Annotated in this window: 40 protein-coding genes (1 of these 40 running past the window's edge); 22 read left to right on the top strand and 18 right to left on the bottom strand. The window is 74.0% G+C overall.

Annotated elements, in window-relative coordinates; all coding sequences use genetic code 11:
- A protein-coding gene (locus GA0070215_RS21590; RefSeq protein ID WP_091049107.1) for an LLM class flavin-dependent oxidoreductase crosses the window boundary here: on the top strand, positions 1-86 show its final stretch. It extends 952 nt beyond the left edge of the window; the window shows 86 of its 1,038 coding nt (coding positions 953-1,038); its start codon lies off the left edge, out of view; the stop codon is at positions 84-86.
- A gap of 87 nt (positions 87-173) precedes the next feature.
- Here the strand turns inward: GA0070215_RS21590 and GA0070215_RS21585 are convergent, their stop codons facing one another.
- Positions 174-707 carry a flavin reductase family protein gene (locus GA0070215_RS21585; protein ID WP_091049104.1) on the bottom strand — a complete coding sequence of 178 codons (534 nt, stop codon included), beginning with the start codon at positions 705-707 and terminating at the stop codon, positions 174-176.
- Positions 708-889: 182 nt separating this feature from the next.
- On the opposite strand from GA0070215_RS21585, the gene accA reads away from it, so the two are divergent.
- Both accA and GA0070215_RS21575 read left to right on the top strand, forming a co-directional pair.
- Positions 890-2,641: an acetyl-CoA carboxylase carboxyl transferase subunit alpha gene (gene accA / locus GA0070215_RS21580; protein ID WP_167361543.1), complete on the top strand. Its 1,752-nt coding sequence runs from the start codon at positions 890-892 to the stop codon at positions 2,639-2,641.
- A gap of 36 nt (positions 2,642-2,677) precedes the next feature.
- Complete coding sequence (locus tag GA0070215_RS21575) at positions 2,678-4,045, top strand: acetyl-CoA carboxylase biotin carboxylase subunit (RefSeq protein WP_091049098.1); 1,368 nt, start codon at positions 2,678-2,680, stop codon at positions 4,043-4,045.
- A 97-nt stretch (positions 4,046-4,142) separates the two neighbouring features.
- Here GA0070215_RS21575 and GA0070215_RS21570 read toward each other — a convergent pair whose 3' ends face one another.
- Positions 4,143-4,571: a nuclear transport factor 2 family protein gene (locus tag GA0070215_RS21570; protein ID WP_018788112.1), complete on the bottom strand. Its 429-nt coding sequence runs from the start codon at positions 4,569-4,571 to the stop codon at positions 4,143-4,145.
- Between the two features lie 243 nt (positions 4,572-4,814).
- Between GA0070215_RS21570 and GA0070215_RS21565 the strand changes: the two genes are divergently transcribed.
- Both GA0070215_RS21565 and GA0070215_RS21560 read left to right on the top strand, forming a co-directional pair.
- Positions 4,815-5,597 (top strand): 3-oxoacyl-ACP reductase, encoded by a 783-nt coding sequence (locus GA0070215_RS21565; RefSeq protein WP_018788113.1) that lies wholly within the window; start codon positions 4,815-4,817, stop codon positions 5,595-5,597.
- A 43-nt stretch (positions 5,598-5,640) separates the two neighbouring features.
- Positions 5,641-6,153, top strand: coding sequence for an acetyl-CoA carboxylase biotin carboxyl carrier protein (locus GA0070215_RS21560; RefSeq protein WP_091049095.1), 513 nt, complete (start codon positions 5,641-5,643; stop codon positions 6,151-6,153).
- 59 nt (positions 6,154-6,212) lie between these two features.
- Here the strand turns inward: GA0070215_RS21560 and GA0070215_RS21555 are convergent, their stop codons facing one another.
- From GA0070215_RS21555 to GA0070215_RS21545, 3 genes are all read right to left on the bottom strand, one after another.
- Entirely contained in the window at positions 6,213-6,845 is a 633-nt protein-coding gene (locus GA0070215_RS21555; RefSeq protein WP_091049092.1) for a DsbA family oxidoreductase, read from the bottom strand.
- 34 nt (positions 6,846-6,879) lie between these two features.
- Positions 6,880-7,305, bottom strand: coding sequence for a DUF6069 family protein (locus tag GA0070215_RS21550; RefSeq protein WP_018788116.1), 426 nt, complete (start codon positions 7,303-7,305; stop codon positions 6,880-6,882).
- 68 nt (positions 7,306-7,373) lie between these two features.
- Entirely contained in the window at positions 7,374-7,889 is a 516-nt protein-coding gene (locus GA0070215_RS21545; protein WP_091049089.1) for a MarR family winged helix-turn-helix transcriptional regulator, read from the bottom strand.
- 120 nt (positions 7,890-8,009) lie between these two features.
- Here GA0070215_RS21545 and GA0070215_RS21540 point away from each other — a divergent pair, with 120 nt between their 5' ends.
- Both GA0070215_RS21540 and GA0070215_RS21535 read left to right on the top strand, forming a co-directional pair.
- Positions 8,010-9,764 (top strand): MFS transporter, encoded by a 1,755-nt coding sequence (locus GA0070215_RS21540; protein ID WP_091049085.1) that lies wholly within the window; start codon positions 8,010-8,012, stop codon positions 9,762-9,764.
- A gap of 74 nt (positions 9,765-9,838) precedes the next feature.
- Complete coding sequence (locus tag GA0070215_RS21535) at positions 9,839-10,753, top strand: NADP-dependent oxidoreductase (protein ID WP_091049082.1); 915 nt, start codon at positions 9,839-9,841, stop codon at positions 10,751-10,753.
- Between the two features lie 61 nt (positions 10,754-10,814).
- Here GA0070215_RS21535 and GA0070215_RS21530 read toward each other — a convergent pair whose 3' ends face one another.
- The 3 genes from GA0070215_RS21530 to GA0070215_RS21520 all read right to left on the bottom strand — a co-directional run bounded on the left by GA0070215_RS21530 (position 10,815) and on the right by GA0070215_RS21520 (position 14,964).
- On the bottom strand, positions 10,815-13,406 hold the full coding sequence (locus tag GA0070215_RS21530) for a bifunctional FO biosynthesis protein CofGH (protein WP_091049079.1): 2,592 nt from the start codon (positions 13,404-13,406) through the stop codon (positions 10,815-10,817).
- A 2-nt stretch (positions 13,407-13,408) separates the two neighbouring features.
- Entirely contained in the window at positions 13,409-14,458 is a 1,050-nt protein-coding gene (locus tag GA0070215_RS21525; RefSeq protein WP_167361542.1) for a transaldolase family protein, read from the bottom strand.
- Positions 14,459-14,538: 80 nt separating this feature from the next.
- Entirely contained in the window at positions 14,539-14,964 is a 426-nt protein-coding gene (locus GA0070215_RS21520) for a PPOX class F420-dependent oxidoreductase (RefSeq protein WP_018788122.1), read from the bottom strand.
- A 254-nt stretch (positions 14,965-15,218) separates the two neighbouring features.
- Between GA0070215_RS21520 and GA0070215_RS21515 the strand changes: the two genes are divergently transcribed.
- Together GA0070215_RS21515 and GA0070215_RS21510 are read left to right on the top strand one after the other, a co-directional pair.
- Positions 15,219-16,130: an NmrA/HSCARG family protein gene (locus tag GA0070215_RS21515; protein ID WP_167361541.1), complete on the top strand. Its 912-nt coding sequence runs from the start codon at positions 15,219-15,221 to the stop codon at positions 16,128-16,130.
- A 27-nt stretch (positions 16,131-16,157) separates the two neighbouring features.
- Positions 16,158-17,000 (top strand): DUF6081 family protein, encoded by an 843-nt coding sequence (locus GA0070215_RS21510; RefSeq protein WP_018788124.1) that lies wholly within the window; start codon positions 16,158-16,160, stop codon positions 16,998-17,000.
- Positions 17,001-17,092: 92 nt separating this feature from the next.
- On the opposite strand, the gene cofC is transcribed toward GA0070215_RS21510, so the two are convergent.
- Positions 17,093-17,725 carry a 2-phospho-L-lactate guanylyltransferase gene (gene cofC, locus GA0070215_RS21505; RefSeq protein ID WP_091049072.1) on the bottom strand — a complete coding sequence of 211 codons (633 nt, stop codon included), beginning with the start codon at positions 17,723-17,725 and terminating at the stop codon, positions 17,093-17,095.
- The gene (gene fgd, locus GA0070215_RS21500) at positions 17,722-18,726 is read right to left on the bottom strand and encodes a glucose-6-phosphate dehydrogenase (coenzyme-F420) (RefSeq protein WP_091049069.1); all 1,005 of its coding nucleotides are present in this window, start codon (positions 18,724-18,726) and stop codon (positions 17,722-17,724) included. The genes cofC and fgd overlap by 4 nt, the downstream gene beginning before the upstream one ends.
- A 97-nt stretch (positions 18,727-18,823) precedes the next feature.
- Between fgd and GA0070215_RS21495 the strand changes: the two genes are divergently transcribed.
- The 5 genes from GA0070215_RS21495 to GA0070215_RS21475 all read left to right on the top strand — a co-directional run bounded on the left by GA0070215_RS21495 (position 18,824) and on the right by GA0070215_RS21475 (position 24,218).
- On the top strand, positions 18,824-19,813 hold the full coding sequence (locus GA0070215_RS21495) for an aminotransferase class III-fold pyridoxal phosphate-dependent enzyme (protein WP_091049066.1): 990 nt from the start codon (positions 18,824-18,826) through the stop codon (positions 19,811-19,813).
- Between the two features lie 314 nt (positions 19,814-20,127).
- Positions 20,128-20,697: a hypothetical protein gene (locus GA0070215_RS21490; protein WP_091049062.1), complete on the top strand. Its 570-nt coding sequence runs from the start codon at positions 20,128-20,130 to the stop codon at positions 20,695-20,697.
- A 400-nt stretch (positions 20,698-21,097) separates the two neighbouring features.
- Complete coding sequence (locus GA0070215_RS28690; protein ID WP_208600396.1) at positions 21,098-21,238, top strand: hypothetical protein; 141 nt, start codon at positions 21,098-21,100, stop codon at positions 21,236-21,238.
- Between the two features lie 253 nt (positions 21,239-21,491).
- A complete protein-coding gene (locus GA0070215_RS21480; RefSeq protein WP_091049055.1) occupies positions 21,492-22,904 on the top strand; it encodes a glycosyltransferase family 2 protein in 1,413 nt (470 codons plus the stop codon).
- A gap of 90 nt (positions 22,905-22,994) precedes the next feature.
- Positions 22,995-24,218 carry a glycosyltransferase gene (locus GA0070215_RS21475; protein ID WP_091049052.1) on the top strand — a complete coding sequence of 408 codons (1,224 nt, stop codon included), beginning with the start codon at positions 22,995-22,997 and terminating at the stop codon, positions 24,216-24,218.
- 269 nt (positions 24,219-24,487) lie between these two features.
- Here the strand turns inward: GA0070215_RS21475 and GA0070215_RS21470 are convergent, their stop codons facing one another.
- The 4 genes from GA0070215_RS21470 to GA0070215_RS21455 form a co-directional block, all read right to left on the bottom strand.
- Positions 24,488-25,048 (bottom strand): NADPH-dependent FMN reductase, encoded by a 561-nt coding sequence (locus GA0070215_RS21470; protein ID WP_091049050.1) that lies wholly within the window; start codon positions 25,046-25,048, stop codon positions 24,488-24,490.
- An 11-nt stretch (positions 25,049-25,059) separates the two neighbouring features.
- A complete protein-coding gene (locus tag GA0070215_RS21465; protein ID WP_091049047.1) occupies positions 25,060-25,998 on the bottom strand; it encodes an ROK family protein in 939 nt (312 codons plus the stop codon).
- A gap of 8 nt (positions 25,999-26,006) precedes the next feature.
- Positions 26,007-26,360, bottom strand: a complete 354-nt coding sequence (locus GA0070215_RS21460; RefSeq protein WP_091049043.1) for a DoxX family protein — start codon at positions 26,358-26,360, stop codon at positions 26,007-26,009.
- A 91-nt stretch (positions 26,361-26,451) separates the two neighbouring features.
- Positions 26,452-26,883 (bottom strand): type II 3-dehydroquinate dehydratase, encoded by a 432-nt coding sequence (locus GA0070215_RS21455; protein ID WP_091049040.1) that lies wholly within the window; start codon positions 26,881-26,883, stop codon positions 26,452-26,454.
- Between the two features lie 332 nt (positions 26,884-27,215).
- Between GA0070215_RS21455 and GA0070215_RS21450 the strand changes: the two genes are divergently transcribed.
- From GA0070215_RS21450 to GA0070215_RS21440, 3 genes are read left to right on the top strand one after another with little or no spacing between them, the layout of a single operon-like run.
- On the top strand, positions 27,216-28,379 hold the full coding sequence (locus GA0070215_RS21450; protein ID WP_091049036.1) for a DegT/DnrJ/EryC1/StrS family aminotransferase: 1,164 nt from the start codon (positions 27,216-27,218) through the stop codon (positions 28,377-28,379).
- Positions 28,376-29,506, top strand: coding sequence for a Gfo/Idh/MocA family protein (locus tag GA0070215_RS21445; protein ID WP_091049032.1), 1,131 nt, complete (start codon positions 28,376-28,378; stop codon positions 29,504-29,506). Before GA0070215_RS21450 ends, GA0070215_RS21445 begins: the two co-directional genes overlap by 4 nt.
- Positions 29,507-29,543: 37 nt before the next feature.
- Positions 29,544-30,242 carry an HAD-IA family hydrolase gene (locus GA0070215_RS21440; protein WP_091049029.1) on the top strand — a complete coding sequence of 233 codons (699 nt, stop codon included), beginning with the start codon at positions 29,544-29,546 and terminating at the stop codon, positions 30,240-30,242.
- On the opposite strand, the gene GA0070215_RS21435 is transcribed toward GA0070215_RS21440, so the two are convergent.
- Positions 30,226-33,909, bottom strand: coding sequence for a non-ribosomal peptide synthetase (locus GA0070215_RS21435; RefSeq protein WP_091049026.1), 3,684 nt, complete (start codon positions 33,907-33,909; stop codon positions 30,226-30,228). The genes GA0070215_RS21440 and GA0070215_RS21435 overlap by 17 nt on opposite strands.
- An 820-nt stretch (positions 33,910-34,729) precedes the next feature.
- Here GA0070215_RS21435 and GA0070215_RS21430 point away from each other — a divergent pair.
- Positions 34,730-35,920 carry an ATP-grasp domain-containing protein gene (locus GA0070215_RS21430; RefSeq protein ID WP_091049022.1) on the top strand — a complete coding sequence of 397 codons (1,191 nt, stop codon included), beginning with the start codon at positions 34,730-34,732 and terminating at the stop codon, positions 35,918-35,920.
- Between the two features lie 103 nt (positions 35,921-36,023).
- Here GA0070215_RS21430 and GA0070215_RS21425 read toward each other — a convergent pair whose 3' ends face one another.
- Together GA0070215_RS21425 and GA0070215_RS21420 are read right to left on the bottom strand one after the other, a co-directional pair.
- Complete coding sequence (locus GA0070215_RS21425; protein WP_091049017.1) at positions 36,024-37,061, bottom strand: 3-dehydroquinate synthase family protein; 1,038 nt, start codon at positions 37,059-37,061, stop codon at positions 36,024-36,026.
- Entirely contained in the window at positions 37,042-37,875 is an 834-nt protein-coding gene (locus GA0070215_RS21420) for a hypothetical protein (protein ID WP_244167086.1), read from the bottom strand. Before GA0070215_RS21420 ends, GA0070215_RS21425 begins: the two co-directional genes overlap by 20 nt.
- 225 nt (positions 37,876-38,100) lie before the next feature.
- Between GA0070215_RS21420 and GA0070215_RS21415 the strand changes: the two genes are divergently transcribed.
- The 3 genes from GA0070215_RS21415 (at position 38,101) to GA0070215_RS21405 (ending at position 55,548) form a co-directional block, all read left to right on the top strand.
- Positions 38,101-52,998, top strand: coding sequence for a type I polyketide synthase (locus GA0070215_RS21415; RefSeq protein WP_091049013.1), 14,898 nt, complete (start codon positions 38,101-38,103; stop codon positions 52,996-52,998).
- Between the two features lie 70 nt (positions 52,999-53,068).
- On the top strand, positions 53,069-54,631 hold the full coding sequence (gene mhpA / locus GA0070215_RS21410; RefSeq protein ID WP_091049010.1) for a bifunctional 3-(3-hydroxy-phenyl)propionate/3-hydroxycinnamic acid hydroxylase MhpA: 1,563 nt from the start codon (positions 53,069-53,071) through the stop codon (positions 54,629-54,631).
- Between the two features lie 29 nt (positions 54,632-54,660).
- Positions 54,661-55,548, top strand: coding sequence for a class I SAM-dependent methyltransferase (locus GA0070215_RS21405; protein ID WP_091049007.1), 888 nt, complete (start codon positions 54,661-54,663; stop codon positions 55,546-55,548).
- 69 nt (positions 55,549-55,617) lie between these two features.
- Here the strand turns inward: GA0070215_RS21405 and GA0070215_RS21400 are convergent, their stop codons facing one another.
- The gene (locus tag GA0070215_RS21400) at positions 55,618-56,379 is read right to left on the bottom strand and encodes a thioesterase II family protein (RefSeq protein WP_026268551.1); all 762 of its coding nucleotides are present in this window, start codon (positions 56,377-56,379) and stop codon (positions 55,618-55,620) included.
- Positions 56,380-56,697: 318 nt separating this feature from the next.
- Here GA0070215_RS21400 and GA0070215_RS21395 point away from each other — a divergent pair.
- On the top strand, positions 56,698-57,671 hold a 974-nt coding region (locus GA0070215_RS21395; RefSeq protein WP_425254579.1), incomplete at its 3' end, for a beta-ketoacyl synthase N-terminal-like domain-containing protein.

The following is a 57,671-nucleotide window of genomic DNA, read 5'->3' as shown; positions in this document are numbered from 1 at the left end:
CCGCGGCGACCGGCACCGACGGCCGGCTGGAGCTGCTCCGGCTCGCCGCCCGGGCGCTGCGGCTCTCCGGTGTGGGCGAGCACTGACGGTAGACGACGAAGGGCCGGGCCCGCGGGCCCGGCCCCCTTCGGTGGCAGGTGTTCCGACCAACCGCTGCCGGCCGGTGCCGACCATCAGCCGGCCGGCATCGGACCGACGGCGCCGAAGGCGCGGTCGACGTAGAGCGCCGGGCTCCGGGTCGCCGCCATCCGCACCGAGTGCACCAGGCCGACCAGGATGACGTGGTCGCCGGCCTCGTGCTGCTGGTGCAGGTCGCACTCGATCACCGCCACCGCTCCGTCGACCACGGTCAACCCGTTGGCGGTCCGGACGAACCGACCCTGGGCGAACTTGTCCCCGCGCTTGCTGGCGAACCGGCGGGCCAGCTCGGTGTGGTGCGCCTGCAGGATGCTGACCGCGAACTGCTCACAGCCCTGGAAGACCGGGAACGAGCGGGCCGTGCGGGACAGGCAGACGAGGATCATGGGCGGTTCCAGGGAGACCGAACAGAACGAGTTCGCAGTGAAGCCGTACGGGGTGTCCTCGGGGCCCTGGGTCGTCACGATGGTGACACCGGTGGGGAAGGACGCCATGGCGGCTCGGAAGCCGTCGAGGTCCAGCGGCTCTCGACGGGTGTCATCCAGCTCGGACGGATCCGCTGAGATCATCTCGTTCCTCTGCTTCCGGTCGGTGGCGTCGAACGTCCCGACATCACGCTGGCCGCCGATGCTCGAGACCGGGTCGAGTCGGGCTGGGGTACGCCGGCACCAGCGATCCTCTGTCGCCGCTCGAGCGGTCCGGGGCAGATTGCTCCTCGCCAGCAGGAAGCCGGCCGAGGGGGAGTGGACGGATGAGGCAGACCGTGGACCGGATCGTGGACGAACCGCGGTGGGTGCTCTGCCCCGGTTGCACCACCCCCGTGTACGGCAAGCGGTGGCTGCGCAACCTGAGCGTCTGCCCCGAGTGCGGCCGGTACACCGCGCTGTCCGCGGTCGAACGGTTGACGCAGCTCGTCGACGACGGCCGCTACGAGCGGCTCGACCTGGAAGCGCGCAGCGAGGACCCGTTGCAGTTCGTCGACACCGTCCCGTACCCGGCGCGGCTCGTCCAGGCCCGGGCCCGGACCGGCCTGGACGAGGCGGTGCTGTGCGCGCGGGCGACCGTCGAAGGTGTCCCGGTGGTCCTGGCGGTGATGGACTTCCGCTTCCTGGGTGGCAGCCTGGGCAGCGCGGTGGGCGAGCTGATCACCCTGGCCGCGGAGGTCGCACTGGCCGGTCGTACGCCGCTGGTCATCGTCTCCGCCTCCGGCGGCGCCCGGATGCAGGAGGGCGTGCTCTCCCTCATGCAGATGGCCAAGACAGCCGCCGCGCTGGCGCAGCTCGACGAGGCGGGAGTGCTGACGGTCTCCCTGGTCACCGATCCCACCTTCGGCGGCGTCGCGGCGTCCTTCGCCACACTCTGCGACGTCATCCTGGCCGAGCCCGGCGCCCGGCTCGGCTTCGCCGGTCGACGGGTCATCGAGCAGACCATCCGGCAGCAGTTGCCGGCCGAGTTCCAGACCGCGGAGTTCCTGCTCGAGCGCGGCGTCGTCGACCGGATCGTGCCCCGGCCCCGGCTCCGTACCGAGCTCGGCCGGTTGCTACGCGCCGCCACCGACGCCGACCGGCCCGTCGGCGACGCCCGGCCCGTCGGCGCCGGCCGGTCCTCCCGCAGCGGCCGGCCCGAGCCGGGCGAGGGGCTGGTGCGGGACCCGGGTCGGCTGCCCGAGGCCGACGCGTGGGAGCAGGTCCGTCGGGCACGCGACCTGACCCGTCCGACCACGCTCGACTACCTCGCGACGGCCTTCGTCGACTTCCAGGAACTGCACGGGGACCGGATCTCCGGCGACTGTCCCTCCGTGGTCGGCGGGACGGCCTGGCTCGACGGGCGTCCGGTCATGGTGATCGGGCAGCAGAAGGGGCACACCGCGGCGGAGCTGTCGCAGCGCAACTTCGGCATGCCGATGCCCTCCGGCTACCGCAAGGCAGCCCGGCTGATGCGCCTGGCCGAGAAGCTCCGGCTGCCGGTGGTGACGCTTGTCGACACGCCCGGCGCCTATCCGGGCGCGGACGCCGAGGAGCAGGGCCAGGCCGTGGCCATCGCCGAGAACCTGCGGCTGATGGCCTTGCTGACCGTCCCGGTGGTCACCGTGATCATCGGGGAGGGGGGAAGCGGGGGCGCGCTGGCGCTGGCGGTCGCCAACCGGGTGCTGGCCTTCAGCTCCGCCGTCTACTCGGTGATCTCGCCGGAGGGCTGTGCGGCGATCCTCTGGAAGGACCCGGCGGCGGCGCCCCGCGCGGCCGCCGCGCTGCGGGTCGGCTCCCGGGACCTGCTGCGGCTGGGCGTCGTCGACGCGGTGGTGGTCGAACCGGACGGCGGCACCGGGGCCGACCCGCTGGCCGCTGCCGACGCCCTGCGTCGCGCACTGGCCGACAGTCTGGGCGAGCTGCGGGAACTGACCGGCCCGCAGTTGCGGGCCGACCGCCGGGCCCGGTTCCGGCAGTACGGATCGGCGCTGACCGTCGAGTCCGAGCTGCGCACCATGAGCGAACCGCGCCGGTAGGCGCCTCCGCCCGCACCCCGCCCTCGAAGGAGAGCCGTGTTCCGTACGATCCTGATCGCCAACCGGGGCGAGATCGCGCTCCGGGTGGCCCGCGCCTGCCGGGAGATGGGCATCCGCACGGTCGTCGTGCACTCGACACAGGACCGTGACTCGGCGGCCGTGCGGTACGCGGACGAGGCGGTGCAGATCGGTCCGCCGCCGCCCCGGCAGAGCTACCTCTGTGCCGCCGCGATCCTGGAGGCGGCCCGGCGCACCGGCGCGGATGCCATTCACCCCGGGTACGGCTTCCTCTCCGAGGATCCCGACTTCGCGGACGCGTGTGCCATGGAGGGGATCGTCCTGATCGGTCCGCCCGCGCCGGTGATGGCGAAACTGGGGGACAAGGGCTCGGCCCGGAAGATCATGTCCGACGCCGGCCTGCCGCTGCTGCCGGGAAGCCTCGATCCGCTCGGGCCCGAGGCCGCCCACCGGCTCGCCGACGAGATCGGCTACCCGGTGATCATCAAGGCGGTCGCCGGGGGCGGCGGTCGAGGAATGCAGGTGGTGACCCGGTCCGACGACTTCCCCGACGCCCACCGCCGGACCCGGGCCACCGCCCAGATGCTCTTCAACGACGGCCGGGTGTACGTGGAGAAGTACCTGCGCAGCGCCCGGCACGTCGAGATCCAGGTGCTCTGCGACGCGTACGGCAACGCGATCCACCTCGGTGAGCGCGACTGCAGCGTGCAGCGCCGGCACCAGAAGCTCATCGAGGAGACCCCGTCGCCGCGGTTGCCGGACGGTCTCGCCGAGCGGATGGGCGCCGCGGCCGTCGCCGGCGCGTCGGCGGTCGGCTACGTCGGGGCGGGCACCTTCGAGTTCCTGGTGGACCCGGACGGCCGGTACTACTTCATGGAGGTCAACTGCCGGATCCAGGTGGAGCATCCGGTCACCGAGGCGGTCACCGGCGTGGACCTGGTGCAGGAACAGCTCCGGGTGGCGGCCGGCGAGCGGCTGACCATGACCCAACGCGACGTCCAGCCGCGCGGGGTGGCCATCGAGTGCCGGCTCAACGCGGAGAACCCGGACGCCGATTTCGCACCGACCCCCGGTTTGCTCGAGGAGTTCGTCGTGCCCGCCGGGCCGTTCGTCCGGGTGGACACCCACGCGTACCCCGGCTACGTCGTGCCGCCGAACTACGACTCCCTGCTGGCCAAGCTGATCGTCTGGGCGCCGGACCGGGACCGGGCCATCGCCCGGATGCTGCGCGCACTCGACGAGTGCCGGGTGTCGGGCCCCCGGATCAGCACCACCCGCGACTTTCTGCGGAAGGTCGTCGACCATCCGACCTTCCGGGCGGCGGAGCACAACACCGCCCTCGTCGACGAACTCTTCGCCACCGTCGGCGTGCCGGCCGTCCGGTAGCCCGTCAGGCATCCCGCGCGGCGGATCCAACAAGCCCGTAACGGGACGCGGCGCGGCAGGGTGGACCCTGCCGCGCCGGAGGACCCGGTGCGACGGCTCACGGCACCTGGTCGTGGTCCACCTTCCGGGACCGGGTAAGCAGCGCGCCGTTCTCGCGGACCAGGACGTCGTGGACCACGCAGCTCGGCGCGATGGTCACGTTGCGACCGGGTCGGGTGGTGACCACCAGGGCGTAGTAGGTCGCCGCGATGTCCCCGCCCTCCAGCGGGTCCAGTTTCAGCATGTTGAACCAGTGCCGACGGACCACCGGGTCGTCGGCGAAGCGCTGGTGGAACCGGTTCAGCTCGGCGACGATGCCCGCCCGGGTGCGGGCCGGTGGCTGCTGCGGGGTGTGGGTGAACTCGCCGTCCTCCGTGAACGTCGCCGCGTACTCCTCGAACGCGCCCCCGTCGAGCAGATGCATCTGTCGCGCGTAGAAGTGTTGGACCTCGACGTACAGGTCGGTGAGGGACTCGGTGCCGATCATCGCGCTCCTCGGGAGAGAGACTGGGCGGCCGGTCCGGGTCGCCCTCGGGGGCCACCGCGTGCGTACGCCGCCGTGGCCCTGCCGACCACTGCGCCCACCGTGCCCCGAAGGCCTCGAACCGGCCTCGAGAACGCGGCGAGCGCCGGTGGTCGGGCCGGTGTTCCAGACCGGTTCGACGCGGCCTCGAGCCCGCTGCGCCACCGTCACAGCGTCCTGTCCTACGAAGTGGTCAGTGGAGGAAGCGTGAAGGGAAACCAGCCGGTCGCGATCGTGACCGGGGCGACCAGCGGCATCGGTCTGTCGATCACCAGGCGGTTGGCCGCGGGCGGCCACCGGGTCTTCATCTGCTCCCGCCACGACGAGGAGCTGTCGGCGACGATCAAGGCGCTCCGCGACGAGGGCTTCGAGGTGGACGGCCAGACCTGCGACGTCTCCGTGCCGGACGACATCCGCCGGTTCGTCTCCGCCGCCGTGGCCCGTTACGGGCCGGTCGACGTGCTCGTCAACAACGCCGGCCGCAGCGGCGGCGGCGCCACCGCCGAGATCGCCGACGAACTCTGGTTCGACGTGATCAACACCAACCTGAACAGCGTCTTCCTGATGACCAAGGAGGTGCTCAAGGTCGGCGGCATGCTCGAGAGGGGGCACGGCCGGATCATCAACATCGCATCCACAGGCGGCAAGCAGGGCGTGGTGCACGCGGCGCCGTACTCGGCCTCGAAGCACGGCGTGGTCGGTCTCACCAAGGCGCTCGGCCTGGAGCTGGCGCGCGCCGGCGTCACGGTGAACGCGGTCTGCCCGGGCTTCGTGGAGACGCCGATGGCCGAGCGGGTCCGGGCGCACTACGCGGACATCTGGGGGGTCTCCGAGGAGGAGACCCGGGACCGGATCACCGCCCGGGTTCCGCTCGGCCGCTACGTCCAGCCCGACGAGGTCGCCGCGATGGTCGACTACCTGGTCGGCGACCACGCGGCGGCGGTCACCGCCCAGGCGCTCAACGTCTGCGGCGGCCTGGGCAACTACTGACCGCGATGGTTCCCCGATTTTCCGCCGAGCAGGAAGGCTGGCAATGAGCCCAGACACCGCCGTCGCAGGCGACGGAAGCGACCGGACGTCGCCCGATCTCCCGGCCGCCCTGGACGCCGTACGGCGCAGCGCCCTGCAACTCCTCGCCGACCTGCCCCGGCAGCCCTCAGCGCTGCGGATCCGGGCCGGCGAGCTGACGCTGGAGGCGGAGTGGTCGACGGCCGGACCGGCCGTCGCCGCGGCGGAGCCGCCGGCTCCGCTCGGGTCGGCCGCCACCCCGGCGGTCGAAGCCGTCGCGGACTCCGGGCAGCACTTCGTCCGCGCCCCCACGGTCGGCGTCTTCTACCGGGCCCCCGAGCCCGGCGCGAAGCCGTTCGTCACCGAGGGCGACATCGTCTCGCCGGGCCAGCAGGTGGGCATCGTCGAGGCGATGAAGTTGATGATCCCGGTCAACGCCGACGTGCACGGCACGGTGGTGGCGGTGCTGCGCGACGACGGCGCCGACGTCGAGTACGACGAACGCCTGCTCGCCCTGGCGCCGTTCGGCGCCGAATGAGAGGTGGCACCGGCGGCGGGGCCGGCCGGACATCCGTCGTCCGGCCGGCCCCGCCGCCGTCAGGACGGGGCCGCGGCGGCCTGCGCCCGGTGCAGCAGGGCGAGGTACTCCGTCACCTCGGCCGCTCCGGCGACGTGCTGCCGGCGGTCGACCAGCACCGTCGGCACGGCGGTCACCCCCTCCGCACGGGCCTCCGCGTGCACCTCGGCGGCGTACCGGTCACTGTCGAGGACCTGCCGGGCCGTCGCGGCGTCGAGTCCGACCTCGTCGGCGAGATCGAGCAGCACCTCGTGGTCGGCGACGTTGACGTTCTCGGTCAGGTGGGCGCGGAAGAGACGTTCGGTCATCTCGTCGCGAAGCCCGTACGCACCGGCCAGGTGGGTCAGCCGGTGCGCGTCGAACGAGCTGACCGGGCGGACGGTGTCGAGGTTGAGCGCCAGCCCCTCCTGTGCGCCCAGGCTGCGGATCCAGCCGAAGAGCTTGGTCACCTCGGCTTCGGTCCGGCCCCGCCAGCGCACCATTCCTTCGCCGAGCGTGATGTCCGGGGTACGGGTGTGGCCGGGCCGCAGTTCGTAGCTGCGCCAGGTGATGCCGATGCGGGGGTCGCCCAGCCGGGCCAGCGCCTTCTCCAACCGCCGCTTGCCGATGTAGCACCAGGGACACATGATGTCGGACCAGACCTCGACGAGCATCCTCGTCCTCCTCTGCGTGGGTGTCGTCGGCCCGTCACGCCGGACGGGTCGAGGTCCGGCGCAGGCCCAGGATGAGCACGGCGGCCAGTGCGGTGTGCATGAGCACGATGATCAGCCGGTCCATCACCCGGAAGCCGGGCAGGTAGGGCAGGGTCCCCAGGTAGAGCACGACGGCGACCACCGTCCAGATGGTCAGGGCCTTGGGGGTGAAGCGCTCCAGTACCGTCAGGAAGGCCAGGCCGGCGAAGCAGGCGATGGTCGCCGCCCCGACCATCTCGCCGAACTGCATGGGGCGCGAGACGCTCGAACCGGGGGTCTCCGGAACCCGCAGCTCGTAACCGCCGACGCGGACGAAGAGCAGGTAGACGAGGGCGGCGGCGAGGATCGCCGAGACGGTGACGAGGGTCCGGACGCCGAGGCGTCCGAGGGCGGGGCGGACGTGTTCCGTGGTCGTGGCCATGTTCTGCTCCCTAGGCTGTCGATGACGTCGACGGCGCCGGCGGTACGCCCGCGTGGGGACGTGGTGGATCAGCCCCCGCCGGGGCCGTCGGTGGCCGGTGCGTCCGGGACGTCCCAGGACAGCTCCAGCTCGTTGATGTACCTGACGTGTTCGGCCTGGAACTCCCGGCCGGAGTTGATGAAGCCTTCGATGAGTTCGAGTTCGTCGGTGGAGTACTTCTCGAAGTTGTGGAGCGACCACTGCACCACCGGCCCGTACAGCTGGGTGCTGATGTGGTCGGCCAGCGCGGTGAGGCGGACCACCACCCGCCGGCGGTCGGTCGGGTCCTTGACCCGCTCGACCAGCCCGCGCTCGGCGAGCCGATCGACCACGGTGGTCAGTGCGTTGGGACTGATCCCGCACGCCTGGGCCAGCGTGGTCGCCGTCATCGGTCCTTCGCTGAGCGCGTCCAGGCAGCGTCCGTCGGTGCGGTTGATGCCGATCTTGTGGAAGGCGGTGTCGTCGAGCAGATCGGTCTGCAGGCGGGCGGCTCGCCACGCGCGCATCAGGCCGAAGACCACCTCGTTCCGCGTTCGTCTTGACATGATTACTCCGACTCCAGAATACTTCGCTTTTGGAAGGTATCGAACTTCGAACGTTTTGGCTACCGAATCCCGGCCGGCGCAGGACCGCAGGCCCGGATCCACCCTGACGGACGGGACGACATGACCGACAACGTGGCCCTCGCGCCGCAGCCGACGACGGCCGGCGGAGCCTACCGGTGGCGGTGGCCGGCGTTCGTCGTGGTCCTGCTGGCCTCGATCATGAATCTGCTCGACACCCTGGTCACCAACATCGCCGCCCCGTCGATCCGGGCGGAACTGGGCGGGGGCCCGGCCCTGATCCAGTGGCTCGGCGCCGGCTACACGCTGGCCCTGGCCGCCGGTCTGATCACCGGCGGCCGCCTCGGCGACCTCTACGGCCGCAGACCGGTGTTCCTGGTCGGCGCGGCCGGCTTCACGCTGACCTCCCTGCTCTGCGCCGTCGCCACCTCGCCGGGCATGCTCATCGGCGCCCGGGTGGCCCAGGGCCTCTTCGGCGCGGTGATGCTCCCGCAGGGGCTCGGCGTGATCCGCTCGGTCTTCCCGCCCCGCGAACTCGGCGCCGCGTTCGGTGTCTTCGGCCCGGCCATGGGTCTCGCCTCGGTCGCCGGCCCCGTGCTGGCCGGCGGGCTGATCAGCGCCGACCTGTGGGGCACCGGCTGGCGGATGATCTTCCTGATCAACCTGCCAATCGGGCTGTTCGCCGTCGTGGCGGGGGCCCGCTTCCTGCCCGCCGGCCGGGAGTCCACGGCCCGCCGCCTCGACCTGCCCGGCGCGGTGCTGGCCGCGGTCGCCGCACTGCTGCTGGTCTATCCCGTCGTGCAGGGGCGCGAACTCGACTGGCCGGCCTGGGTCTTCCTGCTCATCGCGCTCGCGCTGATCCTCTTCGTGGTCTTCGCCCGGTTCGAGGCCGGCGTCCAGCGACGCGGCGGCGACCCGCTCATCGTGCCCACCCTCTTCGGTAACCGGGCCTTCACCGGCGGCCTCGCGACCGGGCTGGCCATCTTCACCTCCATGGTGGGCTTCGCGCTGGTGTTCGCCGTCTTCCTCCAGGCGGGTCTGGGCTTCTCGCCGCTCAAGGCCGGGCTGACCGTCCTACCCCAGGCGCTGGGCAGCCTGGTCGGCTTCGCAGCCACCGCGGTCGGGCTGACCCAACGGCTGGGACGCCGATCGCTGCAACTCGGCACCGCGCTGATGATCTGCGGAGTGCTCGGGGTGTTCCTGGTGCTCCGCGTCGAGGGCGCGGACGTGTCGCCGTGGCACTTCGCACCCGTGCTGCTGATCTACGGCGCCGGTCTGGGCCTGTTCCTCTCCCCGTTCTTCGACATCGTGCTGGCCGGAGTGCGCCCCGCCGAGTACGGCTCGGCATCGGGGACGTTGAACGCGATGCAGCAGCTCGGCGGCGCCGTCGGCGCGGCGGTGCTGGGCACCCTGTTCTTCGGCCTCCTCGGCGGTCAGGTCGCGCAGGCCGCCGACGCCGACGCGTCCGCCCTGCGGTCCCGGCTCGCCGCGATCGGCGTGCCCGCCCCCGAGCAGCAGCGCATCGTCGACGGGCTGCGCGCCTGCGGTCGGGAGAGCGCGGACACGACCGACCCCGACGCCGTCCCAACGGCCTGCCGCCGGCTCGGGGAGGAGGTCAGCGGAGCCTCCGGCGCGACCAGCGACGGCGCCGCGGTGGCCGCGGCCGTCGACGAGGCCGGCCGGGACGCCACCCACGGCGGCTTCGCCGCCGCACTGCGCGGCACGATCTGGGCCGCCGTGGGGCTGCTGGCCACCGCGTTCGCGCTGACCTTCCTGCTGCCGCCGTACGCCCGCCGCCACCGGCCGGGTGGTGCGGGGGACGGCCCGGCCGGGCGGGAGACCGGATCGGCGAGCTGACTGGCGGCAGTGCAGGACGATCGACAAATCTTCACCGTCGACACCGGCGCCCAGCGCCGGCGGAAGGAATCCAGATGGCCAAGATCGTGGTGTTCAACGAGTACGGCGGCCCGGAGGTGCTCCACCTCGTCGAGGTGCCGGACCCGGTGGCCGGGCCCGGGCAGGTGCGCATCCGGGTGAAGGCCGCCGGCGTGCAGCCGTTCGACTGCGCGACCCGGCGCGGCGACTTCGCCGCGTACAACCCGCTGACCTTCCCGGTCCGGCTCGGCAACGAGGTCGCCGGCGTCGTCGACCAGGTCGGTGAGGGTGTCAGCAGCTTCGTCGACGGCGACGAGGTGATCGCCTTCCTCACGATGGAGGGGTACGCCGACGCCGTCGTGGTTCCGATCAACCAGGTGGGCCACAAGCCCGCGAAGATGTCCTGGGCCGAGGCGGGGGTCCTGACCGCCTCGGGCCAGACCGCGTACACGGCCCTGGACGAGCTGCGCGTCGGGTCCGGCGACACGCTGCTGATCCACGCCGCCGCCGGTGGGGTGGGCTCGTTCGCCGTGCAGCTCGCGCAGGCCCGTGGCGCCCGGGTGATCGGCACCGCGAGCGAGCGCAACCACGACTACCTGCGTTCGCTGGGGGCGACGCCGGTCACCTACGGGCCGGGCCTCGCCGACCGGGTCCGGGAGGTGGCGCCGGAGGGGGTGGACGCGGCGCTCGACGCGATCGGCGGCGAGGCGCTCGATGTCTCCCTGGAGCTGCTCGGCAGCACGGAGCGGATCGTCACGATCGCGGACTGGGCGCGCTCGGCCCAGCTGGGCATCCGTCGGGTGGGCACCGAGCGGTCGGTGCAGAAGCTCGACGACCTGACCCGCCTCTACACCGAGGGCAAGCTGGTCGTCGAGGTCGCCAGCACCGTGCCGCTCGGGCAGGCCGCCGAGGCGCACCGCCAGGTCGAGACCGGACACGTGCGGGGCAAGGTGGCCCTGGTCGTCGACTGACCGGCCGCGGTGCGCACGCAGCTCCGGGCGACGACCGCCCGGAGCTGCGTCCTACCCGCGCTCAGTGCTGCCCGAGCACCGGCAGGAGGGCCCGGCTGGGCCTGGCGGATGCCGCCGCCGTCAGCCGCTCGGCCGGCACCTCCCCGTAGAGCGTGGTCCGCTGGCGGACCGGGCGGCCCAGCGGCGCGCAGATCTCCCGCAGCTCGGCGACGCTCTTCGCGGAGCCGTGCGAGCTGCCCGCCATCCGGCTGATCGTCTCCTCCATCAGCGTGCCGCCCACGTCGTTCACGCCCCCGGACAGCACCAGCCGACTGCCGTCCACACCGAGCTTGACCCAACTCGTCTGGATGTTGGGGATCCGACCGTGCAGCAGGATGCGGGCCATCGCGTGCACGGCCCGGTTGTCCCGCTCCGTCGGACCGGGTCGGGCGATGCCGGCCAGGTAGACCGGCGCGTTGGTGTGCACGAACGGCAGCGGGACGAACTCCGTGAAGCCGTTCGTCTCGTCCTGGAGGCGGGCGATGAGCCGCAGGTGTGCGACCCAGTGCGCCGGGGCGTCGACGTGCCCGTACATCATGGTCGCGGTGGTGGGGATGCCGAGCCGGTGCGCGGTGGTGACCACCTCCACCCAGGTGGCCGCGGGCAGCTTGCCCCGGGTCAGGATCCACCGCACGTCGTCGTCGAGGATCTCGGCGGCCGTGCCGGGCAGCGAGTCCACCCCGGCGGAGCGGGCCGCCACGAGCCAGTCCTCGATGGACAGCCCGGTCCGTGCGGTGCCGTTGACCACCTCCATCGGCGAGTACGCGTGCAGGTGCAGCCCGGGTGCCCGCCGCTTCACCTCGGCCGCCAGGTCGAAGTAGGCAGTGCCCGGCAGGTCGGGATGGATGCCGCCCTGCATGCAGATCTCGGTGGCCCCCGCCCGCCAGGCCTCCGCCGCCCGGTCACCGACCTGGGCCACCGACAGCGTGTACGCGTCCGCGTCGCTGCGCCGCTGGGCGAAGGCGCAGAACCGGCAACCGGTGTAGCAGACGTTCGTGAAGTTGATGTTGCGGTTGACCACGTAGGTGACCTCGTCGCCGACCGCCTCCCGGCGCAGCGCGTCGGCGAGCGCGCAGAGCTGCTCCAGACCCGACCCCTCGGCGGTCATCAGCGTCAACGCGTCGCGCTCACCGAGGCCCGACGGGTTCTTCTCGGCCCGCCGCAGCGCCGCCGCCACGTCGCTGTCGAGCCGGCCGCCGACCGGCGCCGACGTCGTCCTCGCCCGCTCCCGCAGCGCGTCCCAGTCGCCGTACACCTCGGAGAAGTCGGAGCGACGCCGGTCGTCGGCGGGTCGGCGGTCGACGTCGAGGTGCAGATCGGTGCGCCCGCTCGCCCGCCAGCCGGCCGCAGGCTCCTGCCAGGGAAGCCCGGTCGGCCGGCGGCCGGGCACCGCCAGCCCGGTCTGCGGGTCGGCGAGCGCCCGGACGTGCGGTAGGACCCGCGGGTCGAGCCAGGAACCGCCGCTGCGAACGTACTCCGGCTGGACCGCCAGCCGTTCGCGCAGCGTGAACCCCGCCCGCTCGGTCCACCGCGCCAGCTCGTCCAGCGCCGGCCAGGAGCGTTCCGGGTTCACATGGTCGGCGGTCACCGGGGAGACGCCACCCCAGTCGTCGACACCGGCCCGCAGCATCAACCCGTGCTGCTCACCGACCAGGTTCGGCGGCGCCTGGATCCGGGCCGACGGCCCGAGCACCAGCCGGGCCACGGCGATCGTCGCGGCCAGGTCCGTCAGCTCCGCGTCCGGCACGTCCCGCATCGCGGTGTCCGGCTTGGCGCGGAAGTTCTGCACGATCGTCTCCTGGATGCCCCGGTAGGCCCGGGCCACCCGACGGATCGCGAAGAGCGACTCGGCCCGCTCGACCCGGCTCTCCCCGATGCCGACCAGCACGCCGGTGGTGAACGGCACCGCCGAGCGCCCGGCGTCCTCCAGCACCCGCAGCCGGACGGCCGGTTCCTTGTCCGGCGAGCCGTGGTGCGGCCCGCCCGGGTCCCTCCACAGCCGGGTCGCTGTGGTTTCGAGCATCATCCCCATCGAGACCGACACCGGCTTGAGCCGTTGCAGGTCCGACCAGGACAGCACGCCCGGGTTGAGGTGCGGAAGCAGGCCGGTCTCCTCCAGCACCCGGACCGCCATCGCCCGCAGGTAGGCCAGCGTGTCCGGGTAACCGTGCGCGTCCAGCCACTCGCGTGCGGCCGGCCAGCGCGACTCGGGCCGGTCGCCGAGGGTGAACAGCGCCTCCTTGCACCCGGCGCGGGCGCCCGCCGCCGCGATGTCGAGCACCTCATCCGGGCTCAGGTACGCGTCCGGCACCCGGTGCGGGACGGTGGCGAACGTGCAGTAGTGGCAGCGGTCCCGGCACAACCGGGTGAGCGGGATGAAGACCTTCGGCGAGTACGTCACCGTGCCGGGCCGTCCCGCCGCGGCGAGGCCCTGGTCGCGTACCCGGCCGGCCACGCCGACGAGTTCGTCCAGGTCCTCGCCGCGGGCGGCCAGCAGTACCGCCGCCTCGCCGACGTCGAGGCTCACCCCGTCGCGGGCCCGGCGCAGCGCGCGGCGCAGCGCCGACCGGCCCGGCGGGTTTTGTTCCGGCGCGACCGTCCGTCGACCGGTCATCCTCAGCCGACCGGCTGACGCTGCGCCGCAGCCGTGTCGCGCAGCCGCAGCCAGGCGGTGGTGGCCCGGGCGAGCGCCTTCTCGCGCAGCACCCGGTGCACGTCGTCGTGGTCGACGCCGATCGCGGTCAGCCGCTCCAACGCGGCGTGGGCGTCCTCGTAGGAGCCGTGCACCCTGTCCCCGCGCACCTCGCTGCCCTTCACCACCGCGGCGAGGGTGGCCGCCGACAGGACGGTCAGCACCCCCGGGACCACCAGCTCGTCGACGTAGCGGGTCTCCAGGTAGTACGGGTCGCGGACCTGCGTCGACGTCCAGGCCAGCCGCGGCCGGGGACCGCCCAGGGCGGTCAGACCCGCCCAGTCACGGCCACGCAGGGCGTTCTCGAACGCCGCGTACGCCATCCGCGCGCCGGCCAGAGCCGCGGTGCCGCGCAGCCGGGCCGAGCTGTCCGTGCCGATCGCCCAGAGACGCTTGTCGACCTCGGTGTCCACATCCGCCACCGGCACCGAGACGATCGCGGGCGGAAATCCCTCCGCGGCCGTCAGCCCCTCGCGGACCGCGTCGAGCACGGTCCGCAGCTGCGCCGGGGCGTACACCAGGGTCACGTTCACCCCGATGCCCTCGGCCAGCAGGGCGGTCACCGCCGCCGGCGCGGCGGCCGTGGCCGGGATGGCGAGCAGCAGGTTCGGCCGGTCCACCAGCTCGACCAGTCGTCGCGCCTCGGCCACGGTGCCGTCGGGATCGTCGGCCAGCCGGGGATCGATCTCCAGGCTCACCAGACCGTCGCGGCCGCCCGAGGCGTCGTACCCCGGTCGCAGTGCGTCGGCGGCGCGCCGGGCCACGTCCGCGCCGGCCCGGCGCACGGCGTCGTCGAGGTCGTCGCCCGCCGCGGCGGGCGTGGCGCCGCCGTCCGGAGCGGTGAGCCCGACCCGCAGCGCGGCGACGCCGACGGCCAGGCCGGACACCGGTGGCTGGCCGGGGCCGACGGCCGCCGGGTCGTCGCGCCAGATGGTCACGCCCGCTTCCGCGAGCCGACGGAGGTTCTCGGTCACAGCTGTCGTCTCCTCGTACGTCCGCACGCCCGGTCCACCGGGCGTGACGTGGGTGGCCGGGTGGGGTGTCGTCGGCGCGGTCAGTGCGTCGCGGCGGCGGGGGTGACGTTGCGCCGCACCATGGCGAGGTGTTCCGGGTCCAGACCCCACGTGAAGAGGCGCTGCGGGTGGATGCGGATCAGCTCGGGGGAGAGGAACTCCAGCTCCGGCGGGACGGGCTGGTCGACCAGCGCCTCCGCGTGGCCGCGAATCTCGATGCCCCGCACCCGCCACGGCCGCCGGGACACCACGTCGTCGATGACGAAGGACGCCTTGCCGTTCGCGGCCACGTTCTTGAACTTCTGGGTGGTGGCCATCGCGCGTCCGCCGATGTCGATGCAGTCCGCCTCGGCGTTGTACCAGTAGACGACCGGGTTGTTCTGGATGCTGCCGTTCGGCTGGATCGTGGCCAGCCGGCCGAGCCGCTGCGACTTCAGGTATTCGAGCTCGTCCGCGGTGAAGATCACGTCATCCTGCCCCTCGTCGGCATCCGCCCCGCGCCGTCACGCCGGGGCCCCGACGTGCGGTCACGCCGGGGTCCTGATCGTCGGAGCGGCGGCTCGCTCCCGACTGGAACCCGGCTCGAGAGCCGCTCGAACCCGGCCTCGACCGGCTCTCGAACCCGGCTCTATCCCGGTCGGTGAACCTTCGGCGGCAGGCGCGGCGCTCCGGCGGTGGCCGGGACACCGCGCGGACCGCGACGAGGTACGAGGAGGCGGCCGTGTCATCACGCGCAGACCGGTGGGTGCTGGTCTTCGGGGCGACCGGGAAGCAGGGCGGTGGGACGGCCCGGCACCTGCTGCGCCGGGGCTGGCCGGTGCACGCGTTCGTCCGGGACGCGCAGCGGCCCGCCGCCCGGGAACTCCGGGCGCTGGGGGCGACGCTGGTCGTCGGCGACCTGGACGACGTCGCGTCGATCCGCGCCGCCATGACCGGGGCGTACGGGGTGTTCAGCGTGCAGACGCCGCTGAGCCAGGGCGGCGTGCCGGCGGAGGAACGACACGGTGTCAACATCGCCGACGTGGCCGGCGAGATCGGGGTGGGGCACTTCGTGCACAGCTCCGTCGGCGGGGCCGAACGACCCGAGGGAGTGTTCTGGCGCGAGGCGAAGCTGCGGATCGAGGAGCGGATCCGCAAGCACGACCTGCCCGCGACCTTCCTGCGCCCCACCTACTTCATGGACAACTTCGGCCAGTACCCGCCCCTGCTGGAGGACGGCGGGCTGGTGTACCGGCGCGGCCTGGCCCCCGGCAAGCCGTTGCAGATGATCGCCTCCGGCGACATCGGGTTCTTCGCCGCGGCGGCGTTCGACGACCCGTCCACCATCGGAGCGAAGATCGAGCTGGCCGGCGACGAGCTCACCGGTGACCAGATCGCGGAGACGTTCCAGCGGCACACCGGGCTGCCCACCCGGTTCGAACCGGTGCCGATGGCGGAGCTGCAACGGCAGAGCGAGTGGCAGGCGACCGCGTACGGCTGGCTGAACCGGATCGGCTACCAGGCGGACATTCCCGCGCTGCGCCGGCAGTTCCCCGAGCTGGTCACCCTGGCCGGCTGGCTGGCCCGCACCGGTTGGGCGCCCAGCACCGCACACAGCGCGCCGCCGGCCGCCGGCGTACCGCGCAACGGCTGAACCGAATTCGGAATCCTGGAGGTTGCAGTGAGCATCGAATCCGAGGCGTCGACCCGTGTGGCCGCGACCGGGGAGGTGCTGCGGGACGACTTCTCGGGCCCGCTCTCCGTCGGCGGCGAGACGGCGCGGTGGCGGCTGCGTCCGGTGCCGGGCTTTCCGGCGGGCGACGGCGTGGCGCGTACCGGCCCGAGCGGTCTGACGGTCGTCCCCACGGCGACCGACCCGGCGACCGGTCAGCCCGCGTTCGCCGAGCCGCCGCAGCCGCTGTCCGAAACCGATCACCTGCGCTGGGCGCTGATGGCGAATCGGGACACCGCCGACGGTTTCCCGGGGTTCGCCGTGCCGGCCGGCCGGTTCACCGTTCGCGCCGAGCTGTCCGTCGAGGCGTACGGCCTGGACCGGCACACCTACGGCGACGCGGTCGTCGACCCGTACCGGGACCTGCGGCTGGGCGCGGCGGCGCTGATCTGCATGGACCGCGAGACGGGAATGGTCTTCGACTTCATCGTCACCGATCGCTGCGTCTTCGCCGTCTACGAGCGGCTCGCCTTCCCGCCGCACGGGTACGCCGGGTTCTCGTACGCGGTGCCGGTGCTCGACCGTCAGCCTGCCGACGTGCACGCCCTGGCCCTCACCTACGACGCGGACCGGCGTACCGCCCTTTGGCACGTCGGCGACACCGAGGTGCTGCGGGTGGACCGGATCGGGCGCCGGGCGCTCGACGCGCGGTACGCGATGCGCGACAACGGCCGGCCGGAGGAGCCCGCCGCCCCACGCCAGCTCACCGTGGGCCTGGCGCTCTTCGCCGACCGTCTCTGGGGGCAGGGCGTCCGCCTGGACGTCCGCCGCGTGACGGCCCACCGGGACTGACCGACGTCGGCATACGACCGCGGCAGCCGACTCCGCTGCCGCGGTCGCGGTGCTCCGGCTGGCTAGACCAGACCGTGCTCCGGCTGGCGAGGTCAAACCGCGAGCCACGGGCTCCCGACACAGGTGTGACCGGCCGCCGCGAGGAGCCCGGTCGACGCCGGGCCGATCCCCAGCCGGGCGGCCTCCCGCAGATCCGCCACGGTGTCCACGTCCCGGCGCAGACCGGGCAGCGCCAGTCGGCCGGTGAGGTCCGCCATCCCCGCGCCGACGTGACGCCGGTGCGAGTCCGGCCCGTACGCCGGGCGCAGCCACCGCCCGCGGCGCGCCGTCAGCAGGGTGGTGCCCGACCCGGGGGCGTCGGCCAGCACGGCGGTGTCCAGCGCCGCCGCGGCGGCCAACGCCGCCGCCAGCTCGGCGGGGCGGGCCGCCGGGAGGTCGCCGGAGAGCACCGCGACCGGGCCGTCGAACCGGGCGGCGGCGTGCGCCACCGCGGCCGACAGGCCACCGCCCGGATCCGGCAGCACCGGTACGCCGTAGCGGTCCCCGGCCGGTTCCGCGCTCACCAGGCACACCCGCGCCACCGGGGCGGCGGCGGCCAGCACGTCGAGGAGCATCGCCTCCGCCACCGCCCGGCGCAGCGCCGGGGGGAGGGCGAGCCGACTCTTGGACCGGTCCAGCCGCTTCAGGGGCACCAGGACGGTCCAGGGACGGTCGGTGGCGGTCACACCCGTGTGCCGACCTGCAGCAGGGGTAGCACCTTCGTGCTGTAGAGGCTGAGGAACTGCGCCTGGTCCGGGCCGGGGGCGTGGAACACCAGGTGCCGGAAGCCCAGGTCGAGATACTCCTGAACGCGGGCCGCGTGCTCGGCCGGATCCGACGAGACGATCCACCGGCTCGCGGCTCGGGCCAGCGGCAGCGCGGCCGCCCGGCGCTGCATCTCGACCGGGTCGTCGACGCCGGTCTTCTCCTCGCCGGTGAGCGCCAGTGCGGCCCAGTGGGCGGTGTCGCGCAGCGCCCGCTCCGGGTCCGGGTCGAACGACACCTTCAGCTCGATCGTCAGGTCGAGGTCGTCCACGGCACGGCCGGCCTGGCCGGCGCCCTCCCGCACGGCGGGTAGCAGCTTCTCCGCGTACAGGTCACGGCCCTTGCCGCTGGTGCAGATGAAGCCGTCGCCCTCCCGCCCGGCGAGCCGCGCGGCCACCGGCCCCGCGCCGGCGACGTAGAGCGGCACCGGACGGGCCGGCCGGTCGTAGATGGTGGCCCGGTCGGTGCGGTACCACCGCCCCGCGAAGGTCACCCGCTCCTCCGTCCACAGCCGACGGATCAGCCGGACCGCCTCGGTCAACCGGGCCAGCCGTTCCGCCGGCGCCGGCCAGGCGGCGCCCAACGGCGCCTCGTTGAGCGACTCGCCCGAACCGACGCCCAGCACCACCCGCCCGGGGGCGAGGCAGCCCAGCGTGGCGAAGGCCTGCGCGACCACGGCCGGGTGGTAGCGGAACGTCGGCGTCAGCACGCTGGTGCCCACCACCACCCGACGGGTACGCGTGAGCAGGGCGCCCAGCCACGGCAGCGCGGCCGGCGCGTGCCCGTTGTCGTGCCGCCACGGCTGGAGATGGTCGCTGACGAAGACGGAGTCGAAGCCGTACTCCTCGGCGAGCACCGCGTACTCGAGCAGTTCCCGTGGGCCGAACTGCTCGGCGGACGCCTTGTAGCCGAACCTGATCATCTGCCACCCCTGTCCTGCGTCGGTGCCTCGACGATCAGGGCAGCGGTTAGCGGACGCCTCGAACCCGGGTCGAGCCGGTGGTCCGCGGCCGCTCGAGATGCCCGCTGGGCCGGGATCCGGCGGACCCGTTCCGGGCGTCGCCGAGGCGCGACGTCCCTCGGCGACGACTGCGGCGACCCGAGCGGAACACCGTCCGACCGAGGATCAGGAGACGTCCGCGACCGCTGGCGCCCCATACGCGAACTGCTCACGTTGCCCCCTGCGCCTGACCTCGCCAGCCTGCGGGTTCGCCTGCGTCGACCTCGCCCGCGACATCCTGCGTGAGCAGTCCACCGGATCCCTCGCAACGATCCTGGTCGAACCCGTCCAAGGCCGCGCAGGCAACGTGGTGCCGCCTACGGGCTACGTCCGTGCCCTGCGCCGCCTCGCCGACGAACATGGCGTACTGCTCATCGCCGACGAGTCCATGACCGGCATGGGCCGCACGGGCACCATCCTCGCCAGCGACCAACCAGACGTACGTCCCGACGTCGTCGTACTCGGCAAGGGCCTCGGCAACGGTTATCCCGTCTCCGCCATCTGCGCCCCGACGGACCTCATGCAGCGCGGCCCATTCGGAGCCCCCAGTGCCAGCTCCTCCAGGTACGGCGGCTTTCCGCTCGCATGCCGTGCCGTCGCCGTCGTGGCCCAGACCGTACACAGGCAGCAGTTGGCAGACAGAGCGGGCGAGGCGGGGACTCGGACGCTCACCCGGCTGCGCCAGGACCTCGCCGGGCTGGCGCTGGTCAGCAGCGTCCACGGTATCGGCATGGCGATCGGGATCAGCTTGAACGTAACCCGCGGTTGGCCCTCGATCATCTTCCACACAAAGTCGACCTATCCGGGTTTCAGCCGTCGCGTCCACTTGGGACGCTGCTGCTCGGCACACCCAACCTCAACGTTCACGCATCATGACATCTGCGAGCGTCAACCCACTTTTGAATGGCCTTCCGGGCCCCTGGGGAATTCCCGGATGACATCCGGCTCCGACCTCGTGATGCGACTGTCCGATGACCCGGTCAGCAATTGCGGTCCATTCGTTTACTAACACCAGTTCGGGCCGGGCTGGACCGCATCGCGGCCGATCACCTCAGTGTTGCCGCCCGATTAATTCAGCAACTCTGGCATCGAGTGAGGTCAACGACTTCGGCTGCCCTTCCGGCCGACTTCTTTCGTTCATCTATTGCCTTCGGCATTGCCTTGGACCGCCAGAGACCCGCAATATGGCTACGCAAAGTCACAGCAGCGCTGCTGTGCGACACCTGCATCAGGAAGGGTCCCCGAATGAATCGGATGGAACGGGCGTGGCGGCGTCTTACCGCGCCGACGCCGGCAGGCCGACCCAGGGCGCTACTGCGAACGATGGCGACGGCGCTGGCCGCCGTGGTCGTCGGCGGTGCCGCCGCGTTGGCCCTCGCGACGCCGGCCAGTGCGGCGACGACGACGATCTGCAAGAGCTCGGGCGTGCCCGCCGGATACGTCGTCATCGCGGAGGGCTCGTCGATCTCCTGCCCTTACAGCTTCCCCAACACCTGGACGATCACCACCCCGTCGACCACCTCGACGACCACGATGTGCAAGGTGACGGCCGTTCCGACCGGTTTCGTCGTCATCGCGGAGGGCTCGTCGATCTCCTGCCCTTACAGCTTCCCCAACACCTGGACCATCAAGAAGCCGTCCACCTCCACGTCGACCTCGATGTGCAAGGTGACGGCTGTGCCGGCCGGGTTCGTGATCACCGCCGAGGGCTCGACGATCTCCTGCCCCTACAGCTTCCCCAACACCTGGAGCATCCGCACCCCGTCGACCACCGGCACCACCGTCGTCTGCTCGGTGTCTCCGATTCCACCGGGCTACGTGGTCATCGGCACGGGCTCGTCGATCTCCTGCCCCTACAGCTTCCCGAACACCAGGACCATCCGGCTTCCCTGACGGCTGACCAACGCTCCGCCGCCGGTGATCCCGCCGGCGGCGGGGCCGGGTGCCGCTGCAGCGGCGTACGCGCGATCGCCCGAACTGGTCGAGCTGGTCCACGACGCCACCCGCAGCGACCTGGAGAAGGTCTGGGACGAGGTGACCGCGCCGGAGCCCGAGCCGGTGACTGATCCGCTCTGCTCCGGCCGGGTCCAAGCACCCCCAGGTGGCCATGCTGGTCGACGGCCCGGTGCGGGTCGATGGCCGGACCACAGCCGCTGCTGGAGAGCAGCTGTGGTCGGACCAGGTCCGTACCGCCATCGGTCACCGGGCCGGTCAGCTAAGTGACGGATGTGGATGGGTGGCGAGATGCTCCTTGAGCAGGTCGAATCCGTAGTCGTTCCCATTCGGGGTGCGGATGATGGCGTGGATGTGGTTGCGGGACGCCTCACCCCCGTTACCCCCATCAGGGGACCCGCTGCCGGGCGCGCCGCCGGGTGCCGCGCTGTTCGACGCCACGCCGGTCTTGGTGGCGTTCGAGGGCGCGGCCGCCGCCTGACACCTGAATGATCACCAGAAGGCCGCTCTCCTACGTACCCGCCGCAACCGGCGTGACTACCCCATAACCGGCAATCCGGTCATCTCACTACCTTGCGAACGCCCTGAGGTTCCGGTCAGGCGGCGACTGTCGAGATGGGACAGCGCACCCCTACGGACCCCTAATGATTCGTGAGGATGTCATCGCGGAACGTTATCGTCTGACGAATGTCACCGCCCCTCGGCGGCAAGATCGTCTGACGGAGAGGATCGCCATGACGCTGCCCACAAACCCTCCGGCGCTGAGCGTGGTGATGCCGACCTACCAGGATCCGCAGTGCCTTGCGCTGACCCTCAGGGCGCTGACCCGGCAGACGCTACCGCCGGAACGCTTCGAGGTGATCGTGGTGCGGGACGGTGGCTCGCCCGACGGGTACGCCGAGGCGCTCGCCGAGGGCGCCGGTCTCCGCCTGCGCGTGCTGGAACTCGCCGAGCGCAAGGGCCGCTCCGTAGCCCGCAACGAGGGGGCGCGCCGTGCCTGCGCACCTCTGCTGGTCTTCCTCGACGCCGACTCGTGGGCGGTGCCCGACCTGCTGGAGCGGCACCTGGCCTGGCACAGCGTGCCCGGCAACGCGGCGGTGCTGATCGGCCGGCGGGACGAGATCGGCCTCGCTGACCTGCCGGCAGTGCTTGCCGGGGAGCCGCACGCGGTCGCACGCGCCTTCCCGCACGGCGGCGACCTGCGGTTCGCCACAGGGCTTCCCGACGACGGGGGCGAGTGGCTCCGGGCCGGCTGGGTCATCGCCTACACGCACAACATCTCGCTGTCCAGCGCGCACTTCGCGCAGGTCGGTGGCTACCGCGAGGCGTTCGGTCTGAGCTACGGCGTGGAGGACGTCGAGTTGTTCTACCGCGTCGACCGCAGCCTCCCCGACGGCGTCAACTTCGGCTACGACGACGACGCCCGGGTCGTCCACCTGCCGCACCACAAAAACATCACCCGCAACTGGATGGAGATGAAGGCCAACTTCCAGCAGGCGGCCCGGCTCTATCCGTGCCTGGAGTGGGAGTTCCTCACCGCCGTCATGGGGTACGAGGCGATCCGGCGCATCCTGCACTATCGCGCGCTCATCGACGAGTGCGTCGAGCGGTCGGCCTGCGCCATCGGGCCCGCCGCCGCGCGCCTCGCCGGCCAGGTGCGGGGGCACCGCACGCTCTGGATCGGCACCGGCCGCGCCGATTCCGGGTTGCCCGCCTCGGCGTTGACCTTCGACTACGCCGCACCCATCGGGCGGACCAACTTCCACCTGCTCGGCGTCGCCCCGCCCATGCCGCCGGGCAGCCTGGACGCGGTGATCAGTGTGGACTTCTGGCGGTACCTGCTGTGGCCGGAACTCTGCCAGTTCATCTCGGCCTCGCTGCTGCTGGCCGGCGAGGTCCACCTGGTCGCCACCGCCGACTCGACGCCGGGGATGTGCGCCGCCGACCCGCAGACGCTGGACTACCTGCGCCAGGCGCAGGCCGCGGCCTGCACGGCCGAGCTGCGCGCGGTCGAGGGGCTCGGCCACGTACTGACCCTGCGGCCCCTCCGACCCGCGCCCGGCGCCGCGCGCCGGGTACCCGCCCAGACCGCCGCCAGGGCGCGACCCGCTGCCCTGGCGCCGGGGCGCTCCACGACGCGGGGATAGCAGATCGACGGTGCGGCCAGGCCCGACAACGCTGTCGGGCCTGGCCCAACCGCGCCCGGATCCGGCGCAAGAGACGGGAAGGCGAGTATCATGCGCGTACTACTGTCGACTCTCGGGTCGCGCGGCGATGTCCAACCACTGGTGGCGCTCGCGTCGCGGTTGACGGCCCTCGGTCACCAGGTCCGACTCTGCGCCCCGCCCGACTTCGCCCGCTGGGTGGCCAGCTTCAGGATTCCCTTCGTGCCCGTCGGCCCGCCCTGGCGCAGGTCGGCGGCGTCCAGGTCGCGGGCCGCCGTGCCCAAACCCTCACCCGCGCAGGTACGCAAGTTCGCCGAGTCCTCCATCGGCATCCAGTTCGAGGTGCTGTCGGCCGCAGCCCGGGACTGTGACGTCCTCGTCGCGTCGACGGGCCTCCAGATCGCCGCCCGCACCGTGGCGGAGAAGCGCGGCATCCCGTACGTCTTCGCGGCGCTCTGCCCGGCGGCCCTTCCCTCACCCCACCACCCCCCGCTGCCGCTGCCGGTGCCGGGGGAGGTCCCGGCGCCCGCGTCGGCCGACAACAGCGACCTGTGGGCCGCCAACCTGCGGCACGTCAACGACACCTTCGCCGCGCCCCTCAACGCGCTTCGGTCGACGGTGGGGTTGGGCCCGGTCGACGATGTCAACGATCACATCCACACCGACCGGCCGTGGCTGGCCGCCGACCCGACCCTGGCACCCTGGCCGGACGTCGCCGATCCGGCCGTCTACCAACCGGGCGCCTGGCTCCTGCCCGACGAGCGGGCCCTGCCCGCCGAGCTGACGGCCTTCCTGGACGCCGGCGGGCCGTGCGTCTACGTCGGATTCGGCAGCGTCGCCGCACCCCCGGGTCTGCTGGAGACGGCCGTGCGGGCCGTGCGCGCGGTCGGTTGCCGGCTGGTCGTCTCCCGGGGCTGGGCACCGCTCTCGCCGGTCGACCGGTCCTCCGACTGCCTGGTGGTCGGCGAAGTGAACCAGCAGGACCTGTTCCGGGAGGTGGCCGTGGTGGTCCACCACGGCGGCGCGGGCACCACGACCACGGCCGCGCGGGCCGGGACGCCGCAGGTCGTCATACCGCAGGTGTACGACCAGCACTACTTCGCACGCCGGGTGTCCGCGCTCGGCATCGGCACCGCACACTCCGGCTCCGTGCCGACCGTCGAGTCGCTGACCGAGGCTCTGGGCGCCGCGCTGCGGCCGGAGGTGGCCGCCCGCGCCCGCGAGTTCGCCGGCGTCGTACGCACCGACGCGGCGCAGGTCGCCGCGGAGCGGTTGGTCGCCGCACCGGGAGCCTGAGCGGGCAGCCCCGCGTCGAGGTCAGGGCGTCGGCGGGATGCCGAACACCTTCACCGGACGCCGCGAATCCAGGGCGGCCACGACCCGCCGGTGGTCTCGCGGTGGCGGTCGCCGCACTGCGCGGGTCGGCCTGGTCTACGACAGCGGGCGTGGCTCCAGCGTGTCCCTTCGTCCTCCGCCGTGGCCGGCGCGACCTCGTTTCCGCCGGGCCGGGCGGGTCGACGCTGGGTGCCCGACCTCCGTCACCGGCCCGCGCAGCCGCAGCGGCGTCAGGCCCGGCGCAGCGTCCGCAGTGTGCCGGCCCAGGCGACCACCTCGTCGAGCATGGTGCCGAGGGCCTGCTCGTGGTGCGCGGCCGGCCGGAAGTCGCGGAAGTTGACGAAATCGGTCGTCAGAGAGAGCGCGACCTGGGAGCGGACGTCGGCGACGCCGAGCTGCCCGAGCACCAGCCGCAGGTGCTCCGCCGCCCGGGTGCCGCCGTGCACGCCGTAGCTGACGAGGCCGGCGGCGGCGTGCTGCCACTCCTGGTAGAGGAAGTCGAGGGAATCCTTCAGCGCGCCCGGGATGGAGTGGTTGTACTCCGGCGTGACGAAGACGAAGCCGTCGAACCCGGCCACTGTCGCCGCCCAGCGGCGTACGGCCGGGCGTCGCGACGGCGCCATCGACGGCGGCAGCACCTCGTCGAAGTGTGGCAGGGCGTAGTCGGCGATGTCGACCAGCTCGACAGTGGCGTCGCCCCGCTTGGCGGCGACGTCGCGCACCCAGCGGGCCACGGCGTCGGCCTTGCGGCCGGGTCGCGTGCTGCCGACGATGACACCGATCTTGACCATGCTGCTCTCCTCTACGCGATGGGGACGGGGCGCGCCGGAGCCGGCGTGCCGGTCAGGTCACGAGCCAGCTCCACCGCGCCGTGCAGGGACGACAGCCCGCCGAGGGCGGCGGGACGCACCGGTGGCGCAGGGCGCCCGGGCCGGCCGGCGCGGCGTGCCCGTTGCGCGACGAGCGGCACGAAGCCGGGCAGGCCGGCGGCGAATCCGCCGCCCACGATGGCCAGCGCCGGATCGAGGATCTCGCCGAGGCTCACCACCGCCGCCGCCAGCGCCCGGCAGCTCTCCTCGACCGCCGCCACCGCCCAGGGCTCGCGCCCGTCGAGTCCGGCCAGTAGGTCGTCGAAGCCCACCTCGCCGCCTCGGCGGGCGGCGGCGCGGCGCAGGGTGGCGGGGCCGGACGCGACGGACTGGAGGCAGCCATGCCGGTCGCAGTCGCAGCGCTCACCGTCGAGGGCGACGACCATGTGGCCGATCTCGGCGGAGGACCGGCCCGGCACGGGCCGGCCGCCCAGCACGACGCCGCCGCCGATCCCGGTGCCGACGCCCAGGTAGACCACGTCGTCCGCGCCGGCGCAGCGCGCCTCGGCCAGGGCGGCGAGATCACCATCGTCGGCGACGGCGGTCGCCGCGTCGGGAAAGAGGCGGCGCAGCGCTCCGGTGAGGTCGAGGCCCACCCAGCCGGGGCGCCCAGGCCAGGTGGTGACGGTGCCCCCGGTGTCAGTGGTCGCCGGCATGGCCACCCCGACCGCGTCCACCGGTCCCCACCGGTCGCGCAGCCGGTCCACCTCGACGGCCAGCACCGTCAGGTCCGCGGCCGGGTCGGCGGAACCAAGGGGCCAGCGGAAGGTCCGGTCGTACGCCGGCCGCCCGGGTGCCTCCGCGTGCAACGCGACCTTGGTGCCGCCGACGTCGATGCCGAGGACGCCGCCGTGGCGCTGCGGACCGGACACGGCCGGCCTCAGCCCAGCCGCACGTGCAGGTAGACGAGCGCCAGGGCGGCCACGGCAAAGATCACCGGCGTCAGGATCGTCGTGGCCGGGTCCTTCGCCCGGGCGTGGTAGGCGACCGCGCCCGTCATCTGCAGGGCGAGACCGATCGCCGCCGCGATGCCCAGGGGCGGCCAGAGCAGGCCGAGCAGCAGCCCGGCGACCGCGGCGAGTTCCAGCACCCCCAGCAGGCGGGTCAGCCCCGGCGAGACGCCGAGGTGGTCCATCCGCTCGCGCATCTGTGCCTGCCCGGTGAGCTTCGGTACGGCGGTGCCCGCGAACACGGCGGCGAGGACGAGGGTCAGGACGAGGACGGGAATCTCCACGTGAGGTCCTTCGGGAAGAGTCGGGACGTGCGGACGACCGTACTGCCGGCACGCCGGCGCCCACGGCACCGGACGGCGGGGTGCCCGGTCGTCATCGGACGGTCGAGGTGAGGGCGCGCGCGGCCAGCCGGTAGCCCAGCGCGCCGAGCCCGACGATCACCCCGCTGGCCAGCGGGGCGATCACGGAGTCGTGCCGGAAGCTCTCCCGAGCCCACACGTTGGACAGATGCACCTCGACGAAGGGCCGGGGGTAGTCGGCCAGCGCGTCGCGCAGGCTCCAACCCGCGATCATCAGGGCGCCCGGGTTGACGATCGCGCCCACCGTGCCGTAGCTGTTCTGGATCGTACGGATCAGTGCCCCCTCGCAGTCGTGCTGCTCGGCGATCACACCCCAGCCCTGGGCGGCGACCTCCTCGCCGACGGCGCGTTCGATGTCGTCCAGGGTGTCCGTGCCGTAGATCTCCGGTTCCCGCCGGCCGAGAATGCCCAGGTTCGGGCCGTTCAGCAGCAGTACGTCCGACACGCTTCACCTCGTGGGGCACGGCCCTTGTCCGCAGAGCCTGATGACTGGTCACCGCAGTCTTACTACGCCGACGGCTCCCGGCGAACCGGCGGTGCCCGACGTGCGGGCGGACTAAGGGGTGGCTAGGGGCTGTTAGGGGCGGTGACCGCATATCCGCGTCGGTTACCGTCCTCCCTGCTGAAGCGACGTCGCCGGCTCCAGACGGAGGCGTCACGTACCGCGCGGCCACCCGGTTCTCCGCTGCGCCCGGACCGCGCACCGGCGGTCTCGGGTCGCCCCGCCCGATGGTCCGTCCAAGCCCCTGGTCTGCCCGAGTTGGGAAGTGGGAAGTCATGAGTGGTCAGCCCTCGACGGTGTCCGAGCTCCCCGAGTGGCCGCGGTACGGCGACGAGGAGCGAACCGGACTGATCCGCGCCCTCGAACAGGGCCAGTGGTGGCGGATGGGCGGCAGTGAGGTCGACTCCTTCGAGCGAGAGTTCGGTGACTACCACGGCAGCCCCCACGCGCTCGCCGTCACCAACGGCACCCACGCCCTGGAGGTCGCGCTGGAGGTGCTCGGCGTCGGCCCCGGTACGGAGGTGATCGTCCCGGCCTTCACGTTCATCTCGTCCTCGCTGGCCGCCCAGCGTCTCGGCGCGGTCGCCGTGCCGGTCGACGTCGACCTGGACACCTACTGCCTCGACCCCGCCGCCGTCGAGGCCGCGATCACCCCGCGTACCAAGGTGATCATGCCGGTGCACATGGCCGGGCAGTTCGCCGACATGGACGCGCTCGACAAGCTCGCCGCCGACGCCGGGGTGGCGCTGCTGCAGGACGCGGCACACGCCCACGGCGCGCAGTGGCGGGGCCGGCGGGCCGGTGCGCTCGGCTCGGTGGCAGCCTTCAGCTTCCAGAACGGCAAGCTCATGACCGCCGGCGAGGGCGGAGCGGTCGTCTTCCCCGACGAGGAACTGCGCGAGCGGGCGTTCCTCGTGCACAGCTGCGGCCGGCCCCGCACCGACCGCGACTACCTGCACGGCACCACCGGCTCGAACTACCGGATGGGCGAGTTCGCCGCCGCCGTGCTACGCGCCCAGCTGACCCGCCTCGACGAGCAGATCGCGCTGCGCGAGCAGCGTTGGCCGCTGCTGTCGAGCCTGCTCGCCGAGATCCCGGGCGTCGTCCCGCAGACGATCGACCCCCGCACCGACCGCAACCCGCACTACATGGCGATGTTCCGTATCCCCGGGATCGGCATCGAGCGCCGCCGTGCCGTGGTGGACGCGCTCATCGCCCGCGGCGTCCCGGCGTTCGTGGCGTTCCGGGCGATCTACCGGTGCGAGGGCTTCTGGATGGCCGACGCGCCCGACGAGTCGGCAGAGGCGATCGCGGCCCGCTGCCCCAACACCGAGCAGATCCACTCCGACTGCGTCTGGCTGCACCACCGCACGCTGCTCGGCACGGAGCAGCAGATGCACGAGATCGCCGCCGTGCTCGCCGACGTCCTCGCCGGATGACGGCCCGGCCCCCGGCGACGCCCGACCGGCCGGTGCGGGTCGCGGTGGTCGGCCTCGGCTGGGCCGGGCGGGAGATCTGGCTGCCCCGGCTCGCCGCACACCCCGGCTTCGAGGTGGTCGCCGTGGTCGACCCGCAGCCCGTGGCGCGCGACCAGGCCCGCGACACCCACGCCGTCGCGTCCGCGTACGCCGACGTCGAGGACCTACCCGCCGGAACGGTCGACCTGGCGGTGGTCGCCGTACCGAACCACCTGCACGCGGTCGTCGCCGTCCGGCTGCTGCGCCGGGGCGTACCGGTGTTCCTGGAGAAGCCGGTCTGCCTGACCTCCGCCGAGGCGGACATCCTGGCCGACGCGGAGCGTGACGGCGGCGCGGTGCTGCTGGCCGGCAGCGCCGCCCGCTACCGGGCCGACATCCGGGCGCTGGCCGACGTGGCCGGCGGGCTGGGCCCGGTCCGACACGTCGATGTGGCCTGGGTCCGCGCCCGAGGGGTGCCCGACGCGGGCGGCTGGTTCACCCGCCGCGACCAGTCCGGCGGGGGTGCGCTGGTGGACCTCGGCTGGCACCTGCTCGACACGGTGCTGCCGCTGCTCGGCCCGGCCCGGGTCACCCACGCGATCGGCAGCGTCTCGGACGACTTCGTCAACGACGGCGCTGCCCACGCCGCCTGGCGCGGCGGGGCCGACCCCGCAGGCCACGCTCCCGGCGACGTCGAGGACACCGCCCGGGGGTTCCTGCTCACCGACACCGGCGCCTCGGTCGCCCTGCACGCCTGCTGGGCCTCGCACGAGTCGCTGGACCGCACCACCGTCACCGTGCACGGCGCCGCCGGATCGGCGACGCTGCGCTGCACGTTCGGCTTCAGTCCCAACCGGGAGCCCACGCCGGTGCTGACGCGTACCCGCGACGGCCGGACCGCGCGGCTGCCGCTGCCCGGGGAGCCGATCGGCGCAGAGTACGACCACCAGCTCGACGCCCTGCCCGGGCTGCTAGCCGACCCGGCCGCCCGGGGCGCGGCCGTCGTCGAGGCCCGCCGGACCATCGACATCATCGAACGGATCTACCAGTGCGCCCGGCCCACCCGGCCGGAGCACCAGCACGCACTGGTGGGCCATCGCGCCGGGTGAGAACCACCGTCGGCCCCAACCGCTTCCGGGAGCAGCCATGAGCCGTCCATCGTCCACAGCCGAGGTGACCCCGCCGTCGCCGGCGCGCGGGCCGATCCGTGCGGTCGTGTTCGACCTCGACGGCGTCATCGTCGACAGTTCGGCCGTCATGCGGGAGGCGTTCAGCATCGCGTACGCCGAGGTGGTGGGCGACGGGCCGGCGCCGTTCGACGAGTACAACCGGCACATGGGCAGGTACTTCCCGGACATCATGCGCCTGATGGGGCTGCCCCTGGAGATGGAGGAGCCGTTCGTCCGCGAGAGCTACCGGATGGCCCACCTCGTGCCGCTCTTCCCCGGCGTCCGGGAGACCCTGGAGACCCTGCACTCGCGGGGCATCCGGATGGGGATCGCCACCGGCAAGGCCGGCCCGCGGGCCCGGTCCCTGCTCGACCAACTCGGCGTGCTGGGCCTCTTCGGCCAGGTGATCGGCTCCGACGAGGTGGCCCGTCCCAAGCCTGCCCCGGACATCGTGCTCCAGGCGCTGGGCAACCTCGACGTGCCGCCGCACGAGGCCATGATGGTGGGCGACGCGGTGATCGACCTGCTCAGCGGCCGGGACGCCGGGGCGACGGCCGTCGCCACGACGTGGCACGGCGGGGACATCGCGGCGCTGCTCGCCGCCGGCCCCGACCTGGTCGTGCACGCCCCGGCGGAGTTGCTGGCGCACTGCCCGGTGGTCAGCGTGTCCCGCTGACCACCTCGGGGCCGGCTTCCAGGAAGCGCAGCATGCCGGTGGCCAGGATCTCGGCGACGTGGGCCGGGACCAGGTCGGTACGGATGGTGACCCGCAGGAGGACACTCCCTTCGCCGGGCAGCACCTCGGCGACGCAGGCACCGGACCACTCCCGGGCGTACGGCTCGACGACCTCCTCGGTCCGGCAGCCGGGCAGGTCCAGCGGGAGGACGAGGTTGTCCTGGTAGGCGAACGAGGGCAGGCTGTCGATCACCGTGCGGGGCAGGTCGAGGACCGGGTCGTCGGTGATCATCTCCAGGAAGGAGACGTCCTGGGCGGCCATCATCTCGTCCGCCGTCTGCTGGAGGGCGCACATCAGGTCCTTCTCCGGGCCACCGAACCGGACCCGGAGACAGTTGCTGCTGATCCTGCTCGTGAAGGCGGCGTCGAGGACGCGGCTGCCGCGCTGGGCGACGATCATCAGCAGGGCGATGTCGTCCTGCCCGTGGATGGCGCGTAGCGCCGAGGCGTAGGCGGCGGCGAAGTAGCTGGACCTGCTGAAGCGGTGTTCGCCGGCGGCCCGGTCCCAGCGCCGCACCAGCTCGGGCGGGACGGTGACGATGTGCCCGGTCTTGGGGCCCCAGGCCGGGGTCTGTTCCGGGTTCTCCTGCGGCCGGCCCTTGCCTTGGCGGGGTAGGTCGCGTAGTTGTTCGCGCCAGTAGGTTCGTTGGGTTTGCAGGTCGGCGGCGTTGCGGAGGCGGGTGTGTTCGTCGTGGGTTTGGTGGAGTGTGGGTGCGGGGTGTTTCCAGGTGGAGGTGTGGCCGGCGTGTCGTGCGGTGTAGGCGTGGCTGAGGTCTCGTACGAGTAGTCCGTGTGACCAGCCGTCGAAGGCGATGTGGTGGATGCCGATGCCGAGCAGGATTCGGTTGGTGGTTTTGTTTCGGATCAGGGCGGCGCGCCAGTTGCGGCCCTGGGTGTAGTCGAGGGGTTGTTGTACTGCCTCGGCGAGTTGGTCGAGGGCGTCGTGTTCGGTGGCGGCGTCGGTGAGTAGCCGGAGCTGTGGCATGCCGGGGTTGGGGGGGATGATTGCGGTTGGTGGGTCGGTGCGTCGGTAGCGGGCGTGTAGGGCCTGGTGGCGGTGGTGTATGTCGCCGAGGGCGGCCATGAGGGCTCGTAGGTCCAGCTCACCCTCGATCCACCAGGTGACCGGGACGACGACCTCCAGCGGCGACATCAGGCACTTCGCCACCTGCTGCGCGAGCGGGACCGGTCCCGGGCGCTGCCGGGCCTGTGTCACGGTCGAGCCGGTGTCCGCGCGGCGGGGGGCGGTGGCGAGCCAGCGGGCCAGCTCGTGCGGGGTGGGCGTGCGGTGGATCTGCGAGACGGGCACCACCACGTCGGCGGCCTCGTCGAGGGCGACGGCGACGGCGGCGGACTGCAACGACGTGCCGCCGAGGTGGAAGAACCCGTCGCGGGCCCCGACCCGCTCGATGCCGAGCACGCTCGCGAACACCTCCACGACGAGGCGTTCGCCCTCGGTGGCCGGCGCCACGTACGGCACGCCGAGATCGGGGCGCTGGGCGTCGGGTGCGGGAAGGGCACTCCGGTCGATCTTGCCGGTGCCGCCGAGGGGGAAGCGGTCGAGGACGACGACGGCGGCGGGGACCATGTAGCCGGGCAGGTGGGCCGTGGCGTGGTCGCGCAGGTCGCCAATGCCCGGGGTGCGGCCGTCGCGCCCGGTGACGTACGCGACGAGCCGGGCCACGCCCCGGTCCTCGCGGCGGACGACGACGGCGGTCTCCACCTCCGGGTGCTGGGCGAGGATGCTCTCGATCTCACCCAGCTCGATGCGGATGCCGTTGACCTTCACCTGGTGGTCCATCCGGCCGAGGATCTCCAGTGCACCGGCGCTGTTCCACCTCCCCAGGTCGCCGCTGCGGTAGGCGAGCCCGCCGCCGTACGGGTCGGTGACGAACCGCTGGGCGGTCAGTTCGGGGCGGTTGAGGTAACCGTCGGCGACGCCGAAGCCGGCGATCAGGATCTCCCCGGGAACCCCGGCCGGCATGAGGTCGAGGTCCGCGTCGACGACGCGGACCTGCCGGTTCGGCATCGGCCAGCCGATCGGCACGTACGCGCCACCCCACCCGGCCGACGCGTCGAACCAGGTGCACGCCACGGCGATCTCGGCCGGCCCGTACGCGTTGACCACCCGCGTGCCCGCCGTCAGCCACCGCTGGGCCAGCCGCGGCGGGACGGCCTCGCCGCCGAAGATGACGCAGCGGAGGCCGGGACAGGCGGCCGGGTCGAGCGGGGCGATGTTGGTGGCCGGTCCGAACGTGTGCGTGACGCCCTGGGTGTTGACGAGGTCGGTGAGCCGGCGCGCGTCGAGCAGATCGTCGCGCGGGCACACGACGACGCGGCCCCCACCGGTGAGCGCGGCGAAGATCTCCCCGAACGCGGCGTCGAAGACCGGTGCCGCCGAGTGCAGCATCCGGCTGCCGGGGCCGATGGCGCACTCGCCGGTCATCCACGCCAGGAAGTTCGCCAGCCTCTCGTGTGACAGCACCACGCCTTTCGGCGTGCCTGTCGAACCCGACGTGTAGATGACGAACGCCGGGGCGTCCACCGGCACCACAGGCAGATCCGCCGCCGCACCGTCCGGTACCGCGGGCCAGCCGTCGTCCAGCGCCACCACCGTGACCCCGTCCCCGGCGGGAATCCGGGGCGCTACCGCACCGACCGTCAACACCACCCGCGCGCCGTGGTCGGCCAGCAGCACCCGCATCCGCTCCGCGGGCCACGACACGTCCATCGGCGTGTACGCGGCACCCGCCCGCAGCACACCCATCGCCGCCACCAGCGACCACAACCCGCGCTCCAACGCCACGGACACCACGTCACCGGCACGGACACCCACCGACCGCAGGTACGCCGCCAGCAGTCCGGACCGGCGATCCAGCTCCCCGTAGGTCAGCACCTCGTCGCCCGCGACACCCGCCACCGCCTCCGGGGACCGCCGCGCCCAGCCCAGCACAAGCTCGTGGATCGGCTCACCCGGGATCTCCCGCACCGGGCCGCGCCCCCACGCCAGCAACCGCTCCCGTTGCGCGGCGTCCAGCAACGGCAACCTCGACAGGGCGACCTGCGGCGCCGCCGTCCCGGCGGAGACGAGCACCACGACCTGATCCACGAGTCCCCGTACGAACTGCGTGGAGAATTCCTCCACCGCGTAGTCCACCCGCAGCACTGATCCGTCCGCAGCCACGCGCACCACCATGTCGACGTCCACCACGGCCGGTCCCGTCTCCGCCACCGGGCCGTCGGTGAGCTCCACCGCCACCGGATCCGATCGGTCCGGACCCGCCACCGGCGCCGTCCACGCCAGTCCCACCCGCGTCGCCAACTCCCCGAATCCCGGGTCGCCCGAGACGTCCACCCGCGCCACCGGCCCGTGGGCCGGGGCCAGCCCGAGCACCACCTCGTCCTGGCCGGTCCAGCGGGCCAGGACCGCCACGAGCCCCGCCACCACGACGTGTCCGGCCGGTGTCACGCGCGACGGCCAGGCGGGCAGTACCCGGTGCACCGAGGCCGCCCGCGCGGGCCACACCGCCGGCCTCCGCAGGTCACCCACGAGTTCCAGAGCAACCGCGCCGTCCGCGGCCTGGGCGCCATCGAACCCGACAGACAACAGCTCAACCTCCGATCGAAAGGGAACGACCGAAAGGCTCAGGGCCGCGACGATCGGTCAGCCGGGATGCGGTACGCCGGACGGCGGGGGTGACGCGAGGCGCGTCGACGGGCGGCGCCGCTCGCGGGCCACCCGATCCGGTGCGCTGAGGGTGGCAACGACGAGCCGACGGGGCCCGACCATACGAAGCGCTGCGCCGTGACGTACACCCCTAGAGATCGGCATGTCGACCCCTAGCGCGCCAGCCGGAGATCCCGCCCCGGGCAGGCCGGGGACGTGGCGGCGGTGCCCGCCCGCCACCGGCCGTGTCGAGGCCGGGCCGGCAATGTGGGCCTGGCAGGGGCGTGGCCGTGCGAGCCGGGCCGTCGGCAGCGCGGCTGCGACAGCGCTGTCCGGCGACTCCAACCCTACTGACGAACAGCTTTTCGGTCAGCCCGAGTCGATGGCAACGGCTAGGAGTATCGGCGGCCCCGGCGGCGAAAGGGTCGTCCGCGTTCGCCTGTCTGGCCCATCCCGGGGCAATGAGTAGTGACTATGATCTTTCGATCATGACTCCAAGTCGGTGGCTGGAAAATCAGCCGCTGACCGGCGGTGTGCACCTCGCCGGGTGAAGCTGGCCACACGCCGGCCGGCTTCCCGGCCGGTCCAGCTCACGACCGTCCGGTCGGTGCACACGGCACGCCCGGCTCTCGCGGCCGAGCGGCCGCACCAGGACCGGGAGCCCACGCCTGAGGCCACGTTCTCCGCTGTTCGTGGCCGTGGCGCACCGGTTTCAGCGCTACCCCGAGGCCCGCACCGGGCCAGCATGTCAGGAGATCAGATGCAGGTTCCCATCCAGGTACAGGTGTTCGCACACGACGGGGTGGTCCTCGCCCGACCGCCCGACCCGTCGGCCACCGCCGACAGCCCCTATCTCGCCGGCGCGGGCGCCGCTCTCTACAACGGCCTGGACATGATCACGGGTCTGCACCTGACCCTTCCGCACCAGTCGGCGGTCATCTGCAGCACCGGCTCCAGCGCGGACAAGTCACTGCGTCTGCTCAGCCGGAGTGGTCTGAAGACGCCCAGCGACCTGCGGGAGTTCCGCTCCGGCGCGCAGGCGGTGCGGTACGCGCGGGAAGCCGTCGAGCGGGGCGAGACGCTGGAGTTCCAGTTTCCCCCGCATGACCCGCTGCTGCGGGCCGCTCGCGCCCGGGTGCCCGCGGATCTGCTCGCCCGCCTCAACAACAAGACCGTGCTGGAGACTCTGGTCGCGCCGGAGTACCTGCCCCGCCGGCAGGTCGCCACCCCCGCCGAGGTGCGCCGGATCGTGGCGCGGGACCGCCGGCCGGCGGTCATCAAACCGGCCGGGGTCGAGGTGTTCAGTGGAATTGCGATCTTCACCCGTCGGTTGCGGGACCGGCGGAACCGTTCCCTGTTCAACCAGTTGGAACAGGTGAGCGAGCAGTGGATCGTCGAGGAGGAGGTGCCCTTCGAGACGATCTGGGGTCTCCAGTTCGGCGTGACCGACGGGGGAACGGTGCACTACTTCGGAGCGTCGGTACACCTGCCGCAGCCCACCTCGACGTGGGTCGGCTGTGTGATGGACGACGACCAGCCCCCGGAGGAGCTGGTCGAAGCGCTGACCGTAGGGGTCCGAAAGGCCAGTGAGCTCGGGTACCGGGGCTACTGCTCCTTCGACGCCGGGATCGGCCGCGACGGCGCTTTGCGGGTCATCGACCCGAACTTCCGGGTCAGCGGGGCCACCACCTCGCTGCTGCACCGCAGCTCGCTGCTGGGCCGGCATCCGTGCGCCATGACCACGTTCTTCTCACTGGCTCCCGGCGTCGACGCCGAGCCGATCCTCGCGCCGTTCATCGACCGGGGGCAGTTCGTCGTGTTCATGCACCACGACCCGGCAGAGACGGACAACGGCCCGCTGCCGGCGACCATCGTCGGCATGGTCGGAGCCGCGGACCGGTACGCCTGCGGCGTGCTGGTGGCGCAGATCCAGCGGGCCCTGGGCACCTGACGCGCCGGTCCGGGCCCGCTCGGCTCCGGCGGCTCGCCATCCGTTCGCCGGCCCGGCCGCCCCGCGGCGCCGGCCGGCGAACGGGCACCCGGCGGTGGCGGCCTCACATGCCGGAAAGTGCGGTACGCACAGCGACCTCGGGGACGCGGGTGACCAGTTCGACTCCGCCCGGTCCGTCCAGGACGAAGGACAGGCCCGAGGTTGCCTTCTTGTCCCGGCGCATCAGCCTGATCAGCTCGTCGTGGTCGACGCCGCCGGGCAGCGTGGTGTCGAGCCCGTAGCCCGCCACCACGTCGTGGTGCTCGGCCACCCGGTCGGCCGGTATCCGGCCGAGGACGCCGGCCAGGCGGCCCGCGAAGACCGTGCCGACTCCCACGGCCTCACCGTGGCGCAGGCCGAAGTCGGTGGCCCGCTCCAACGCGTGCCCGAGCGTGTGACCGTAGTTGAGGATGTGCCGCAGGCCGGAGTCCCGCTCGTCCGCGGCCACCACCCGGGCCTTCAACGCCACCGATGCGGCGATCTGTTCCGCCACCGGCCGGTCATACAGATCACCGGCGCCGATGAAGTGCGCGCGGGCGATCTCCCCGTACCCGTTGCGCCACTCCCGCTGCGGCAGCGTCCTCAGGTGCTCGGTGTCGCAGAGCACCGCCCGGGGTTGCCAGTACACGCCCACGAGGTTCTTGCCCTCCGGCAGGTTGACGGCGGTCTTCCCGCCGACGCTGGCGTCCACCTGGGCCAGCAGCGAGGTCGGCAGATGGATCACCGGTACACCCCGGTGGTAGAGGCCGGCGGCCAGCCCGACCACGTCCGTGGTGGTGCCGCCGCCGCAGGAGACCACGGCGTCGGTCCGGGTCAACCCGAACTCGGCGAACGCCCGGCAGAGCTGTTCCACGGTGGTCAGGTTCTTGTCGTGCTCGCCGTCGCGGGCCGGCACCACCCGGTGCGGCACGCCCGGGTCGGGCGTCCACTCCGGTGGCCGGGCCGAGACCACCACGACCCGCTGGGCGCCGATCCGCGCCACCTCCGCCGGGAGCCGGTGGCGCACGCCGGGACCGATCAGCACCGGGTACGACCGTTCTCCGAGTGCCACCTCGACGCGGGCCGGCTCGCCGGCGGGACGGTCAGGTACCGGCGCGTGCATGTGGTTGCTGCCTCCTCTGCGGAACGTGGGCCGGCGCGGTCGGGGCCGGGTCGGCCCGCACCATCGACAGGCGCAGCGCCAGCGCGGCCAGCGAGTCGACCTCCGGCCGGATGCCCCACCGGTCGTGGGTGAGCTGCGCGTGGTGCGCCAGCAGGAACCCGGGAGGCGCCGTCGGGTGGTGGTGACCCACCACGTCGGTCACCCGGTCCAGGTAGCGCTGCCACGCCACTGCCACGTCCCCGCCCAGCGGTAGGTCACCGGCCGACAGGACGATCTTCTCCGCCCCGGCGTCGGCCTGCGCGGCCAGCTCCCGCCGCTGCGCGCCGGTGAGCCGCTGGCTGCGTTCCTGCCAGTGCAGGAACAGGAACGCCAGGCGGTCGGCCGCCGGCATCAGCCCGGTCAGGTGCCGCAGGTGCGCCACGGCCAGCGGCAGTTCGCCGCCGGCCAGCCAGGGCACGTCGCCGCCGAGCAGGGTGAGGGCCAGTTCGCTGCCCGCGAACGCGAGCGGGCCGCCCCGGGCGGGGTCGCGCACGACGCACCGGTCCCCGGCCAGGGACGTCCCCGGGTCGTACGCGAGCAACCCCGCCCGTACCGCGTCGAGCGCGGCGGGGGTGGCATGGAAGCCGAGGCTCAGCCGCCCGGCGGGGGAGCCCTCCGGGTCGAAGAACCAGTGCATGCCGGGATCGGCCCGGCGGGCGGCGGCGACCAGCCCGGTCAGGACGGTGCCGACCAGCTCGGTCAGCCGCGTGCCCGGGCAGCCGCCGGCCGGTACGGCCGAACGGGCGAACAACCAGCAGCGTTCCAACGACGGCACCTCGGCTGACGGGCGGGTGGAGCACGGGATTCGACGGTCCGCGGGGGTCGCCCCATCATCGGCCCGCGGGGCCGTTCCACCACCCGATCGGCGCTTCGAACTGGGGACGACTTAGGGGGTGACAGGGGTAGGACACCGGCAGGGTGCTCGGAAGACTTGGGCCGCTACGGCGAGCGAGGTCTACGCCGCGGATGAGGAGTCTCGCCGACGGATGGATGTGGTGACATGCTTCGGAGCGACCTGATCCAGCCGTTGTCCGATCTGATCGAGGCGCACGCCGCCAGGTCGGGGAACAAGGTCGCATTCCGCGACGACCGCCGGGCGGTCGGATACGCCGATCTGGCGGCGCGGACCCGTCGGCTGGCCGGTCACCTGGCGGCGGCCGGGGTCGCCCGGGGCGACCGGGTGGCCTTCTGCCTCGGCAACCGCGTGGAGACGGTGGAGACCTGGCTGGCCGTCACGCGGGCCGCCGCGGTCGGCGTGCCGGTGAATCCGCACAGCACCGACGCGGAACTGGCCCATCTGCTGGACGACTCCGGCGCGGTGCTGGTGGTCACCGACCCGCGTCACCTCGACCAGATGCTGCGGCTGCGTGCCACCCGGCCGGCCCTGCGGATCGTGGTCACCGGGGACAACCCGGTTCCGGACGGGGTCGTCGCCTGGCGCGATCTTGTCGACACCGAGCCGACCGTGGGCGCCCGCGACGACCTGGGCCTCGACGAGGTGGCCTGGATGCTCTACACCTCCGGCACCACCGGTCGGCCCAAGGGTGTGCTTTCCACCCAGCGCACCTGCCTCTGGTCGGTCGCCGCCTGCTACGTGCCGATCCCCGGGCTCACCGCCGCCGACCGGGTGGTCTGGCCACTGCCGCTGTTCCACAGCCTCTCCCACATCGGGTGCGTGCTCAGCGTGACGGCGGTCGGGGCCACGGCCCGGCTCATCGACGGCTTCTCCACCGACGACGTGCTGCGCGCGGTCGACGAGGACGAGGCCACCGTGCTCGCCGGTGTGCCGGCGATGTACCACCACCTGGTCACCGCCGCCCGGGAGACCGGCTTCCGCGCCCCGGCCCTGCGGGTCTGCCTGGTCGGCGGGGCGATCACCACCGGCGCGCTGCGGCGTGCGTTCGACGAGGTCTTCGACGCGCCGCTGCTCGACGCGTACGGCAGCACGGAGACCTGCGGCTCGATCGCCGTCACCCGGCCGGAGCAGCCCCGGGTCGAGGGCTCCTGCGGGCGCGCGGTGCCCGGCGTCGAGGTGCGCCTGGTCAGCCCGCAGACGGGTCTGGACGTGCCGACCGGCGCCGAGGGGGAGGTCTGGGTCAGCGGTCCGAGCGTCATGCTCGGCTACCACGGCCTGCCGGAGGTCACCGCCGCCGCCCTGCGCGACGGCTGGTACCGCACCGGTGACCTGGCCCGCCGCGACGCCGACGGCAACATCTTCGTCACCGGCCGCCACCAGGAGCTGATCATCCGGGGCGGGGAGAAGATCCACCCGGGCGAGGTGGAGGAGGTGCTGCGCGCGGTGCCCGGCGTCGCCGACGTGGCGGTGACCGGCCGGCCGCACGACGTGCTCGGCGAGGTGCCGGTGGCGTTCGTGGTGCCGGGGGCGGAGGGCTTCGACCCCCGTGCCGGGTACGCGGCCTGCCGGGAGCGGCTCAGCTACCACAAGGTCCCCGAGGCGCTGTACGAGATCGGGCAGGTGCCCCGCACCGCGTCCGGCAAGGTCACCCGCCGGCTCCTGCTCGACGGGCCGGCCCGGCTGCGGGCGATCAACGGCAGCCACCACGAGGCGCTCAGCCTGCTCGCCTGGCGACCGCTGGACCTGGCCGCCGTACCGCCGGTGGCGACGCCCGTGCCGGCGGCCGCGCAGGACGCCGCCGCCCCGGTCCGCCGCTGGGCGCTCGTCGGCGCCGGGAGCGAGTCGCTGGTGGAGCCGTTGCGTGCGGCGTCGCCGGGGGAGCGGTTCCGGGCCCACCGGGATCTGGCCGGCCTGCGCGAGACTCCCGAGGCGCCCGACGTGACGGTGCTGCTGGCCGGGCCGGCCGACGCCGACGCGGCGGACCTCGCCGACCGGTTGCGAGGTTGGCTCGACGACGACGGCTTCGCCGGCACCCGGCTGATGCTGCTGACCGGCCCGGTCGGCGACGCGGCCAACGACCCCGATCCGAGCGGTGCCGGCAGCGCGGGCGAGGCCACTGCGGGAGACGCCCTCGCGCGAGAGGCCCCCGCGCGAGACGCCGCCGCGGGCGACGCCGCCGGGTGGTCCGGACCCGATCCGGCGGCCGGCGCCGTCTGGGCGGTCGGGCGCAGCCTGCAGGCCGCGTACCCGGACCGGATCGTGCTGGTCGACCACGACGCCGCGGACCGCTCGCTCGCCCTGCTGCCGGCCGTCGTGGACGCCGGCGCCGCGCAGGTCGCCCTGCGGGCCGGGGCGGCCCGGTACGCGGCCCTCGTGCCCGCCCCGGCGACCGCGCCGGGACGATCGGCGACCGTGGCCGACCCGGAGCGCCCCGTCCTGGTCACCGGCGCCGACGGACCGACCGGCGCCGCGCTGGCCCGGCACCTCGTCGCCGTGCACCGCGCCCGCCGGCTGCGGCTGCTGCACGCTGGCGCGACGCCCGCCCCGGCCCTGGCGGACCTGGCCGCCGAACTCACCGCCGCCGGTGCGGAAGCCGTTCCGCTGCCCGCCGAGCGGGCGGGCGACGAGGCGTTCGGCGCCGTCTTCCTCTGCCCGTGCGACGACGACCTGGCCGACGTCGAGTGCGCAGTCCGGCTGCTCGGCCTCGCCGCGACGCTGGACGCCGCGGGCCGCCACCCGGAGGCGGCGTTCACCGTCCTCGCGCCGTCCGCCCTGCTGCTGGGCGCGGCGGGCCGGGAACGCGCCGCCTCGGCCGTCGGGGCCCTGCACGCCCTGGTCGCCCGCCGCCGGGCCGCCGGTCACCCGGCCCGGCTCGTCGGCACGACCGCGCCCGCCGAGCGCGGACCGGCGGCGACCGGACCCGCAGCGGGCACCGCATCGGCGGCAGTGCGTGCCGACCTCGCCGCGTTCGACGTGGCCCACGACGGCGCCGACCTGGTCGTGCTCGCCCACCCGGCGGGCCACGCCGACGCCGCGCACCCCGCCTGGCGCGGGCCCGTGGCCGAGCCCGGCGACTCCACGGACGACCGGGACGCCGCCGAGCTGCGCCGTCGGCTGGCCGGGCTCACCACCACCGAGGGGGATCGGCTCCTGCTCGACCTGGTCCGCGCCGCCACCGCGCAGGTGGCCGGGCTGCCCGGCCCGGCCGCGGTCCGCCCCGGCCGCGCCTTCAAGGAACTCGGCTTCACCTCGGTCGCGGCGGTTGCGTTGCGCGATCGGCTGGCCCAGGCCACCGGGGTACGGCTCTCCGCCACGGCCGCGTTCGACCGGCCCAGCCCGCAGGCACTCGCCCGGCACCTCGCCGCCCGGCTGCGTGGTGCCGTCCCGCCGGCCACTCGCACGACCGGCCGGTCGGAACTTCCGTCCACAGCGGACGATCCGGTGGCCGTCGTCGCCATGGCCTGCCGGCTTCCCGGCGGCGTCGCCTCCCCCGAGGAGCTGTGGGAGCTGGTCGACCAGGGCCGGGAAGGGCTCACCGAGTTCCCCACGGACCGGGGCTGGAACCTGGCGAACCTGTTCTCCGACGACCCCGACCGCCCCGGCACCTCGTACGCCCGGGTGGGCGGCTTCCTCACCGGCGCCGCGGACTTCGACGCCACCCTGTTCGCGATCAGCCCGCGCGAGGCACTCGCCATGGACCCGCAGCAGCGGCTGCTGCTGGAGACGTCCTGGGAACTGTTCGAGCGGGCCGGCATCGACCCCACCTCGCTGCGCGGCAGCGCCACGGGCGTCTTCACCGGCGTCATGCACCACGACTACGCCGCGAACCTGCGCCAGGCGCCGCCCGGCACCGAGGGCTACCTCGGCGTCGGCACCGCCGGTAGCGTCGTCTCCGGCCGGGTCGCGTACGCGCTGGGGCTGGAGGGGCCGGCGGTCACCGTCGACACGGCCTGCTCGTCGTCGCTGGTGGCGCTGCACCTGGCCGCCCAGGCGCTGCGCGCCGGGGACTGCTCGCTCGCCGTGGCCGGCGGCGTGGCGGTGATGGGCACCCCGCAGGCGTTCGTGGAGTTCAGCCGGCAGCGCGGGCTCGCCCCGGACGGCCGGTGCAAGGCGTTCGCCGACGGCGCCGACGGCACCGGCTGGTCCGAGGGCGTCGCCGTGCTGCTGCTGGAACGGCTCTCCGACGCCCGCCGGGACGGGCACCCCGTCCTCGCCGTGCTGCGCGGCTCCGCGGTCAACTCCGACGGCGCGTCCAACGGGCTGACCGCCCCCAACGGGCCCGCCCAGGAGCGGGTCATCCGCCGGGCGCTGGACGCGGCCGGGCTCTCCGCCGCCGACGTGGACGCCGTCGAGGCGCACGGCACCGGCACGTCCCTCGGTGACCCGATCGAGGCGCAGGCGCTGCTCGCCACGTACGGGGTGGGCCGCGGTGACGCCGAACCGCTGCGGCTCGGCTCGCTGAAGTCCAACCTCGGCCACACCCAGGCCGCCGCCGGTGCCGCCGGGCTGATCAAGATGGTGCTCGCGATGCGGCACGGGACACTGCCGCGCACCCTGCACGTGGACACCCCGACGTCCGAGGTGGACTGGTCCGCCGGCGCGGTCGAGGTGCTCACCGAGGCCCGCCCGTGGCCCGACGTACGCCGCCCCCGCCGGGCCGGCGTCTCGTCGTTCGGCATCAGCGGCACCAACGCCCACGTCATCGTCGAGGCCCCCGCCGACCCGCCGACCTCCGCCGGGGACACCGCCCGGCAGTCGCCGCCCGCCACCGCGGCAGCGCGACCGTCGACCGACACCGCTCGGCCGCCCGTACCGTGGCTGCTCGCGGCTGCCTCCGGCGAGGCGCTGCGTGACCAGGCGGCCCGCCTGCTGGCCTGGTTCGACGGGCCGGGGGCGCACGTCGACCCGGCCGATGTCGGGCACGCCCTCGCCACCACCCGCGCCGCTCTCGAACACCGGGCCGTGGTCCTGGTGGGCGACGCGGAGTCCGCCCGGACAGGGCTCGGCGCGCTGGCCCGCGGCGGACCGGACCCGGACCTGCCGGGCGTGCTGACCGGCCGGGGCGTCGACGGCCGACTCGGCCTGCTCTTCGGTGGGCAGGGCGGCCAGCGCGCCGGCATGGGCCACGAGCTGCACGCGGCGTACCCCGTCTTCGCGGCCGCCTTCGACGCGGCCTGCGCCGAACTCGACCGCTGCCTCGCCGGCCACGCCCCGTTCCCCGTCGCGGACGTCGTCCTCGCGGCCGAGGGCACCGCAGCGGCCGAACTGCTCGACGAGACCCTGTACACCCAGCCGGGCCTGTTCGCCTTCGAGGTGGCGCTCCACCGCCTCCTGGAGCACTGGGGGATCCGCCCCGACGCGGTGCTCGGCCACTCCGTCGGCGAGCTCGCCGCCGCGCACGTGGCCGGGGTGTTCTCCCTCGCCGACGCGGCGGCGCTGGTCGCCGCCCGCGCCCGGCTGATGCAGCAGCTGCCCGCCGGGGGCGCGATGGTCGCCGTCGAGGCCGACGAGGCCGAGGTCGCCGCGCACCTGACCGACCGGGTGGGCCTCGCCGCCGTCAACGGCCCCACCAGCGTCGTCCTCTCCGGCGACACGGACGCGGTGCTGGCCGTCGCGGACACCCTGCGCGCGGCCGGGCGCCGCACCAGCCGGCTGCGGGTGTCGCACGCGTTCCACTCGCCGCGCATGGACCCGATGCTCGACGAGTTCCGCGCGGTCGCGGCCGGCCTCACGTACCGCACCCCGCACCTGCCGGTGGTGTCCAACCTGACCGGCCACCCCGTCGACCCGGCCCGGCTCTGCTCGCCCGAGCACTGGGTGGCGCACGTGCGGGGCACCGTCCGCTTCCACGACGGCGTACGAGCCCTGCACGGGCAGGGCGTCACCACCTTCCTGGAGATCGGCCCGGCCGGTGTGCTCACCGCGATGGCCCAGGACTGCCTCGTCGCCGAGACCGACGAGCTGGCCTTCGTCCCCGCCGTACGGGGCACCGCAGGCGAGGCCGAGGCGCTGCTCGCCGCCGTGGCGCGGCTGCACGTGCGGGGCGTCGCGGTGGACCGTGCCGCCCTCGCCGGCCCCGGCCCGCACCGCCGCGTCGACCTGCCCACGTACGCCTTCCAGCGCCGGCACTACTGGCTGCCCGCTCCCACCGGCACGGGCGGTTCCGTCGGCGCCGGACTGGCCGACGCCGGGCATCCGCTGCTCGGCGGCCTGCTGGCGGTCGCCGGCACCGGGCAGGTGGTCTGCACCGGGCAGATCGCCACGGCCACCTCGCCGTGGCTGGCCGCGCCCGGCGACGGCACGGCGCCGCTGCTGCCCGCCACCGCCCTGCTGGACATGCTCGCCCACCTCGGCGACCGGCTCGGCGCCCCGAGCGTGCGACGGCTGCGCGTGCCCGAGCCGGTTCCGCTGCCCGCCGAGGTAACCCTCCAGGTGCAGATCGACGTGGGCGCGCCGGACGAGCACGGACGCCGGGAGGCGCACTGTCACGTCCGGGCCGGCGAGGGGCTGCCCTGGCGGGAGGTCGCCGAGGCCGTGCTCGCCCCCGTCGACCCGGAGAGCGGCCGGGGCGCCCTCGCCCCCGTCTGGCCCCCCGCCGGGGCCCGGCCGGTGGACCTGAGTGCCCCGCCGCACCGCGCGCTGGCCGGGGAACTGGCCCGCGCGGCGTGGGTCGCCGCCGACCGGCTCTACGTCGACGTACGCCTGCCCGACGACGCCCGCGACCCGGACGCCGAGCGGTACGGCGTGCACCCGCTGGTCCTGGAGGCGGCCCTGTGCCTGCTCCCGCTCGCCGGCTTCGCGTCGGTCGCCGACGCCGGGCCCACCGCCCGGCTGCTGCCCACCGAGTGGGCGGGCGTGCGCCGCCACGCCGTCGGGGCGCACGCGCTGCGCGTCTGCCTGGCCCCCGCCGGGGCGGACGCGGTGACGCTGAGTGCCGTCGACGACGCAGGCGGGGCCGTGCTCGACGCCGACCGGGTGGTGCTGCGGCCGGTGGACCTGCCGTCCGCCGACGCGCCGGCGCCGGCGGCCACCCCCGCCGGGCTGTACGCCGTCGACTGGCTGCCCGCCGCGTTCCCGGCGACCCCGGCGCCCTCCTGGACGCTCGCCGACGGCACGCCACCGGACGGGCCGCTGCCGCCGCTGCTGGTGCTGCGGGTCGGCGACGGCGAGTCGGGCCGGCCGGTGCCCGACCGGGCGCACGCCGTCGGCCTCGCCGTGCTCGACGTGCTCCAGACCTGGCTGGCCGACCCCCGCGCGGAGACCACCCGCCTGGCCCTGGCCGTGCGCGACGGCGACCCGGTGCACGCCCCCGTGGCCGGGCTGCTCCGCGTCGCCCAGGCCGAGCAGCCCGACCGTTTCCTCCTGCTCAGCCTCGACACCACCGACGACGCCGCCATCCGTTCGGCGCTGGCCGTCGCCGCCGACGAACCCGAGGTGGCCGTCCGCGACGGCCGCGCGCTGCTGCCCCGCCTGCGCCCCGTCGAGCGGCCCCCGGCCGGCGCGCCGCTCGCGGCCCTGGCCGGCGGCACCGTGCTCCTCACCGGCGGCACCGGCGGGATCGGCCGGCACGTCGCCACCCACCTCGCCACCGCGCACGGCGTCACCGAGCTGGTGCTGGTCAGCCGCAGCGGCCGGGCCGACGACTGGACGACCGCACTGACCGACGACGGCGTCACAGTGCGGGTGGTCGCGGCCGACGTCGCCGACCGGGCGGCGCTCGCCGAGGTCGTCGCCCCGCTGGCCGACCGGCTCGTCGCCGTCGTGCACGCCGCCGGGGCCACCGACGACGCTCTGCTCACCGACCTCGACCCGCCCCGCTGGGCGCGGACCCTGCGCGCCAAGGTGCACGGCGCCTGGCACCTGCACGAGCTCACCGCCGGCCTCGACCTGGCCGCGTTCGTGCTCTTCTCCTCGGCCGCCGCCACCTTCGGCAGCCCCGGCCAGGGCAACTACGCGGCCGGCAACGCGTTCCTCGACGCGCTCGCCGCGCACCGCCGCGCCCAGGGCCTGCCGGGCAGCGCCCTGGCCTGGGGGCTGTGGGCCGTCGAGGACGGGATGGCCGGCCGGCTCAGCCCCGCCGACCTGGCCCGGCTCGCCCGCGGTGGCACCCGCCCCCTCGACCCGGCCGCCGGGCTGGCGCTGTTCGATGCCGCCCTGCACGTGGACCGGCCGGCGCTCGTGCCGATCGGGCTCGACCTGGCCGCCGTACGGACCTCCGGCGAGGTGCCCGCCCTGCTGCGGGCGCTGCTGCCCCCGCCGCCCCGCCGGGCGGTCAACGCCGCCTCCGCGCCCGCCTCCGCGAAGGGCTTCGCCGACCGGCTGGCCGAACTCGCCGAGCCCGAGCGCGCCGAACTGCTGCTGGACCTCGTACGTGCCCGGTGCGCCACAGTGGTCGGGCACACCGGCCCCGAGCAGGTCGAGCCGCGCCGCCCGTTCAAGGACCTCGGCTTCGACTCGCTGATGGCCGTCGAGCTGAGCAACCGGCTCACCGCCGTCTCCGGGGTCCGGCTCGCCCCGCACGCCGTGTTCAACCACCCCACCCCCGAGTTGCTCGCCGCGCACCTGCACGCCCGGCTGCTCGGTACCGCCGCCACCGAGGTCGCCGACGCGAGCACCGTCGCTCTGGACGAGCCGGTCGCCATCGTCGCGATGGCCTGCCGATTCCCCGGCGGGATCGGCTCCCCGGAGGAGCTGTGGCGGCTGCTCGACGCGGGCGACGACGTCATCGGCGACCTGCCCGACGACCGGGGCTGGCCGCTGGCCGACCTCCACGACCCGGTGCCCGGCACGCCCGGCCGGACGTACGTGCGCTCCGGCGGGTTCCTCACCGGCATCGCCGACTTCGACGCCGAGTTCTTCGGCATCAGCCCCCGCGAGGCGCTCGCCATGGATCCGCAGCACCGGCTGCTGCTGGAGACCTCCTGGGAGGCGTTGGAACGCGGTGGCATCGACCCGGCCACCCTGCGGGGCAGCCGCACCGGTGTCTTCGCCGGCACCCACGGGCAGGACTACGCCGACCGGGTCGCCGCCGGTGTCGTCTCCGACGACGGCGAGGTCACCGCCGACGAAGGACACCTGCTGACCGGCACCGCCGGCAGCGTCCTCTCCGGCCGGGTCGCGTACGCGCTCGGGCTGGAGGGACCAGCGGTCACCGTCGACACCGCCTGCTCGGCGTCGCTGGTGGCGCTGCACCTGGCCGTTCAGGCGCTGCGCCAGGGCGACTGCGACCTGGCGCTGGCCGGTGGGGTGTCGGTGATGTCCACCCCGGCGGGGCTGACCGGCTTCAGCCGCCAGCGCGGTCTCGCCGCCGACGGGCGGTGCAAGGCGTTCGCCGAGGACGCCGACGGCTTCGGCATGTCCGAAGGCGTCGGGATGCTGGTGGTGGAGCGGCTCTCCGAGGCCCGCCGCCGGGGCCACCCCGTGCTGGCCGTCGTGCGCGGCTCGGCGGTCAACTCCGACGGCGCGTCGAACGGGCTGACCGCGCCGAACGGGCCGTCGCAGGAGCGGGTCATCCGGGCCGCGCTCGCCGCCGCCGGGCTGAGTGCCGCCGACGTGGACGCGGTGGAGGCGCACGGCACCGGCACGTCGCTCGGCGACCCCATCGAGGCGGAGGCGATCCTCGCCACGTACGGGCAGCGCCCGGCCGGCGGCACGCCGGTGCTGCTCGGCTCGGTCAAGTCCAACCTCGGGCACACCCAGGCCGCGGCCGGCGTGGCCGGCGTGCTCAAGATGGTCCTCGCCATGCGGCACGGGCGGCTGCCCCGCACCCTGCACGCCGAGCGCCGCAGCTCGCGGATCGACTGGGACTCGGGAGCGGTGCAGCTGCTCACCGAGGCCCGTCCATGGCCGGCGGCGGACCGGCCGGTTCGCGCCGGCGTCTCGTCGTTCGGCATCAGCGGCACCAACGCCCACGTGATCGTCGAGTCGGTCGCCGAGGCGACGCGGGAGGCCGCCGAATCCGAGCCGCCGCAGGAGCGCCCGCTGCCGTGGCTGCTGTCGGCGCGTACCCCGCAGGCGCTCGCCGGCCAGGCGCGGCGGCTGCGGGAGCACCTCGCCGCCCGGCCCGACCAGCGGTCCCTCGACGTGGCCTGGTCGCTGGCCACCACCCGGGGCTCCTTCGACTCCCGGGCGGTGCTGGTGGCCGCGTCCGCGCAGCGGGTCGCCGACGCCCTCGACGCGCTCGTCGAGGGCCGGCCAGACCCGGCGGTCACGCGTGGCGAGGCGCGGCCCACCGGCCGGTGCGTCTTCGTCTTCCCCGGGCAGGGCTCCCAGTGGCTCGGCATGGGGTTGGACCTGCTCGACCAGGCCCCCGTGTTCGCCGAACGCATGGCGGCCTGCGACGCGGCGCTGCGGCCGCACCTGGACTGGTCGCTGCTGGACGTGCTGCGCCAGGCGCCGGGCGCGCCCGGCCTCGACGAGGTCGACGTCGTGCAGCCCGCCCTGTTCGCGATGATGGTGTCGCTGGCCGAGCTGTGGCGCTCGTACGGCGTGCAGCCGGCCGCCGTGGTCGGCCACTCCCAGGGCGAGATCGCCGCCGCCTGCGTCGCCGGGGTGCTCTCCCTGCCCGACGCCGCCCGGGTGGTGGCGCTGCGCAGCCGCGCGCTACGGGCTCTGGCCGGACACGGGGCGATGGCCTCCGTCGCGCTGCCCGCCGACACGGTCCGCGACCGGATCGCCCGCTTCGGCGAGCGGATCTCGGTCGCCGCCGTGAACGGGCCGGCCGCCGTCGTGGTCTCCGGCGAGCCGGAGGCGGTCGAGGAGCTGCTCGCCGAGCTGGCCGGCGAACAGGCCCGGGTGCGGCGGATCGCCGTCGACTACGCCTCCCACTCCGCCCAGGTCGAACGCATCCGCGACGAGCTGGCCGAGGTGCTGGCCGGCATCGCCCCCGGCCCGGCCGCCGTACCGCTGTTCTCCACCACCGACCTGCGCTGGCTCGACGGTGAGGAGATGGGGCCCGACTACTGGTACCGCAACCTGCGCCGGCCCGTCGAGCTGGAACGGGCGGTTCGCGCGCTGGCCGCCGAGGGCCACGACACGTACGTCGAGTGCAGCCCGCACCCGGTGCTCACCGTCGGCGTGGAGGAGACCCTCGCCGACCACGACGGCGATGCCGTGGTGGTCGGCTCGGTGCAACGCGACCAGGGTGGCCGGGAGCGGTTCCTGCTCTCCCTCTCCCAGCTCCACGTGTCCGGTGTCGCGGTCGACTGGCGGCCCGCACTGGCCGGCGGCCGGCGCGTCGACCTGCCCACGTACGCGTTCGCCCACCGCCGCTACTGGCCCCGGGCGGTCTCCGGCCCCGGCGACGTCGGCGCCGCCGGTCTGGACGCCGCCGGTCATCCGCTGCTCGGCGCGTCGGTCGCGCTGGCCGAGACGGGCGGCCGCCTGTTCACCGGGCGGCTGTCGGCCGACGCGCAGCCGTGGCTGGCCGATCACCGGGTCACCGGCAGCGTGCTGGTGCCCGGCACCGGTCTGGTGGAGTTCTGCCTGCGCGCCGGCGACGAGGTCGGCCACCCGTTCCTCGACGAACTGGTCATCGAGGCCCCGCTGACCCTGCCCGCCGACGGCGCGACGCAGGTGCAGGTGGCGGTCGGCGCGGTTGCCGGCGACGGACGCCGCCCGGTGACCGTGCACTCCCGGCCCGCCGACGCGCCGGCGGGACATCAGTGGACCCGGCACGCCAGCGCCACCCTCCGCGCCGACCAGCCCGCGGTGTCGCCGCAGCTCATCGCCGGGCCGCCGCCCGACACCCGGCCCGTCGACCTGACCGGCTTCTACGCCGGCCTGGAAGCCGAGGGGTACGCGTACGGGCCGGCGTTCCAGGGCCTGCGCGCGGTGTGGACCAGCGGCGACGAGGTCTACGCCGAGGTGGAGCTGCCGGCGGCCCAGCGGGTCGACGCCGACCGGTACGGCCTGCACCCCGCCCTGTTCGACGCCGCCCTGCACGCCGCGCACTTCGGCGGCCTCGCCGGGGCCGGGGCCGGCCAGCTCCTGCTGCCGTTCGCCTGGAACGGTGTCAGCCTGTACGCCACCGGGGCGACCGCCCTGCGGGTACGGCTGACCCGGGTCGGGCCGCACGCCATCGCGCTGACCGTCGCCGATCCGACCGGCGCCCCGGTGGCCGAGGTGGCCGCCCTGACGATGCGCCCGATCTCCACCACCGAGCTGGCTGTCACCGGCGACCGGGCCACCCGCGACGCCCTGTTCCGCGTCGACTGGACGCCGCTGCCGCCCGTCGAGTCGGCCACCCCGGTCGACGCCGTGGCCGTCGCCCCCGGCCTTGACGGGTTCCCGCTGCACCACGGACTGGACGGGCTCGCCGACGCCGTGGACGCCGGACTGGCCCTGCCCGGGGCGGTGCTCGTGCCGCTCGGCGCGTACCCAGCGCAGCCCACCCCCCGCGCGGCGCGCCACGCCGCCGTGCAGGCCCTCGACCTGGTCCGGCGCTGGCTCACCGAGCCCCGGTGGGCGGCGTCGCGGCTGTTGCTGGTGACCCGGGGCGCGGTGGCCGTGCACCACGCCGGCGAGGTTACCGACCCGGCCGCCGCGGCGGCGTGGGGCCTGGTGCGCTCCGCCCAGTCGGAGCACCCGGGCCAGGTGGTCGTCGTCGACGTCGACGGCGACGGGATCGGCCCCGACGAGGTGGCCGCCCTGCTGGCGGCGGACGAGCCGCAGGCCGCGATCCGGGTCGGCGCGGCGTACGTGCCACGGCTGGCGCGGGCCGGGTCCGCCGGTGAGCTGCCCGCACCGCCCGCCGCCGCGTGGCGGCTGGACGCGCCGGTGCGGGGCAGCCTGGAGAACCTCACCCTGGTCGCCACCGACGCCGCCGACGCCGCGCTCGGCCCCCGCGAGGTCCGGGTCCGCGTCCGTGCCGCCGGACTGAACTTCCGCGACGTGCTCAACGCGCTGGGCCTCTACCCGGGCGACGCGGGCCCGCTCGGCGGCGAGGGCGCCGGCGAGGTCGTCGAGGTGGGCGCCGAGGTGACCGACCTGCGCCCCGGCGACCGCGTCTTCGGGGTCTTCGTGGGCTGCTTCGGGCCCGTCGCGGTCACCGACCGCCGCCTGCTGGCCCCGATGCCGGCCGGCTGGTCGTACGTCGAGGCCGCCTCCGTGCCGGTGGTCTTCCTGACCGCTTACCACGGGCTGGTCAACCTGGCCGGGCTCACCAGGGGCGAATCGGTGCTGGTGCACGCGGCGGCCGGCGGCGTCGGCATGGCCGCCGTGCAGCTCGCCCGCCACCTCGGGGCCGAGGTGTACGCCACCGCCAGCCCCGCCAAGTGGGACGCCCTGCGCGCGCTCGGTCTCGACGAGGAGCACCTGGCCTCGTCCCGGACCCTCGACTTCGAGACCCGCTTCACCGACGCCACCGGCGGCCGGGGCGTGGACGTCGTGCTGGACTCGCTGGCCCGCGAGTTCGTCGACGCCTCGCTGCGGCTGCTGCCGCGCGGCGGGCGGTTCGTCGAGATGGGCAAGACCGACATCCGCGACGCCGACCGCGTCGCCGTCGACCACCCGGGGGTGGCCTACACCGCCTTCGACCTGACCCTGGAGGAGCCCGACGAGGTGCAGCGCATGCTTGTCGTTCTGCTCGGGCTCTTCGAACGGGGAACGCTCACCCCACTGCCCACCCAGGTGTGGGACGTCCGCCAGGCGCCGGAGGCGTTCCGGCACGTCAGCCAGGCCCGGCACGTCGGCAAGGTGGTGCTCACCATGCCCCGGGCGTGGGACCCCGACGGTACGGTGCTGCTGACCGGCGGCACCGGAACCCTGGGCCGGCTGGTCGCCCGGCGGCTGGTCGAGACGCACGGCGTACGGCGGCTGCTGCTGGTCAGCCGCCGCGGCGAGCGGGCCCCCGGCGCGACCGAGGCGCTCGACGAACTGCGGGCCCTGGGAGTCGAGGCCACGGTGGTGGCGGCCGACGTGTCCGACCGCGACAACCTCGCCGGGGTGCTGGCGGCGGTACCGGAGCGGCACCCGCTGACCGCCGTCGTGCACCTGGCCGGGGTGCTCGACGACGGGGTGGTCACCGCCCTCACCCCGCAGCGCGTCGACACGGTCTTCGCGCCGAAGCTCGACGCCGCGTGGCACCTGCACGAGCTCACCCGCCACCTCGACCTCGCCGGGTTCGTACTCTTCTCCTCCGGCGCCGGAGTGTTCGGCGTACCCGGTCAGGCCAACTACGCGGCGGCCAACGCGTTCCTCGACGCGCTCGCCGTGGCCCGCCGCGCCGAGGGGCTGCCGGGCCGGTCGTTCGCCTGGGGGCTGTGGGAGCAGGCCAGCGAGATGACCGCCAAGCTGGACCGGACCGATCCCCGGATCACCGCCCGTGACGGGCAGCTCGCCATCCCGTCCGAGCTGGGGATGGCCCTGTTCGACGCGGGCCTGCGGCTGGCCGAGTCGGTGCTGGTGCCGACGAGGATCGACGTCGCCGCGCTCGGCGAGCGGGCCGCGCGAGCCCCGGCCCTGCTGCGCGGGCTGCTGCGCCGGGAGCGGCCGACGGCGCGGGCGGCCACCCCGACCGGCGGCGGGCGTACGCTCGTCGACGAACTGGCGGCGCTGAACGGGCCCGAGCGCCACACCCTGGTGGTCGACCTGGTACGCGAGCAGGCGGCGAGCGTGCTCGGGCACGGCAGCCGGGCGGCGGTGGCCCCGGGCCGGGCGTTCAGCCAGATCGGCTTCGACTCGCTGACCGCCGTCGAGCTGCGCAACCGGCTGACCACGGCCACCGGTCTGCGCCTGCCGGCCACGCTGATCTTCGACTACCCGGACCCGAACGAGCTGGCCACGTACCTGGTGTCCGAGCTGGCGCCGGACACCGGACCGGCGGCCCCGCCGGTCCTCGTGGACCTGGAGAACCTGGAGCGCTCGCTGACCGAGGCCACTGTGGAACCGGAGCTGCACGACCAGATCGGGTCGCGCCTGGAGGTGCTGATCGCCAAGTGGCGGACGATGCGCGCCGGCTCGGGGGGCGATCGCGACCTCGATCTCGAACTGGCCAGCGACGACGACCTGTTCGACCTCATCGACTCGGAACTCGGGATCTGATGGCCGTCCGGCCGTCCCGCACGCCGCAAGCCGACCCCGTGTCCGACCGACCCGCGAGGAACCGATACCGATGCTGACGACCGACGTCCTGATCGTGGGCTACGGCCCCGTCGGTGAGATGCTCACGATCCTGCTGGCGCAGCGAGGGCTCACCGTCACGGCGGTCGAGCGGTGGGCCACCCCGTACAATTTCCCCCGCGCGGTGTCGTACGACGGGGAGGCGAGTCGGGTCCTGGCCGCCGCCGGTGTCGCCGACCGCCTCGGCCCGGTGGTGGAGTCGTCCGGCGAGTACACCTTCAAGAACGGCTTCGGCCGTACCCTGCTGCATGTCAGGGTCACCGGCGACGGCCCGATGGGCTGGCCCGACTCGGTCTCGTTCTACCAGCCGGGACTGGAGGCGCTGCTCGCCGAGCGGGGCGCGGAGCTGCCGGGTGTCACGGTGCTGCGCCCGTACCAGGTGACGGGCCTGGTCGAGCACGACGACCGGGTCGAGGTGACCATCGCCGGCCCGGACGGCGAGGAGGTCCGCGCGGCCCGCTGGGTTATCGGCTGCGACGGGGCCAACAGCTTCGTGCGGGAGCACCTGGGCGGCGGCGTCACCGACCTCGGCTTCACGTACGACTGGCTGGTCTGCGACGTGATCCCGCACGAGGCCCGCGAGTTCAAGCCGAACAACCTGCAGGTCTGCGACCCGGCGCGGCCCCGCACGGCCGTGTCGGCCGGCCCGGGGCACCGGCGGTGGGAGTTCATGCGGGTGCCGGGGGAGAGCCGCGAGGAGTTCGAGAGCGCCGCCAGCGTGTGGCGGCTGCTCGGCCTCTTCGACATCACCCCCGACAACGCCACCCTGGAGCGGTACGGCGTCTACACCACCCAGGCATGTTCGGCCGGGCGCTGGCGTTCCGGGCGGATCCTGCTCGCCGGCGACGCGGCGCACGTGATGCCGCCGTTCATGGGGCAGGGGATGAGTTCGGGCTTCCGCGATGCCCTCAACCTCGCCTGGAAGCTCGACCTGGTGCACCGCGGCCTCGCCGACGAGGCCCTGCTGGACACCTACCAGGAGGAGCGCTGCGCGCACGTGCAGCACGCCATCCGGATGTCCATGGACTCGGGCGCGGTGATCTGCGAGACCGACCGCGCCGCCGCGGCCGGCCGCGACGCCGCGATGCTCGCCGAGCTGCGCCGGCGTACCGCCCGCCCGCGCACCCGGTCCCTGCTGGAGCCCCTGTCCGGCGGGATCCTGCACAGCGGCTGCGAGGCCGCCGGCGCCCCGATGCCGCAGGGCCGAGTCGAGGTCGACGGCCGCGCCGGGCTCTTCGACGAGGTCGTCGGCACCGGCTTCGTCCTGCTCTGCGCCGAGGACCCCGGCGACCTGCTCGACGCCGACGCCCGGGCCTTCCTGGACGCGCTCGGCACGCGGGTCGTCCGGATCGTTCCCGCCGGCGCGCCCGCGCCCGGATCCGGCGCCGCGCCGACCGCCTTCGACCTCGACGACGTGTACCTGCCTCACCTCAAGCGGTACGACGCGGTGGCGGTGCTCGTCCGTCCCGACTTCTACGTCTTCGGCACCGCCGCCGACCCGGCCGTCGTGCCGGCGCTCGTCGAGGATCTGCGCCGGCAGATCCGGCGCGGCTGATCGGCATCCACCCACCGGAAGGAACCGACATGTTCGAGAACCTGAAGATCGCCGGCCGGGCGATCCGCACGGTCTTCACCGCCGACCCCATCACCCGGGTCCGGCGCTTCTACGAGATCCAGTCGCCCGACGTGGAGTTCGCGGCCCGCCGTACCCACTACATGAACGTGGGTTACTGGTCTGACGGGGTCACCGACATCGACACGGCCGCCGACGCGCTGGCCGACAGGCTGGCCGACGCCGCCGGGCTCAAGCCGGACGACACCGTGCTCGACGTCGGCTTCGGCTACGGGGACCAGGACTTCAAGTGGCTGCGGGAGCGCCAGGTAGCCAAGGTGTACGGCCTGAACATCACCCCGCACCACGTCGAGGCGGCGCAGCGCCGGGCGCAGGAGGAAGGGCTCGCCGACCGGACCGACTTCCGGCTCGGCAGCGCCACCGAACTGCCCTTCGAGGACAACACCTTCGACCGGGTCGTCGCCCTGGAGTCCGCCTTCCATTTCTACCCGCGCAGCGCGTTCTTCGCCGAGGCGCTGCGGGTGCTGCGCCCGGGCGGCGTGCTCGCCACGGCCGACATCATCCCGGTCAGCGGCGACGTCGTCCGCGCCGCCATCCAGTCCGGCCCGCTGAGTTTCGTCAAGTTCAGCATTCCCAAGGAGAACTGGCACGACCGGGACACGTACCGGCAGCAGTTGGTCGAGGCCGGCTTCGCCAACCCGGAGGTCCGCTCGATCAAGGACCGGACGTGGGAGGGCTGGCGGGCGTACATGGCCGAGCGGACCAACGACCCCGCGTTCCGGGCCGTCGTCAAGCCGGCCGTCCGCAAGAGCATGGCGGCCCACTGGAAGAACCAGGACCTCATGAAGCGTGAGCTGGCGCAGCTGGACTACGTGATCGCGGTCGGCCACAAGCGGTGACACCGCGTACCGACGAGGGGCCCGCCGACCGGTCGTGACGACCGGCGGACGGCCCCTCGTCCGGTGGGATCAGACCGCCGGCGCCGCGCTCAGTGCCGTCGAGACAGCCCGCAGGATCGCCGGCTGGTGCTCGGCCAGGAAGAAGTGCCCGCCCGGGTAGACCTTCAGGTCGAACGCCGCGGTGGTGTGGTCCGACCACGCCCGAGCCTCGTCGACAGTCGTCTTCGGGTCGTCGTCACCGGTGAGGACGGTGATCGGGCAGCTCAGCGGCGGCCCCGGCCGGTAGGTGTACCGCTCGGCGGCCCGGTAGTCGTTGCGGATCGCCGGCAACGCGGCGCGCAGCATCTCCGGGTCCCCGAGGACGGCGGAGTTGGTGCCGCTGAGCTTCCGGACGTCGGCCAGCAGCCCCTCGTCGTCGAGCAGGTGCACCGTCTCGTGCCTCGACTTCGACGGCGCCCGGCGTCCGGACGCGAACAGGTGCGCGACGCTGCCGCCGTCCTGCTCGATGAGCCGGGCGAGTTCGAAGCCGAGGCTGGCCCCCATGCTGTGCCCGAAGATGGCCAGCGGCTCGACCCGCCAGGGCCGCAGCACTGTGAACACCTCGCGCGCGAGGTCGTGGATGTCGCCGATGCACTTCTCGTGGCGCCGGTCCTGCCGCCCCGGGTACTGGATCGACAGCACCTCCACAGCGGGGGAGAGAGCGCGGGACACCGGGAAGTAGAAGCTTGCCGACCCGCCGGCGTGGGGCAGGCACACCAACCGCCTCGCGCCGCCCGGAGCGGGGTGGAAGCGTCGCACCCACAAGCCGTTGTCGGTATCTGGCGTGGTCATCCTCTGGTGGTCCTTCCGGCGGCTGCGGTTGCCGACCGGATCGGCGCGGACCCGGTCGAGGCGACGCTAGTGCGACGGGTCGGGACCGGACACCCCTAGCTGGTCGGTTGCCTGGTTAGGGGTTGTCCGCGCTCGCGCGCAACCAATAGCTTCTCCCGGCAGATGGGGATCTGCGTGGCTCTCGGCCGAGCGAGCCGAACGACAGATACAGGTGTCGCCTGAGACTTCTGCGCATTCGTACCGTCGCCTACGTCGAGTCTCCGCCGTGAATCGCGATGGGCTGGGATGATGGACACCGAAGAGAAGCTCCGGGAGTACCTGAAGAGAGTCACCGCCGACCTGCGGCGGACCCGGCAACGGCTCCGGGACGTCGAGGCCGACGCGCAGCAGCCCATCGCGATCGTCGGCATCGGCTGCCGGTTCCCCGGCGGGGTACGCACCGCCGAGGAACTGTGGGATCTCGTCGTGTCCGGCGGTGACGCGATCGCCTCCTTCCCCACCGACCGCGGCTGGGATCTCGACGCGCTCTACGACCCGGAGCGGTCCCGGCCGGGCACCTCCTCGGTCCGTGAGGGCGGATTCGTGGCCGACGCCGCCGAGTTCGACGCCCGGCTGTTCGAGGTCTCGCCGCGCGAGGCCCTCGCCATGGACCCGCAGCAGCGGCTGCTGCTGCATACCTCGTGGGAGGCCGTCGAGTCGGCGGGGATCGACCCCACAAGTCTGAAGGGCGCCCGGGTCGGGGTCTTCGCCGGCATGACCCACAGCGGGTACGCACACCCGCCGGAGACCCCGCCGGCGGGCGTGGAGGACTACCTCGGTCTCGGCAACGCGGGCAGCATCGCCTCGGGTCGGGTGGCGTACTCGTTCGGGTTCGAGGGTCCGGCCGTGACGGTGGACACGGCGTGTTCGTCGTCGCTTGTGGCGTTGCACCTGGCGGTGCAGGCGCTGCGGTCGGGGGAGTGCGACCTCGCGCTGGCCGGCGGCGTGACGGTCATGCCCACCCCCGCGGTGTTCGTCGACTTCACCAGGCAGGGCAACCTGTCCCCGGTGGCCCGGTGCCGGGCGTTCGCCGACGCGGCGGACGGCACGGCGCTCGCCGAGGGCGTCGGGGTGCTGGTGGTGCAGCGGTTGTCGGATGCGTGGCGTGACGGGCGTCGGGTTCTCGCGGTCGTGCGGGGCACGGCCGTCAACCAGGACGGTGCGTCGAATGGTTTGACGGCGCCGAATGGTCCGTCGCAGCAGCGGGTGATCCGGCAGGCGTTGGCGAACGCGCGGTTGGGTGTGGCTGATGT

Source organism: Micromonospora marina, assembly GCF_900091565.1.
GTDB lineage: Bacteria > Actinomycetota > Actinomycetes > Mycobacteriales > Micromonosporaceae > Micromonospora > Micromonospora marina.
Note: the sequence above shows the minus strand (reverse complement) of the source record. Positions and strands in the feature narration are given on the sequence as shown.

Bases quoted from the DNA above. Each gene is read 5' to 3' on its own strand.
- GA0070215_RS21585 (WP_091049104.1), bottom strand. From the start codon at position 707: ATGATCTCAGCGGATCCGTCCGAGCTGGATGACACCCGTCGAGAGCCG.
- accA (WP_167361543.1), top strand. From the start codon at position 890: ATGAGGCAGACCGTGGACCGGATCGTGGACGAACCGCGGTGGGTGCTC.
- GA0070215_RS21570 (WP_018788112.1), bottom strand. From the start codon at position 4,571: ATGATCGGCACCGAGTCCCTCACCGACCTGTACGTCGAGGTCCAACAC.
- GA0070215_RS21560 (WP_091049095.1), top strand. From the start codon at position 5,641: ATGAGCCCAGACACCGCCGTCGCAGGCGACGGAAGCGACCGGACGTCG.
- GA0070215_RS21555 (WP_091049092.1), bottom strand. From the start codon at position 6,845: ATGCTCGTCGAGGTCTGGTCCGACATCATGTGTCCCTGGTGCTACATC.
- GA0070215_RS21550 (WP_018788116.1), bottom strand. From the start codon at position 7,305: ATGGCCACGACCACGGAACACGTCCGCCCCGCCCTCGGACGCCTCGGC.
- GA0070215_RS21545 (WP_091049089.1), bottom strand. From the start codon at position 7,889: ATGTCAAGACGAACGCGGAACGAGGTGGTCTTCGGCCTGATGCGCGCG.
- GA0070215_RS21540 (WP_091049085.1), top strand. From the start codon at position 8,010: ATGACCGACAACGTGGCCCTCGCGCCGCAGCCGACGACGGCCGGCGGA.
- GA0070215_RS21535 (WP_091049082.1), top strand. From the start codon at position 9,839: ATGGCCAAGATCGTGGTGTTCAACGAGTACGGCGGCCCGGAGGTGCTC.
- GA0070215_RS21530 (WP_091049079.1), bottom strand. From the start codon at position 13,406: ATGACCGGTCGACGGACGGTCGCGCCGGAACAAAACCCGCCGGGCCGG.
- fgd (WP_091049069.1), bottom strand. From the start codon at position 18,726: ATGATCAGGTTCGGCTACAAGGCGTCCGCCGAGCAGTTCGGCCCACGG.
- GA0070215_RS21495 (WP_091049066.1), top strand. From the start codon at position 18,824: ATGCCCGCTGGGCCGGGATCCGGCGGACCCGTTCCGGGCGTCGCCGAG.
- GA0070215_RS21490 (WP_091049062.1), top strand. From the start codon at position 20,128: ATGGCGACGGCGCTGGCCGCCGTGGTCGTCGGCGGTGCCGCCGCGTTG.
- GA0070215_RS28690 (WP_208600396.1), top strand. From the start codon at position 21,098: ATGATGGCGTGGATGTGGTTGCGGGACGCCTCACCCCCGTTACCCCCA.
- GA0070215_RS21480 (WP_091049055.1), top strand. From the start codon at position 21,492: ATGACGCTGCCCACAAACCCTCCGGCGCTGAGCGTGGTGATGCCGACC.
- GA0070215_RS21475 (WP_091049052.1), top strand. From the start codon at position 22,995: ATGCGCGTACTACTGTCGACTCTCGGGTCGCGCGGCGATGTCCAACCA.
- GA0070215_RS21470 (WP_091049050.1), bottom strand. From the start codon at position 25,048: ATGGTCAAGATCGGTGTCATCGTCGGCAGCACGCGACCCGGCCGCAAG.
- GA0070215_RS21450 (WP_091049036.1), top strand. From the start codon at position 27,216: ATGAGTGGTCAGCCCTCGACGGTGTCCGAGCTCCCCGAGTGGCCGCGG.
- GA0070215_RS21445 (WP_091049032.1), top strand. From the start codon at position 28,376: ATGACGGCCCGGCCCCCGGCGACGCCCGACCGGCCGGTGCGGGTCGCG.
- GA0070215_RS21440 (WP_091049029.1), top strand. From the start codon at position 29,544: ATGAGCCGTCCATCGTCCACAGCCGAGGTGACCCCGCCGTCGCCGGCG.
- GA0070215_RS21430 (WP_091049022.1), top strand. From the start codon at position 34,730: ATGCAGGTTCCCATCCAGGTACAGGTGTTCGCACACGACGGGGTGGTC.
- GA0070215_RS21425 (WP_091049017.1), bottom strand. From the start codon at position 37,061: ATGCACGCGCCGGTACCTGACCGTCCCGCCGGCGAGCCGGCCCGCGTC.
- GA0070215_RS21415 (WP_091049013.1), top strand. From the start codon at position 38,101: ATGCTTCGGAGCGACCTGATCCAGCCGTTGTCCGATCTGATCGAGGCG.
- mhpA (WP_091049010.1), top strand. From the start codon at position 53,069: ATGCTGACGACCGACGTCCTGATCGTGGGCTACGGCCCCGTCGGTGAG.
- GA0070215_RS21405 (WP_091049007.1), top strand. From the start codon at position 54,661: ATGTTCGAGAACCTGAAGATCGCCGGCCGGGCGATCCGCACGGTCTTC.
- GA0070215_RS21400 (WP_026268551.1), bottom strand. From the start codon at position 56,379: ATGACCACGCCAGATACCGACAACGGCTTGTGGGTGCGACGCTTCCAC.